Annotated in this window: 34 protein-coding genes (1 of these 34 running past the window's edge); 26 read left to right on the top strand and 8 right to left on the bottom strand. The window is 31.6% G+C overall.

All coding sequences use genetic code 11. The features are described from left to right. The 5 genes from Q0662_RS09725 to Q0662_RS09705 all read right to left on the bottom strand — a co-directional run. Positions 1 to 1065, bottom strand: partial view of an alpha-amylase family glycosyl hydrolase gene (locus Q0662_RS09725; RefSeq protein ID WP_298949214.1) — the beginning only. The gene continues 1827 nt to the left of window position 1, outside the view; 1065 of the gene's 2892 nt are visible here — the first part of the coding sequence; its start codon is at positions 1063 to 1065; the stop codon falls past the left edge of the window. Between the two features lie 62 nt (positions 1066 to 1127). Next, positions 1128 to 2960 (bottom strand): SusE domain-containing protein, encoded by a 1833-nt coding sequence (locus tag Q0662_RS09720; protein WP_298949213.1) that lies wholly within the window; start codon positions 2958 to 2960, stop codon positions 1128 to 1130. Positions 2961 to 2987: 27 nt separating this feature from the next. Continuing rightward, positions 2988 to 4085, bottom strand: coding sequence for a SusE domain-containing protein (locus Q0662_RS09715; protein WP_298949212.1), 1098 nt, complete (start codon positions 4083 to 4085; stop codon positions 2988 to 2990). A 22-nt stretch (positions 4086 to 4107) separates the two neighbouring features. Continuing rightward, positions 4108 to 5718 (bottom strand): RagB/SusD family nutrient uptake outer membrane protein, encoded by a 1611-nt coding sequence (locus tag Q0662_RS09710; RefSeq protein WP_298949211.1) that lies wholly within the window; start codon positions 5716 to 5718, stop codon positions 4108 to 4110. Positions 5719 to 5735: 17 nt separating this feature from the next. Beyond that, positions 5736 to 8639, bottom strand: a complete 2904-nt coding sequence (locus Q0662_RS09705; protein WP_298949210.1) for a SusC/RagA family TonB-linked outer membrane protein — start codon at positions 8637 to 8639, stop codon at positions 5736 to 5738. 197 nt (positions 8640 to 8836) lie between these two features. On the opposite strand from Q0662_RS09705, the gene Q0662_RS09700 reads away from it, so the two are divergent. The 25 genes from Q0662_RS09700 to Q0662_RS09580 all read left to right on the top strand — a co-directional run bounded on the left by Q0662_RS09700 (position 8837) and on the right by Q0662_RS09580 (position 55117). Further along, a complete protein-coding gene (locus tag Q0662_RS09700; protein ID WP_298949209.1) occupies positions 8837 to 9859 on the top strand; it encodes a LacI family DNA-binding transcriptional regulator in 1023 nt (340 codons plus the stop codon). 147 nt (positions 9860 to 10006) lie between these two features. Continuing rightward, positions 10007 to 11356, top strand: a complete 1350-nt coding sequence (locus Q0662_RS09695) for an MFS transporter (protein ID WP_298949208.1) — start codon at positions 10007 to 10009, stop codon at positions 11354 to 11356. Between the two features lie 9 nt (positions 11357 to 11365). Beyond that, complete coding sequence (gene pgmB, locus Q0662_RS09690; protein WP_298949207.1) at positions 11366 to 12019, top strand: beta-phosphoglucomutase; 654 nt, start codon at positions 11366 to 11368, stop codon at positions 12017 to 12019. A gap of 129 nt (positions 12020 to 12148) precedes the next feature. Further along, the gene (locus Q0662_RS09685) at positions 12149 to 14455 is read left to right on the top strand and encodes a glycoside hydrolase family 65 protein (RefSeq protein WP_298949206.1); all 2307 of its coding nucleotides are present in this window, start codon (positions 12149 to 12151) and stop codon (positions 14453 to 14455) included. Between the two features lie 10 nt (positions 14456 to 14465). Beyond that, positions 14466 to 16424 carry a glycoside hydrolase family 13 protein gene (locus tag Q0662_RS09680; protein ID WP_298949205.1) on the top strand — a complete coding sequence of 653 codons (1959 nt, stop codon included), beginning with the start codon at positions 14466 to 14468 and terminating at the stop codon, positions 16422 to 16424. A 57-nt stretch (positions 16425 to 16481) separates the two neighbouring features. Beyond that, positions 16482 to 17447, top strand: coding sequence for an alpha/beta hydrolase-fold protein (locus Q0662_RS09675; RefSeq protein ID WP_298949204.1), 966 nt, complete (start codon positions 16482 to 16484; stop codon positions 17445 to 17447). Between the two features lie 84 nt (positions 17448 to 17531). Continuing rightward, positions 17532 to 19955, top strand: a complete 2424-nt coding sequence (locus tag Q0662_RS09670; protein WP_298949203.1) for a TIM-barrel domain-containing protein — start codon at positions 17532 to 17534, stop codon at positions 19953 to 19955. A gap of 10 nt (positions 19956 to 19965) precedes the next feature. Next, a complete protein-coding gene (locus Q0662_RS09665) occupies positions 19966 to 21834 on the top strand; it encodes an alpha-amylase family glycosyl hydrolase (protein WP_298949202.1) in 1869 nt (622 codons plus the stop codon). Positions 21835 to 21843: 9 nt separating this feature from the next. Beyond that, the gene (locus Q0662_RS09660) at positions 21844 to 23232 is read left to right on the top strand and encodes an alpha-amylase family glycosyl hydrolase (protein WP_298949201.1); all 1389 of its coding nucleotides are present in this window, start codon (positions 21844 to 21846) and stop codon (positions 23230 to 23232) included. A gap of 8 nt (positions 23233 to 23240) precedes the next feature. Beyond that, on the top strand, positions 23241 to 24896 hold the full coding sequence (locus Q0662_RS09655) for an alpha-amylase family glycosyl hydrolase (protein WP_298949200.1): 1656 nt from the start codon (positions 23241 to 23243) through the stop codon (positions 24894 to 24896). Positions 24897 to 24898: 2 nt separating this feature from the next. Beyond that, positions 24899 to 27016, top strand: a complete 2118-nt coding sequence (locus tag Q0662_RS09650) for a glycoside hydrolase family 97 protein (RefSeq protein WP_298949198.1) — start codon at positions 24899 to 24901, stop codon at positions 27014 to 27016. A gap of 476 nt (positions 27017 to 27492) precedes the next feature. Next, on the top strand, positions 27493 to 30300 hold the full coding sequence (locus Q0662_RS09645) for a triple tyrosine motif-containing protein (protein WP_298949197.1): 2808 nt from the start codon (positions 27493 to 27495) through the stop codon (positions 30298 to 30300). A gap of 213 nt (positions 30301 to 30513) precedes the next feature. Further along, positions 30514 to 33555 carry a TonB-dependent receptor gene (locus tag Q0662_RS09640; protein ID WP_298949195.1) on the top strand — a complete coding sequence of 1014 codons (3042 nt, stop codon included), beginning with the start codon at positions 30514 to 30516 and terminating at the stop codon, positions 33553 to 33555. 12 nt (positions 33556 to 33567) lie between these two features. Beyond that, positions 33568 to 35046 carry a RagB/SusD family nutrient uptake outer membrane protein gene (locus Q0662_RS09635; RefSeq protein ID WP_298949193.1) on the top strand — a complete coding sequence of 493 codons (1479 nt, stop codon included), beginning with the start codon at positions 33568 to 33570 and terminating at the stop codon, positions 35044 to 35046. An 11-nt stretch (positions 35047 to 35057) separates the two neighbouring features. Next, a complete protein-coding gene (locus Q0662_RS09630; RefSeq protein ID WP_298949191.1) occupies positions 35058 to 37088 on the top strand; it encodes a PKD domain protein in 2031 nt (676 codons plus the stop codon). A gap of 10 nt (positions 37089 to 37098) precedes the next feature. Beyond that, on the top strand, positions 37099 to 38013 hold the full coding sequence (locus Q0662_RS09625) for a PKD domain-containing protein (RefSeq protein WP_298949189.1): 915 nt from the start codon (positions 37099 to 37101) through the stop codon (positions 38011 to 38013). A 556-nt stretch (positions 38014 to 38569) separates the two neighbouring features. Beyond that, positions 38570 to 41737 carry a glycoside hydrolase family 2 TIM barrel-domain containing protein gene (locus tag Q0662_RS09620; protein WP_298949187.1) on the top strand — a complete coding sequence of 1056 codons (3168 nt, stop codon included), beginning with the start codon at positions 38570 to 38572 and terminating at the stop codon, positions 41735 to 41737. Between the two features lie 11 nt (positions 41738 to 41748). Continuing rightward, the gene (locus Q0662_RS09615) at positions 41749 to 43167 is read left to right on the top strand and encodes a glycosyl hydrolase family 16 (RefSeq protein WP_298949185.1); all 1419 of its coding nucleotides are present in this window, start codon (positions 41749 to 41751) and stop codon (positions 43165 to 43167) included. An 11-nt stretch (positions 43168 to 43178) separates the two neighbouring features. Then, positions 43179 to 44024 carry a glycoside hydrolase family 16 protein gene (locus Q0662_RS09610; RefSeq protein ID WP_298949184.1) on the top strand — a complete coding sequence of 282 codons (846 nt, stop codon included), beginning with the start codon at positions 43179 to 43181 and terminating at the stop codon, positions 44022 to 44024. An 80-nt stretch (positions 44025 to 44104) separates the two neighbouring features. Next, positions 44105 to 47563 carry a hypothetical protein gene (locus tag Q0662_RS09605; RefSeq protein ID WP_298949182.1) on the top strand — a complete coding sequence of 1153 codons (3459 nt, stop codon included), beginning with the start codon at positions 44105 to 44107 and terminating at the stop codon, positions 47561 to 47563. 68 nt (positions 47564 to 47631) lie between these two features. After that, entirely contained in the window at positions 47632 to 48864 is a 1233-nt protein-coding gene (locus tag Q0662_RS09600; protein WP_298949353.1) for a glycosyl hydrolase family 17, read from the top strand. A 56-nt stretch (positions 48865 to 48920) separates the two neighbouring features. Then, positions 48921 to 50360 carry a glycoside hydrolase family 30 protein gene (locus tag Q0662_RS09595; RefSeq protein ID WP_298949179.1) on the top strand — a complete coding sequence of 480 codons (1440 nt, stop codon included), beginning with the start codon at positions 48921 to 48923 and terminating at the stop codon, positions 50358 to 50360. 10 nt (positions 50361 to 50370) lie between these two features. Further along, the gene (locus Q0662_RS09590; protein ID WP_298949178.1) at positions 50371 to 51936 is read left to right on the top strand and encodes an MFS transporter; all 1566 of its coding nucleotides are present in this window, start codon (positions 50371 to 50373) and stop codon (positions 51934 to 51936) included. An 11-nt stretch (positions 51937 to 51947) separates the two neighbouring features. After that, on the top strand, positions 51948 to 52856 hold the full coding sequence (locus Q0662_RS09585; RefSeq protein WP_298949176.1) for a glycosyl hydrolase family 17 protein: 909 nt from the start codon (positions 51948 to 51950) through the stop codon (positions 52854 to 52856). A 338-nt stretch (positions 52857 to 53194) separates the two neighbouring features. Further along, complete coding sequence (locus Q0662_RS09580) at positions 53195 to 55117, top strand: T9SS type A sorting domain-containing protein (RefSeq protein ID WP_298949174.1); 1923 nt, start codon at positions 53195 to 53197, stop codon at positions 55115 to 55117. 194 nt (positions 55118 to 55311) lie between these two features. Here Q0662_RS09580 and Q0662_RS09575 read toward each other — a convergent pair whose 3' ends face one another. The 3 genes from Q0662_RS09575 to Q0662_RS09565 all read right to left on the bottom strand — a co-directional run bounded on the left by Q0662_RS09575 (position 55312) and on the right by Q0662_RS09565 (position 57056). Further along, entirely contained in the window at positions 55312 to 55668 is a 357-nt protein-coding gene (locus Q0662_RS09575) for a hypothetical protein (protein ID WP_298949351.1), read from the bottom strand. 184 nt (positions 55669 to 55852) lie between these two features. Continuing rightward, positions 55853 to 56494 carry a DUF6266 family protein gene (locus tag Q0662_RS09570; protein ID WP_027885438.1) on the bottom strand — a complete coding sequence of 214 codons (642 nt, stop codon included), beginning with the start codon at positions 56492 to 56494 and terminating at the stop codon, positions 55853 to 55855. A gap of 88 nt (positions 56495 to 56582) precedes the next feature. Then, a complete protein-coding gene (locus Q0662_RS09565) occupies positions 56583 to 57056 on the bottom strand; it encodes a hypothetical protein (protein ID WP_298949172.1) in 474 nt (157 codons plus the stop codon). Positions 57057 to 57403: 347 nt separating this feature from the next. Here Q0662_RS09565 and Q0662_RS09560 point away from each other — a divergent pair. Next, positions 57404 to 57671 (top strand): IS1595 family transposase (locus Q0662_RS09560; protein WP_298949170.1); only part of this gene is annotated, 268 nt, incomplete at its 3' end.

Below are 57671 nucleotides of genomic sequence, written 5' to 3'. Positions count from 1 at the left end.
TGAATTTGAAGAAATATAGGGATCATCAAAAGGAGATAAAACCAATGTTGAAAAAGGATCTGCAGTTTTTACAATTGATGGAGAATTAGCAATAGGCGTTTGATCATATACCCAATATTGATAGGTTTCTATTTTTCCTGAAGTTAACCCGTTAATTTCTAACCAAAATTTACCCGAACTTGGATCTTTTTTCATTACATAAGAAGCAGTAGGAGTGTAGTTGTTAAAACTACCAGCAACTTGTATAAAATCTTTACCAGGAGCAGATAAAACTAATGTTGCTTTTGTAGGATCTGAATTATAGTTGATACCATCTAATAATCCATTAGGCATTGTTTCTTCTACGACAGTTGGAGCAACTATTACTTCAAAACTAGCTTCACCAGTTTCTGTAGAACCAGGAGGTGAACCTACAAATTTTACAATACCACTTTCTGTAATGTTTGTAATTGTTGCGTTACAAGCAGGGAATCCGCAATTTCCTGTTTGTACAGATACATTGTTGTAAAATACCTCGAATGATCCTTGTACAGTTGTAGAACCTTGAAAACTAATGGTTGCAGAAACTGTTAAATTTTCTCCAGAACTAACTAATACTTGTCCAGAAGTTGGGTTTGTAATACTAATTTGTACTTTCCCGACAGGAAAAATAAAATCTTTACAACCTGTTGCTTTTAGTTCTTGAGAACCTGTTTCATTTCTAAAAACCATTCCTATTTGTGCAGCATTATCTGCTTGTGCTTGTGTTAAGCCATAATAGGTTTGTGGTGTTATGGTAATACTATAGGTACCATCTCCATTAGAAGTCATTTCTCCAATACCATCATCTTGTCCCCAATTACCAATTACATTGAAGCCAAAAGCATTGTTTTTGTCTCCAATACCAGAATGCATATATACTTTTGAAGGGTTGCTAAATCCATTACAATTACTGGCTGTACTATTAATATCAACAGTAATTGTAACGGGTTCATTAACTTCAATAGCACTTACATTGAAACTTACTTGAGCATTTGATAGTAAAGAGCATATAAAAAAGAATAAAAAAAGTAATTTTTTAATCATACTTATAATTTTTAAATAAAAAAAGGCTGTGAATACTTGTTCACAGCCTTTTTTTAAAAGTTTTAATTTAAAGTAATTGTTTTGTTAACTGTATCTATAGTTAATGTATAAGCTCCAGGAGTTCCTATAAACTTAAGGTTGCTATCACCATCAGCCGCATTTTCAAAATTAGCGTCTATAGTATATCCTTCACCTTCGTAATAAGGATAATTATAACTTGGAGACCCCCATTCTAAAGTTCTATTTGTGAAGAATCTAAAGGCATCATTTGCAAAAGTTACTTGACCAGAATAAACCCCTGCACCTGTACATGGCAGTGCAACTGGAGAAGCCCATCCCCAACCAGCATCTGGCACACCTGCACCAACTAACCATAATTGGTCTAGGTCACATAATTGAATAGGATCGCTTAAAGTGATTGTTTTATTTACATCGTCTATTGTTAATCCATACTCACCAGGAGTTCCATTAAATTTAAAATTACTATCACCGTCAGCAGCGTTCTCTAATCTAGCGTCTATTGTATAACCTTCGTTTTCATAATAAGGAAAGTTAAAACTTGGAGAACTCCATTCTAATGTTCTATCAGAGAAAAATCTAAAAGCATCATTTGTTAAATTGATATTACCTTCATAAACTCCTGTTCCAGTACAGCTAATTTGAATTGGATTAGACCAACCCCAACCAGCATCTACAGCACCAGCACCTACAACCCAAAGTTGATCATAATTACAGTTTGGACCTACTACTGCTGGACCTAAAGTAATTGTTTCTGCCTCTGTATCTATTTCTATAAAATATGCACCAGCAGTTCCAACAAATTGAAAATTAGAATCTCCATCATTTGCGTTTACTAAATTACTGTCTATGGTATAACCTCTATCTGTAAAATATGGGAAATTATAGCTTGGTGAAGACCACTCTAAAGCTTTATCTGTAAAAAATCTAAAGTTACCACCATTATCTGGAGATAAATTGATATTACCAGACCATTTTTTTCCTTGTAAAAGTAATTCTACTGGAGAAGTCCATCCCCAACCAGCATCTACAGCACCAGCACCAACTACATAAAGAGCAGGAGGTAAGGCTACATCGTAAGGTGTAATTGATAACGAAACTAAGTCTGAAGTTCTAAATAAGTCTCCTGAAGCAGTCTTAGCAGTTGCTTTAATTCTAAAATCAAATTTAGATTCTGTTCCAGCTGTTCCTCCATTAGCTAATAAAGCGTCGTTTAATTCGCCATGTTTAAGCTCTAAAGATAAATCACTTGTTTCTCCTAAAATAGTAGGATTGTCAAAATTACTTCCATTACTTACCATTTGTAATTCGTAAGTAATATCTACTGTACTTGTACTCGTAATTTCTGGATCATCCCAAGTAATAGTAGTAGCTACTAATTCTGGGTCTACATCTGATAAAATGATTGATACAGCTGCATCTGGACCAGTAATAGATGGCATTTCTACAGCAAATTTAGATACTTGAAAAAGTACTGAGTTTGAAGTTTGAGTACCTGTGTTCAATCTCATAAAAACAGGTGTTTTTGAGAATGATTTTACATCAGCATCATTTAAAACTGTATTAAACTCGTTTACAGTCATAGAAAAACTATTGTTATCTGAACTACCCAATGCAATTGGATTTGTAAATTCAGCATCTAAAGACATTTCTACATTGTAAGTTGCTCCTGTGTTAACCTCATCTCTCCAAGTAATTGTAAATGCAGGATTGTCTGGCAAAGCAAAATTTAAGAATATGTTACTAATACCTGGTGTATTTAAAACAAATTCAGGATCTGGTGTTGTTATTGTTAAGCTTTCTTCAGCATCACAAGCACCTAATAAAAGTGTAAGTGATAAAAATAAGTAGCTTAATCTTTTTATATAAATATTCATTTTTTTTATATTAAGAGTTATTAGATATTATAAGTTTAAAGGAATTAAAATATAACGCCCAGTTAAATCGTTAAACCAGATATCATAATTATCTTCTACAGGTACTGGAATTGGACCACCACCATCTGTTGCTACACCAGAAAATGAAGTGTCAGCACCCCATTTTGCAGAAGTATCTGTAACAAATTCCACATTACCAGGTGTTAATCTTACACCATTTGCATACCATACGTGTCCATCAAAAGATAAAGGTGTCATAGCTACTACATTTGCAGTGCTAGTTCCTTCAATAGATAAGGATGCTGGACTTGTCTTTCCGCTAGCATCAAAAGGTTCAAAAGCGTAGGTTTTACTAGCAAAATCTATACTAAAACTATAAAAACCGGCTGCTGCTATTGCATTGTTATTGTTTGGAAAAGTTCCAGGGTCTGTTCCTCCACCAGGGTTTACATCAATAGAAGAAGCGTCGTTAGTACCCCATTGAGGTTGCCATAAACCTTTAACTTCTAGAACTTTAAATTCTCCTGTCCCAAAATATCCTGTATAGTAATATTTATTGCTGTCAGAAGCATCTCTAAACAATGCAGGGTTGTTGTTGTTGTTATTCCAGTCTGGTGCAGTTGCATTTCCAACTAAATAATAATCGTTAAAGACATAATTAAAGTAAGGATAAACTTCTAAGTTAATTGTGTTAGAACTTACAATCTCATTTCCTTGCGTTCCTAAGGTAGAAGCTACTCTTATATACACATTTTTCCATTCAAATGGATTTAAACCAGCAGAACCTGCTGCAGAGTTAACTTCGTTTACAGAAAGTGTAATAGAGGTCTGTCCTGTAACGGTGGTTGCAGTTATTGGTTCAGTAAATGCATCATCACTAGAAAACTGAATTAAATAATTTATTGCAGTTTGTTGCCCATAATCTGCATCTTGCCAGTTTAAGGTAATTGCAGGGTTACCTGTATTGACAGCGTCTAACTCTAATCTGTTAAAGTTTAAGTCTTGTAAAACTGGAGCTGTTGGTGAGCCTATTGTGAATTTTTCAGAACTATCATTACAAGAAGTAAACATGATTAATGCCAGTCCAATAATTGTAATTGCTGAAAATCTTTTTATGTTTTCCATTATTTCTAATTTGTATTTTTAATTAATATCCAGCGTTTTGAACTAAATTTGGGTTTGAAGCCAAACTTGCTGAAGGTATTGGGTATAATTTTAAGTTAGATGGTATTGAGATACCACTTGTTCCATTTCCTTTCCATACCCAGTTATAGTTTCCTCCTGTAAAGCGTCCAAAACGAATTAAGTCTTGACGTCTGTGCGCTTCCCAGTGTAACTCTCTTGCTCTTTCATCTATAATGAAATCTAAATCTACATCTGCAATTGTTAAATTGTTTTGCGGATTGTTAGCTCTAGTTCTTAAAGAGTTGACATAAGTTAAAAGATCTGCAGGATTTGCGCCTGTACCACCTCTTAAATGAGCTTCTGCATACATTAAATATACATCTGCCAATCTAAATAAAGGAAAATCTGTATCTACAAAGGTTTGATCTACACCAAAACCACCTGTAGATTTTGCATTAGAATATTTTTCTAAAATATACCCTTGATCTTTGTCAGAAATATCTAATATTTCAATATCTCTTTCTGATGATATAATCGTGTTTCTAGTATCTGTATTGTAAATTCCGCCATCAAACAATTGTACAAATTCTTTTCTAAGTCTTAGGGCTCCACCCCAGCCACCAGCGCCAACGCCTAATGCAGCACCATTTGATTCTATACTTCCTACTGCACCATTAATCATAACTGTTGTTGGTCCGTAGTTTTGTGTAAATGTTCCGTCTGAAATTAAAGGAAAAATAATTTCGTTACTTGCAGAATTTACATCATTATCTGCCATAAAATTGTGCTGATAATCTGTAGCTAACGTATAACCACCTGCAATAATTTTTTTACAATAATCTAAACATTCTGTATATTTTTCTTGTCCAATATATACTTCTGCATTTAAATAGATTTTAGCTAAAATCATCCAAGCAACACCTTTGCTTGCTCTACCATGTTCTACAGCCATTGGATCAGCTAAATCAGCTTCAATAGCTATTAATTCAGACTCTACAAAGTCAAATAATTGCTGTCTGTCATAAGCTTGAGGTTGTGCATTAATTGCATCATTTTCGGTTGTAAAGTTTGCTTGCCCAAATAAATCCATCATGTAATAGTAAGACATTGCTCTAAGCAATCTTGCTTCTGCTCTAAATTTTACTATTTCTGCTCTTGTTGCAGAAGATACATTTCTTTCATCCAATTTTGCATCTGTAGTTTCTCTTAAGAAATTGTTTGCAAAAGCAATTGTAACGTGAGTTCTACCAAACATACCCAAAATAATTGGGTCATCTGCATTCCAAATATTACGTTGTATTGCTCTGGTTCCAGGGTCGTTTTCGTAAGACCAAATCATTTGATCTGCAGATAATGTTTGTAGATATAATAAAACTCTACCAAACTGACTTGTACCAGCATCTAAACCATCTATGTTTGATGATCCTGGACCATCTACACCTGTTAAAGATAGGTTACCATAAACACCTGCTAACAATTCTTTATAAGCAGTTTCATTTGCAAAAAAATCTTCACCTAATAAATCTTGATCGTCTTTTGGTGTAATATCTAGATCTTTTGTACAAGATGATAATGCTACAACCATCACAAGAAAAAGAATTGCTATTTTTTCTATTTTTAATATATTTTTCATCATTAATTCTTTATTAATTAAAATTTAATGTTTGCACCAACCAAAAATGTTCTTGGTCTTGGGTAAATAGTATTGTCTATACCATTAAATACTTCTGGATCTAGACCAGAGTAGTTTGTAAGTATAAAAACATTTTGCATACCAGCCCATAAACGAATGCTGTTAGAGGCAAATTTTTTGATAGGTCTATCAAAGGTATATCCTAAAGTAATATTATCCATTCTTAAGAAAGAAGCATTTTCTAAGTAAATATCAGAAAGTATTACATCTGATGTTCTTTGAAAGTTTGTGTCTAAAACAGAAGTAGGTATATTCCCTAGAACTGCATTGTCTTGTAATAAATCGTACTGAGCTAATGATGAATTTACATTATTGTATACGTAATTACCAATTTGAGCTCTTAAATTAAATGTTAAATCGAAATTTTTGTAATTAAAGTTCGATTGAAAACCTAAAGCTAAATCCGCTTGAGGATTTTCTTTTAAGTATCTATCATCTGTATTTATAATTCCATCTCCGTTTAAATCTGCATAAGCACCTTCTATAGGTTTACCAGCAGTATCATATAATTGTTTGTATACAAAGAAAGAGTTAGGAGCAAAACCTTCGCTATATAGTTGGATAAAGTTACCTGTACCACCAGCAATACCACCTGTAGTAATATCTTGACCTAATGCCAATTCTTTAATTTCTCTATCTATATAAGTTGCGTTAAAATTGATATTCCAATCTAATTCTTGAGTTTTAACCACATCTGCATTTAATGTGAATTCTAAACCATTTACTTGTAAATCTCCGATATTTTGTAGTACTCTATTTGTAAAATTAGAAGCATCTGCAACAGGAGCATCAGATAATAAATCTGTAGAATTTTTTTGGAAAGCATTTATAGATCCAGAAATTCTGTTATCAAATAAACCATAGTCTATACCTAATTCTATAGTTGCTGTATTTTCCCATTTTAAACTACTTCTTTCAGAAGGAATTGTAGACTGAATTGGATTACCACCAAATATATATTGAGAGTTTTGGTTTCCAAAACGATACCTATCTAAATATAAATCTCCAGCAATACCATCTTGTTGACCATTAACACCATAAGATGCACGCAGTTTTAATTCAGAAATTACTTCATTGTCTTTTAAGAAGTTCTCATCGCTCATTCTCCAAGCAAATGCTGCACCCCCAAAATTACCCCATCTGTTTTGAGGACCAAATCTAGAAGTACCATCTCTTCTGTAGTTTAGAGTTAATAAGTATTTTTCGTTAAAAGTAAGATTTGCTCTTGCTAAAAAACCTACCAAAACAACAGGAGTGTTTACATAAGAAGTAGCACCTTGGTCATTAGGGTTTCTAATGTTTCCTGTACTATTTCCAGAGCTGTTAAAAGATTGATAATCATAACCTACCATTACATCTGTTTTTAATTTGTCAAATGTATTTACATAAGTTAAGTACGCATTAAAGTTTTCATTTTCAAACTCATTAATAAATGAACCTTCACCCCCAACAAATAAGTCTGTATAGTTTGCAGGACTATTTAATGGGCTAAAAAAAGATCCTTCTTCTTTAGATTTATCAAAACCTGCAGAAACAGTAGCTGTAACTTCTGGTAAGAAATGTAATTTGTAATCTAACTTTAAATTACCAAATTGTCTAAATCTATTAGAGTTGTTATTGTTTTGCAACAAAGCAGCAACAGGGTTTCTTGTTCCATTTTCTACTAAAATTCCACCTGGTGTTCTATTTATATGTTGATAAAACCCTCCAAAAGGAGATGTTGGATCGTAAACAGGCTGTGTAGGGTCATAACGCAAAGCTGAGTTTACCTGTCCTGAATCAGCAGATCTGTTGTCAACAAAAGCTCTATTATAATTTAGGCTTACCTTTAAATGATCATCAAAAAATGAAGGGTTCATAGATACAGATATGTTTGATCTATCAAATTGAGATGTTAATAGGTTACCTTCAATTTCTGAAAAGTTTACAGAAAGTCTAGTTGGTAAAAAACCAAATATTTGACCTCTAGCCGTTAAATTGTGTTGCGTTGCAACAGATTTTTGAAAAATCTCATCTTGCCAATTTGTATTAGCAGTTCCTAAAAGACCAGCATCGCTAGGTCTTCTGGTATTGACTAAATTTCTAAATTCGTCTCCATTAAATACACTAACTCTGTTTTTAATTTCACCAAAACCTACTTGAACATCGTAGTCTAAAGTATATTCTGTTCTACCTTTTTTAGTAGTAATAATAATAACACCATTTGCACCTCTAGAACCATAAATTGATGTTGCAGAAGCATCTTTTAAAACCGAAAAAGATTCGATATCATTTGGGTTAATACTATTTAAATCTACTCCAGATAAAGGTAAACCGTCAATAACCACTAAAGGATCGTTAGATGCGTTTAAAGAAGAACCACCACGAATTCTAATTTGAGAACCAGAACCAGGAGCACCACTTGTTGTAATGTTTACACCTGCAACACGCCCACTTAATAAGTTTTCTGGTGTTACTATGTTACCTTTTGTAAATTCTTTTGCTGTAATAGCTTCTACTGAACCTGTTGCATCTTTTACTGTTGTGGTACCATAACCAACTACAACAATTTCATCTAATTGTTGAGAAGACTCTTCTAACTCTACAACCAAATTAAAATTTGATGTAATTGTAACTTCTTTATTAGCATACCCTAAATACCTAAAAAGAAGAACGTCTCCTTTTTTTACATTCGGTAAATTAAAGTTACCATTAAAATCTGTTTCAGCACCTTTTTGGGTACCTTTAACTATAATACTAACACCTGGTAGAGGATCTCCCGATGTTTTTTCTTTAACGATACCTTTTGCTGTTTGTTGAGCAAACATTGCAAAAGATGAACTTAAAAGAATACCAATTAAAAATAATTTAAGTTTTTTCATGTATAATTTGTTAAATAATAACTGTAAATTTGATTTGTATTAACAATAAATTTACATTCCACAGAGTAAATATAGAATATAATTTAGTTAATCTGGTAAAGTTTAAGTAACGAAAACGGTTTCGTGTTGATAACTTTATTCTTTAAAATTCATTAATTTAGCAAAAAAATAAGATTTAATTTGCCTATCCATAAAAAATGAAGCAAAAAATTACCATAAAAACAATAGCGAAAGAATTAGGTGTGTCAACTTCAACAGTATCTAAGGCCTTAAAAGATAGCCATGAGATTAGTACAGAAACAAAACAGAAAATTCAAGCTTATGCAGATCTCTACAATTACAAACCCAATAGTTTAGCATTACAATTAAGAAACCAAAAGACTAAGGTTATAGGTGTAATTTTACCTAAAATTGTACATCATTTTTTCTCTACAGTGATTATGGGAATTGAGGAAGGTGCTAACAAAAAAGGATACAATATTATGGTTTGTTTTTCTAATGAATCGTATAAAAAAGAAGTAGAAACATTAAAGGTTTTGTCGAATGGTAGTGTTGATGGTTTAATTGTTTCTATAGCTAGTCAAACCCTTGAAAACAAAGATTTTAATCATTTTAAAGGACTGGTTGCTGAAGAAATTCCTTTGGTATTATTCGATAGAGTCGTAGATGAAATATTGTGTGATAAAGTAGTGGTGGATGATGTTGGTGCAGGGTACAAAGCCACCCAACACTTGTTAGATAATCATAGAACAAAAATAGCATTAATAACAACACCTAATCATGTGAATGTTGGTGCTTTAAGAAGGCAAGGTTATGAAAAAGCACTGATAGAATCTTATATCAAAACAAATAAAAAATTAATTGTTGAAATTGATGAAAATGAAGATATAAAACCACAAATAGAAAAAGTTTTTGAACAAGACATTGATGCTGTTTTTGCGGTGAATGAAATTTATGCTGCAAATGCAATGAGAATAGCTAAAGAGAAAGGTTTAGAAGTACCAAAAGATATTTCTATTATTGGTTTTACAGACGGTTTAATCTCAGAATATTCATCGCCATCAATTACAACAATTGCACAACATGGTTTTACTATGGGGAAACAAGCTGTGGATTTATTAATTGAAAGAATTGAAAATGAATCGGAACTATTTAAACCAAAAAAAATAGTTATTTCTAGCGATCTAAAACTACGAGAATCTACGAAACCGTCGTCGTAAATATTTTAGTTGAATTTTATCAAAATCATAAAATTAATTTACCTTTGTTATAATATTAAGATTTATCAATAAATTTCATTCCACACTTTGTAATAATTGATAAGTCATAAAAACTTATCGTAATATTCATTTTATAATATTCGATAAATGGAAAAGCATAAATTAAATTTTTGGCAAATCTGGAACATGAGTTTTGGATTTCTGGGAATACAAATGGGTTTCGCCCTGCAAAATGCAAACGCTAGTAGAATTCTACAAATTTTTGGCGCAGACGTACATGAACTTTCTTGGTTTTGGATTATAGCACCTTTGATGGGGTTGATTGTTCAGCCAATTATAGGTTACTATAGTGATAAAACTTGGGGAAAGTTTGGGAGAAGAAAACCTTATTTTCTTGTCGGTGCAATTTTAGCTTCTATAGGTTTGGTTTTAATGCCACAAGCAGACATGTTTATTGCTTTTTTGCCTGCTCTTTGGGTGGGTGCTGGTTTTTTAATGATTATGGACGCATCTTTTAATATTGCAATGGAGCCATTTAGGGCTCTTGTTGGCGATAATTTAAGAACAGATCAAAGAACTTTAGGATTTAGCGTACAAACTGCTTTAATTGGTTTTGGTGCAGTTATCGGGTCTTGGTTGCCGTATGCTTTAACTAATTGGTTTGGTGTTTCTAATGCAACTTCAGAAGGTGTTGTGCCACAAAATTTAATTTGGTCTTTTATTATTGGTGCAATTATTTTAATTGTTTCAATATTAATTACGGTTACAACAACTAAAGAATATTCTCCAGAAGAGTTAGCAAATTTCGATAATGAATCTTTGGCAACAAAGGAGGAGCAAGAAAAATCCAGTTTAATGGATATTTTTGAAGATTTTAAAAAAATGCCAACAACAATGCGTCAATTAAGTTGGGTGCAGTTTTTTTCTTGGTTTGGTCTTTTTGGTATGTGGGTTTTTGCAACACCAGCAATAGCGCAACATATTTATGGTTTACCACATACAGATAGTACCAGTACAACATACCAAGATGCTGGAGATTGGGTTGGAATTCTTTTCGGAATTTATAATTTAATATCAGCATTTTATGCCTTTGCATTGCCTTACATAGCAAAGAAAATTGGCAGAAAAAAAACACATGCATTTTCTTTAATTATTGGAGGTTTAGGACTTTTATCAATCTACTTTATGCCAGATGAAAACTGGTTGATACTTTCTATGATAGGAGTTGGTATTGCATGGGCAAGTATTTTAGCAATGCCTTATGCAATTTTAGCAGGTTCTATATCTGCAAAAAAAATGGGCGTTTATATGGGAATTTTTAATTTCTTCATTGTAATGCCTCAAATCATTAATGCATTAATTGGCGGTCCGTTAGTAAAATATGCGTATGGTAATCAAGCAATTTTTGCAATAGTAATTAGTGGAATTAGTTTTTTAACAGCTGCAGCCTTAGTTTACAAAGTAAAAGATGTAGACGATGTAGTTGAAACAGTTTAAAAATAGTAAATGAAAAAAGGGTTTATATTCGATTTAGATGGTGTTATTGTAGACACTGCAAAATACCATTATTTAGCTTGGAAAAAGCTAGCAAACACATTAGGTTTTGAGTTTACCAAAGAACAAAACGAACTTTTTAAAGGTGTAAGTAGAAAACGCTGTTTAGAAATTTTATTAGAAATTGGTAACAGAGAAGCAACGCAAAAAGAATTTGATACTTGGATGATCGAAAAAAATATAGATTACCTAGAGTATATAGAAAATATGGATGCATCAGAAATTTTACCAGATGTACCTAAAGTATTACAATATTTAAAAGAAAATAAGATACCAATAGCCTTGGGTTCTGCAAGTAAAAATGCCCAACCTATTTTAGAAAAAGTAGGTTTGTTGCATTATTTTGATGCTATTGTAGATGGTAATAATGTTACCAAAGCAAAACCAGACCCAGAAGTATTTTTATTAGCAGCAAAACAATTAGGGGCAGATGCTAAGAATTGTATTGTTTTTGAAGATGCTGTAGCTGGTATAGAAGCTGCGAATACAGCAAATATGATAAGTATTGGTATTGGAGATAAAAATGTACTTTCTAAAGCACAATTTAACTTTAAAGATTTTACAGAAATCAGTACAGATTTTATTCAAAAATTAATAGAAAAATAAGTAAAGAGAAACAAGAAAAAAGGACAAAGAATTTAGAAAAAATTTAAAGATAAAATGAAGTAAAAATAGGCTTTTAGTACAACTTCATATTTCTAATTTCCCACTTTTTTCTCTTAAAAAAGTATAAAAATGAATCAAGATTATATACAACCTAATGAATGGTCAATTCTAGAAGAAGGTTTTGATACTCAAAAGGTAAAATCTTCAGAAAGTTTATTTAGTATTGGTAATGGAGCTATGGGGCAGCGTGCCAACTTTGAAGAACAATATACAGGAGAAACGTTTCAAGGAAGCTACATAGCTGGTGTTTATTATCCAGACAAAACTAGAGTTGGCTGGTGGAAAAACGGGTATCCAGAATATTTTGCAAAAGTTTTAAATGCCCCAAATTGGATAGGTATAAACGTTCAAATTAATGATGAAAATTTAGATTTACACACCTGTAAAGAAGTGTCAAAATTTAAAAGAGAACTAAACATGAAAGAAGGTTGGTTGTCTAGAAGTTTTGAGGCTGTTTTAGAAAACGGAATCAAAATTAAAGTTGATACAAAACGTTTTTTAAGTTTAGAGTTAGATCAAATTGGTGCTATTAGTTACAATGTAACACCTTTAAATACAGATGCAAAAATTACCTACACACCGTATTTAGATGCAGGTATAAGTAACGAAGATACCAATTGGGATGACCAATTTTGGGATGTTTTAGAAGTTTCTCAAAACAAAAAACAATCTTTTATACACGCAAGAACTATGAAAACACACTTTTATACGTGTACGTTTATGCAATCTCGTGTGTTTTTAGAAGGAAATGAAATTTTAACAGATTGTAATAGCTCTAAAACGGATAAAACAGCATCTAGTTCATATCAACAAGAAGTTAAAAAAAATCAAACGTATACAGTTCATAAATTTGGTGGTTATGTAGTAGATAGAATTCATAATAAAAACGAATTAGTAGCCCTTGCAAAAGATGTTTTAGACAAAGCTGTAAGTTTTGGTTTTGATGCATTATTAGAAACACAAAAACAATCTTGGGCACAAATTTGGCATATGTCAGACATTACCATTACTGGAGATGTAAAAGCGCAACAAGGTATTCGTTTTAATATTTTTCAATTAAACCAAACTTATTTAGGTACAGATGCAACCCTAAATATTGGCCCAAAAGGTTTTACAGGTGAAAAATATGGTGGAAGTACGTATTGGGATACAGAAGCGTATTGTATTCCATTTTACATGGCAACCAAAGACCAATCTGTAGCTAGAAGTTTGTTGGAGTACCGATACAATCACTTAGAAAAAGCTATAGAAAATGCCGCAAAATTAGGTTTTACAAACGGTGCAGCTTTGTATCCAATGGTTACCATGAATGGTGAAGAATGTCATAATGAATGGGAAATTACCTTTGAGGAAATTCACAGAAATGGCGCCATTGCTTTTGCCATTTATAATTATCACAGATTTACAAACGATTATACTTACATTCCAGAAAAGGGATTAGAAGTTTTAATTGGTATTGCACGTTTTTGGCATCAAAGAGTTAATTTTTCTACCGCTAAAAATAAATATGTAATGTTGGGTGTTACAGGGCCAAATGAATACGAAAATAACATCAATAATAATTTTTACACCAATTACATTGCAAAATGGTGTATAGATTACGCACTAGAAAATATAGAAATTGTAAAAACAGACCATATATCTGATTATATCAGAATCAAAGAAAAAGTGGCTTTTACAGATGATGAGTTAATGGACTGGAAAAAAGTAGCAGACAATATGTATTTTCCGTTCTCTGAAAAACACAATATTTATTTGCAACAAGATGGTTTTTTAGACAAAGAATTAATTACGGTTGCAGATTTGGATAAAAGCCAAAGGCCCATCAACCAAAAATGGAGTTGGGATAGAATTCTACGCTCACCTTATATAAAGCAAGCGGATACTTTGCAGGGTTTTTATATGTTCGAAGATCATTTTTCAACAGAAGAATTAGAACGCCATTTCGATTTTTACGAACCATTTACAGTGCACGAAAGTTCGCTTTCTCCCTGTGTACACAGTATACAAGCTGCAAAATTAGACAGAATGGAGCAGGCTTACGAATTCTATTTGCGTACTTCTCGTTTAGATTTAGACGATTATAATCACGAAGTAGAAGAAGGTTTACACATTACCTCTATGGCAGGAACTTGGATGAGTATTGTAGAAGGTTTTGGAGGTATGAGAATATTAAATAATACACTTTCTTTTGCGCCAAAAATTCCTAAAGGTTGGAAATCTTATTCGTTTAAAGTCAATTTTAGAGGGCAAATTATTACAGTAAACGTTGCTCAAAATGGAACCGTTTTCGAAATTGATGGAAATACAGAAATTAACATTTTAGTAAATGGAAATATTATAACAATATCTCCAAATAAGTTAGTAACAGTTTAATAGAATTATTATGAAACTTTTCAGAAACATTTTGTCGTTATTATTATTCATAGCTTTATTTTTTTCATGTAAAAATGAAGAATCATTAAAAAATGTTTCTGAAGTTTCTGTTTCTAACATTACTTTAGAAAGAGTTGAGCCTCCAAACTGGTGGATAGGTTTTAAAAACACCACACTGCAGTTATTAGTTAAAGATGACAATATTGGTGTTTCTAAACCAAGTATAAATTATCGAGGTGTAACTATTGATAAATTTCACACAGCAAGAAGTAAAAATTACTTATTTATTGATGTAACAATTGATGAAACTGTAAAAGCTGGAAAATTTGACATCACCTTTACTTTTGATGACAATTCTAAAAAAACACATACTTACGAATTAAAATCAAGAGAAAAATCAGCAGAAGATTATATAGGATTTGACAGTTCTGATGCCATTTATTTAATTACTCCAGATCGTTTTGCGAATGCAGACGTTACTAATGATAATGGTTCTGTAAATTCAAAAACCAAGGATACAGGTACATCTGTTTATTTTTTAAAAGAAACAACAATAAATAGAGCAGATGATTATGCAAGGCACGGAGGGGATATAAAAGGAATTACAAATCATATAGATTATATTTATGATATGGGGTTTACAGCTATTTGGTCAACACCACTTTTAACCAATAATATGCCAAGATCTTCTTATCATGGGTATGCAATAACAGACTTATATGAGATAGATCCTCGTTTTGGAAATTTAGCAGATTATAGAGCGCTAGCAGATAAGTTAAGAGAAAAAGGAATGAAATTGATCATGGATCAAGTTGCTAACCATTGTGGTAGCGAACATTGGTGGATGAAAGATTTACCTTTTGAAGATTGGGTTAATTATCAACAAAACTTCTTAAAAAAAGGAGATTTAATCACATCTAATCATAGAAGAACTTCAAATCAAGATTCTTACGCTTCTAAACAAGACAAAAAAGAAATGGCAGAAGGTTGGTTTGTACCCACAATGCCAGACTTGAACCAGAAAAATCCATTTATGGCAAATTACATCATTCAAAACTCTATTTGGTGGATAGAAACTATTGGTCTAGGGGGAATTAGACAAGACACGTATCCTTACCCAGATAAAAATTTTATGTCTAATTGGGCAGGAGCAATTATGAATGAATATCCAAATTTTTCTATTGTTGGAGAAGAATGGAGTTACAATCCATTATTGGTTGGTTATTGGCAAAATGGCGCCAAAAATAAAGATGGTTACGTATCTAATTTAAAATCTACGATGGATTTTCCCATGCAAAAAGCAATGATAGATGGGATTAATGAAGTTGAATCTTGGGACACTGGTTTGGTAAAATTATACGAAGGTTTAGCTAATGATTTTCATTATGCAACCCCAAAAGATATTATGGTGTTTTTAGACAATCACGACAAAAGTAGATTGTTTACAGAGGTTAAAGAAGATGTTACACAAGCTAAAATGGCATTAAGTTATATGTTAGTTTTACCTAGAATACCCCAAATTTATTACGGAACAGAGATTTTAATGAATGATACTGCAAAACCTGGAGATCATGGATTAATTAGAACCGATTTTCCTGGAGGTTGGAATGGTGACCAAGTAAATGCATTTACAGGCAAAGGTTTATCTAAAGCTGAAAAAGAAATGCAAAACTTTACAAAAAAAATGTTGAATTATAGAAAATCTTCTAAGGCAATTCACGAAGGAAAAACAGTGCATTTTGCCCCATTTATGGGTACCTACTTTTTGTTTAGAATAAAAGATGATGAAACAGTTGTACACATCATTAATAAAAATGATAAACCAATTCCTATTGATTTAAAACGTTATGCAGAAGTTGGTTTAGAGGGAAAGACATTAAAAAACATCATCACAGGAGAAGAATTTGTTTGGGGTGATGTTATCAATTTTAAAGAAAAAGGGAGTATTGTATTAACTACAAAAAATTAACTAATCTGCAACACCTTTTCAGTTTTTTAAAACCTGAAAGATCTAGAAATTTTAATCATGAAAAAAATACTAACCTTATTAGCAATTATAGTTTGTATTTCTTGTCATAAAACAGCAAAAGATAAAAAGCAAGAATCATCAAAACTAGCAATAAAAGCATATCAATTATCAACAACAAATTTAGCTGCTGGAAAATTAATTCGTGTAGATAGTTTTCCATCAAAATATATCACACCAAGACCTGTAGATGTTTGGTTACCAAAAAATTACTCATCAGAAAAACAATACGCGGTTTTGTATATGCATGATGGACAAATGTTGTTTGATGCAAACACCACTTGGAACAAACAAGAATGGATGATAGATGAGGTTGCTACCCAATTAATGCAAGAAAATAAAACAAGAGATTTTATTGTGGTTGCTACCCATAATATTCCTGCAATTCGTTGGCAAGATTTATTTCCAGAAAAAGCAATGAATTATCTATCTAAAGAAGATAAAGAGGTTGTTTACGAAGAAGTAAAAAAGAACAATTTTAGCACAAACTTAAAGGGCGATGAATATTTACAGTTTTTAGTGTCTGAACTTAAACCTTATATAGACAAAACCTATTCAGTCTATTCAAACAAAGAAAACACGTTTGTAATGGGATCTTCTATGGGAGGTTTAATGTCTATGTATGCAGTTGCAGAATATCCAAGTGTTTTTGCAGGAGCAGCATGTGTTTCTACACATTGGGTTGGAGGTTCGCCTTCGGAACAAAACCCTTTACCAATAGCAATTTTTGCTTATTTAAAAGAAAATGTACCAGATTCAAAATCACATAAAATGTATTTTGATTATGGAAACAAAACTTTAGATCAATTGTATCCTCAATATGCACCAAAAGTAGATTCTATTTTTTTAAAAAACGGATATACCAAAGAAAATTATAAAAATTTATTTTTTGAAGGCACCAATCATTCAGAATTATCTTGGCAAAAAAGAGTAAACATTCCCTTAACTTTTTTGCTTAAAAAATAATACAAACTGTCAGTTCGATTGAATTTATGAGGAACGAATAAATTTGTATCGAGAACTTTTAAAATCATTTAGATATATCATAATATGAAAAAAAATATAATTCCTTTCTTACTTTTTTTTCTAGCCACTTTTTCATTTGCACAAAACAAATCAAGATATTTAGAAAATGTTGAAAAAAAAGAGAATAAGGTAACAATTATTGTAAACGATGGTGAGTATCATATTACTTACTTTACCCCAAAAATTGTACAAACTACTTTTATTCCTAAAGGTCAAGATTTTAAAGAGCAATCTCATGCTGTTGTTTTAAATCCAGAAAAAATAAAATTAATAGCACAATCATCAACAAATAGAACTACTATTATTTCTGATGGTATTGGTATAGATATTACACACAAACCTTTTCAAATTTCTTATTCAGATAAAAACAATAATTTTATAACCTCAGAAAAAAAAGGCTATTTCAAATCCAAACATATTCCTTTAGAAACAGTTAAAGGCAATATTGTTGCACAACAGACAGAAAAAATAGAATTCAATTTAACAAATGATGAGGTTTTATATGGTGCAGGAGCAAGAGCTTTAGGCATGAACAGACGTGGAAATCGCTTGGCGTTATTCAACAGAGCTCATTATGGGTATGAAACCCATGCAGAGTTAATGAATTTTACAATGCCCATTGTAATATCGTCTAAGAAATACATGTTGCATTTTGACAATGCACCTGTAGGATATTTAGATTTAGATAGTAAAAAAGACAATTCTTTAACTTACGAAACTATTTCTGGGCGCAAAACCTATCAAGTTATTATTGGTGATACTTGGCAAGAATTGATAGAAAATTACACCAATTTAACTGGTAAACAACCCTTGCCTCCAAGATGGGTTTTAGGAAACTTTTCTAGTAGATTTGGATACCATTCTCAAAAAGAAACCGAAGAAACAGTGGCAAAATTTAAACAAGAAAATATACCTGTAGATGCTGTAATTCTAGATTTGTATTGGTTTGGAAAAGATATACAAGGAACTATGGGGAATTTAGAGGTTTACAAAGATTCTTTTCCCGATATGAAAGGCATGATTTCTCGTTTAAAAGAAAAAGGCGTAAAAACAGTTTTAATTACAGAACCTTTTATTTTAACCAATTCAAAAAAATGGAAAGAAGCTATTGATAATGATGTTTTAGCAAAAGATTCTGTGGGCAAACCTGCAAAATATGATTTTTATTTTGGTAACACAGGTATTGTAGATATTTACAAAAAAAAAGGAAAAAATTGGTTTTGGAATATTTACAAAGACATTTTAAACTTAGGTGTAAAAGGTCTTTGGGGCGATTTAGGCGAACCAGAAGTGCATCCAACTTGGGTACAACATGCTAGAGGTTCAGCAAACCAAGTACACAATATTTACGGTCATGATTGGGCACGTTTAATTTTTGAGGGTTACCAAAAAGAATTTGCAAACGAAAGACCATTTATTTTAATGCGTGCAGGTTATTCTGGCTCACAACGTTTTGGAATGATTCCTTGGTCTGGAGATGTAAGCAGAACCTGGGGAGGTTTGCAATCGCAACCAGAAATTGCCTTACAAATGGGTATGCAAGGTTTGGGTTATATGCATTCTGATTTAGGTGGTTTTGCTGGCGCAAATTTAAATGATAACTTGTATGTAAGATGGTTGCAATATGGCGTTTTTCAGCCCATTTACAGACCACATGCACAAGAAGATGTAGCCAGCGAACCTGTTTTTAGAAGCCAATTTGCCAAAAAACATGCCAAAAAAGCTATTGAGTTACGTTATAAAATGTTGCCTTACAATTACAATTTGGCATTTCAAAACAACCAAAAAGGAACGCCTTTAATGCGTCCAATCTTCTTTGAAGAGGAGAATGATAAGTTGATGGAAAATTCAGAAACCTATTTATGGGGAAAAGATTTTTTAGTTACCCCAATTTTAGAAGATTCTGTAAAAACAAAAGCTATTTATTTTCCAAAAACAGCCAATTGGTTTAATTTTTATGTTGATGAAAAAATAGTAGGAGGACAAACTAAAAACGTAACAGTAAAACAAAATGCTATACCAACTTATGTAAGAGGAGGTGCTCTTATTTTAATGGTAGATGTTTTTCAAACTACAGAGAATTATAATGCCAAAAAATTAGAATTACATTATTATTTTGATGCTTCAGTAAAAGAAAGTGAAAGAGAATTTTATAACGATGATGGTCTTACTCCTAATGCTTTCGAGAAAGAACAATATGAAATCTTAGAGTTTGAAGCAGAAACTTCTAGAAAATGGCTAGAAATTGATTTTGAAGCAAGATTTGGTGTAAATTGGAAACCATCAACAAAAGAAATTACATTGGTGGTGCATAATGTAAATTGGAAACCCAAAACTATTTATGTAGATGGTATAAAACTAAAAATAAAAGTAGAAAATAATAGGTTAAAAATTCCAGTAAAATGGAATCCTAAAAAAGAATTAGAAATTAAAATTAAACGAAAATAAAACAGCAATTATGAAAAAAATATACAACATTTTATCGGTATTTATTTTAGCAATTGTAATTGCTTGTTCAACAGAAAAGGTTTCAGAAAAGAAAATGACGCAAGAAAGGAATAAGAAAAAAGTAGTATATCAAGTTTTTACAAGACTTTTTGGTAACACAAATACCACTAATAAACCTTGGGGATCTATTGAAGAAAATGGAGTAGGGAAGTTTAATGATTTTACAGACAAAGCCCTATCAGAAATAAAAAAATTAGGAGTTACACATATTTGGTATACAGGTGTGCCTCACCATGATGTAATTCGAGATTATACAAAATATGGTATCTCAAACGACGATCCAGATGTGGTAAAAGGTAGAGCAGGTTCTCCTTACGCAGTAAAAGATTATTACAATGTAAATCCAGATTTGGCAGAAAACGTAGCCAATAGATTACAAGAATTTGAAGCGTTAATCAAACGTTCTCATGAAAATGATTTAAAAGTGATTATAGATATTGTTCCTAATCACGTTGCTAGAAATTATCAAAGTATTTCCAATCCAGAAGGTACCAAAGATTTTGGTGCAGATGATGATACCTCAAAAGAATATGATGTAAATAATAATTTTTACTATGTACCAAATACACCTTTTGAAGTACCCGATTTTTTAAATGGATACAAACCTTTAGGTGGTGAAAAACATCCTTTAAGTGATAGTAAATTTGAAGAAAATCCAGCAAAATGGACAGGAAATGGTTCAAGATCACCAAAACCTAGTTTTTATGATTGGTATGAAACTGTAAAAGTAAATTACGGTATTTCTCCAGAGGGTAAAAAAGATTTTGATGAATTGCCAGCAGGCTTTGAAAATGAAGGTTATCAAAAACATTTTGAGTTTTGGCAAGATAAAAATGTACCTAATTCTTGGATAAAATTTAGAGATATTACTATCTATTGGCTAGAAAAAGGTGTTGATGGTTTTAGATATGATATGGCAGAAATGGTGCCTGTGGAATTTTGGAGTTATTTAAACTCAAATATCAAAATGAAAAACTCGGATGCTTTTTTATTGGCAGAAGTGTATAATCCAACACAATATAGAGCTTACATTAAAAAAGGAAAAATGGATTATTTGTATGATAAAGTGCAGTTGTATGATACGATAAAACACGTAATGCAAGGTCATGGTTTAACAGACAACATTCCTCCAATTCAAGAAGATTTAAAAGATATAGAGCATCACATGTTACATTTCTTAGAAAACCATGACGAACAACGAATTGCGAGTCCAGCATTTGCTGGAAATGCTTTAAAAGGTAAACCAGCAATGGTAGTTTCTGCAACCATTTCTACTGCACCTACTATGGTTTATTTTGGTCAAGAATTGGGTGAAGATGGTTCCGAAGACGCAGGATTTGGTAGTCCATCTAGAACTTCAATTTTCGATTATGTAGGCGTACCATCTTTACAGAGGTGGATAAATAATAAGCAATTTGATGGAGGGCAATCTACCAAAGAAGAAGAAGCATTAAGAGATTTTTATAAGCGTTTGTTAAATTTTACTATTGCTTCAGATGCTTTAATGGGTGGGTATGCAGATATTCATCAATTCAACAGAGAAAAAACCTTAAATTACGGAGAGAAAATATTATCATTTGTACGTTGGTCAGAAAATGAAAAAATAATCGTTGTTTCTAATTTTGATACCAACGATCACCATAGATTTGTGTTAGAAATTCCATCGGAAATTATAAAAAAATGGAATTTAGTTGATGGAAAATATCAAGTAACAGATCAATTGTATCAAAAAGAATCATTCACTTTAAACGTTCAAGAAGGAAAAGGGTTGATTGCTCTAAAGTTAAGACCTTTAGAATCGTTTATTCTAAAATTATAAAATATTATTATGAAAAATATTTTTTTACTTTTTGCTTTTATATCAATAGTAAGTTGTCAAAAGAACACAGAAAAAGAACAGTCAAATTCTAAGGATTCAGATCCTTATCAACCCAAAGAATATGTAAAAGTTACACATCCTGAATGGAGTAAAAATGCCACTATTTACCAGTTAAATACAAGACAATTTTCAGAAGAAGGTACTTTTAAAGCAGCACAAACTCAATTACCAAGAATAAAGGAGTTAGGGGTTGATATTATATGGTTGATGCCCATAAATCCGATAGGTAAAAAAAATAGGAAAGGAACTTTAGGAAGTCCTTATTCTGTAAAGGATTATTATGGTATAAACCCTGAATTTGGTACGTTTCAAGATTTAAAAAACTTTGTAAACGAAGCTCATAAGTTAGGAATGTATGTGATTTTAGATTGGGTTGCCAATCATACTGCTTGGGATAATGAGTTAGTTGAAAAACATCCAGAATGGTATGCAAAAGATTACAAAGGCGATTTTAGACCTACACCTTGGTGGGATTGGTCAGATATAATAGATTTAGATTATAACAAATCAGGAGTAAGAAAATACATGACAGAAGCCTTAAAATATTGGGTAAAAGAAGTAGATATTGATGGCTACAGATGTGATGTCGCAGGTTTTGTTCCTCTTGATTTTTGGAACAATGTTCGTAAAGAGTTAGATGCTATAAAGCCTATTTTTATGTTAGGAGAATGGGAGTCTCGAGATTTACATGCTAAAGCTTTTGATATGACCTATGCTTGGGATTGGAATGAAAAACTCCATAATATTTGTATGGGAAAAGCGGACGTAAATCAATTATACATTTATTATTCTTGGAACGAAAGATTTTTCCCCAAAAATAGTATTCGTATGACTTTTGTAAGTAATCATGATAAAAATTCTTGGGAAGGAACCATGTACGAGCAATTTGGAGAAGGTTTAGAAGCGGCTATTGCATTATCTGTTGTTGGTGATGGAATGCCACTGATTTATAATGGTCAAGAAGCAGGAAACACAAAAAGATTGGAGTTTTTTGAAAAAGATCCTATACAATGGAAAGAGCATGAAATAGGTAATTTGTACAAAAAACTTTTTGCTTTACTAAAATCGAATACAGCTTTGTGGCATGCAAAATGGGGTGCAACAATGATAAAAATTCCAAATAATCATGAAACTGAAGTATTGAGTTTTGTCCGTCAAAATGAAAAAGACAAAGTTTTCGCTGTTTTTAATTTTTCAAAAAACCAAAAAGAAATCACTTTTAAAGAATCTCTTTTTGAAGGGGATTATACTGACTTTAATTCATCAGAAAAAGTAAACTTAAATCAAAATACAAAATTAACTTTAGCGCCTTGGAGCTATAAAGTCTTTGTTAAATAAATTAAATTATGAAAAAAATATTTTTATTAGCAAGTATTGCACTTTTTTTCAGTTGTAAACAACAAAAATCAGATAAAAGTGAAGAAAGTAAAAACCAAAACCAAGCTTTTGTTTGGGAAGGTGCAAACGTGTATTTTTTAATGACAGATCGTTTTAATAATGGTGATACAACGAATGATATAAGTTACGATAGAACAAAAAAAACAGGAACTTTAAGAGGTTTTGAAGGCGGAGATATCAAAGGAATTACGAAAAAAATTAAAGAAGGATACTTTACAGACCTTGGTATTAATGCTGTTTGGATGACGCCAATTGTAGAGCAAATTCATGGAGCTACAGATGAAGGAACTGGTATTTCTTATGGTTATCATGGTTATTGGGCCAAAGATTGGACAAATATCGATTCAAATTACGGCACCAAAGAAGACCTTAAAGAACTGGTAGCTGAAGCACACAAAAAAGGAATTCGAATTTTGTTAGATGCAGTAATTAATCACACAGGTCCTGTAACAGAAAAAGACCCTGTTTGGCCTTCTAGTTGGGTGAGAACTGAACCACAATGTACTTACGATAATTATAAAAATACAGTAACTTGTACATTGGTTAAAAATTTACCAGACATTAAAACAGAAAGTAACGAAAATGTGGCATTGCCCCCACAACTAGTTGCAAAATGGAAAGCTGAAGGACGCTATGAACAAGAAGTGAAAGAGTTGGATGCCTTTTTTAAAAGAACTGGTTACCCGAGAGCTCCTCGTTTTTACATCATGAAATGGTTAACAGATTACATTACAGAATTCGGAATTGACGGTTACAGAGTAGATACTGTAAAGCATACAGAAGAATTTGTTTGGCAAGAGTTTAAAGTTGAGTGTGATTATGCTTTTGAAATGTTCAAAAAAAATAATCCAGATAAAGTTTTAGATGATAACCATTTTTATTTGGTAGGCGAAGTTTATAATTATGGAATTTCAGCAGGTAAAGCTTTTGATTTTGGTGATAAAAAAGTCAACTATTTTGACAAAGCATTTAATAGTTTAATTAATTTTGAGTTAAAATGGAATGTCAAACAAATGGCTCAAAAAGATGTATTTCAACGTTATGATTCCATTTTACAAACTGATTTAAAAAACTATGGTATATTGAATTACATGTCTTCTCATGATGATGGGCAACCTTTTGATAGAGAAAGAAATATGCCTTTTAAAACAGCGACTATGTTGTTGTTAACTCCTGGAACTTCTCAGGTTTATTATGGTGATGAAAATGCAAGAGAATTAATTGTAGAAGGTGCAGTAGGTGATGCTAATTTACGCTCGTTAATGAATTGGGAAAATTTAAAAACAGATCCTCAAACACAACAAATTCATACCCATTGGCAAAAGCTAGGCCAGTTTAGAGCAAATCATCCAGCTATAGGTGCTGGGAAACATCAATTAATTTCTCAAGTTACAAACGAACTTGTATTTTCTAGAATCTATAGAGAAGATAAAGTTGTTGTTGGGCTTAATTTTAATAACAAAAATGTAATCATAGATGTTTCGTCTGTTTTTAAAAATGGCGATGAGCTCCATGATTTTTATTCGAAACAAACCGTAAAAGTAGTTGATGGAAAAGTAAAATTTAACTCAGAGTTTGACATAGTCTTATTAGAAAAGAAATAATGATGAAAAAAGTAGTTTTAATGATATTGTTTTTTGTGATAATATTTGCGTCTTGTAGCGTAAAATCATCACAAATAACCTCTCCAGACGAAAATATTGCAGTAAGTTTTCAATTATCGCCAAAAGATGGAGCTTTTTCTTATGTAGTAAAATTCAAAGAAAAAACTATTATAGATACCTCTTATATTGGTTTTAATTTTAAAAACATGCCTTCTTTAAACAAAGGTTTTAAAGCGGTAGTAAAAAAACCTGTAGAAGTAAATAACACATGGCAAATGCCTTGGGGAGAGCAGTTAAATGTTGTTAATAATTATAATGAAGTAACTGTTCAGTTAGAAGAAATTGCAGATTTAAAACGAAAAGTAAATGTAATTTTTAGAGTTTATAACGATGGTGTTGGTTTTCGATACGATTTTCCAGAACAAGAAAATGTAAGAGAAGTTTTTATAACAGATGAAAAAACAGAATTCAATTTAACAGAAGATTACAAAACCTTTTGGATTCCTGGAGATTGGGATATTTACGAGCATCTGTATAGTACTACAAAATTATCTGAAATAGACGCTTTAAACTATAAAGTAAATGAAGCATTAGCACAAACTAGTATTCCAGAAAATGCTGTAAATACACCAGTAACTTTGGTGGGCAAAGAGGGTGTTCATTTAAGTTTTCATGAAGCAGCTTTGGTCGATTATGCGGGTATGACTTTAAAAGTGGATACAGAAAAACTAAGTTTTACAAGCAATTTGGTTGGTTCTAAAAATACAGACTATAAAGTAAAAAGAACAGCACCATTTAAAACACCTTGGCGAACCATTCAAATAACAGACAATGCACCAGATTTAATTGCGTCTAGCTTAATTGTCAATTTAAACGAGCCTAACAAATTAGGTGATGTTTCTTGGTTTACACCAATGAAATATACAGGGGTTTGGTGGGAAATGCATTTAGGAAAATCTACTTGGGATTATGGAATGGAAATGGTTGATGGAAAATGGAAAGACACAGGTAAAGCTCATAGAAAACATGGAGCAACTACAGAAAATGTAAAACGATTTATAGATTTTTCTGCAAAAAACAATATTGGCGGTGTTTTGGTTGAAGGTTGGAATACAGGTTGGGAACGTTGGATTGGTTTTGAAGATAGAGAAGGAGTTTTTGACTTTGTAACTCCATATCCAGATTATGATTTAGATGAAGTAACTTCTTATGCAAAATCTAAGGGGGTTCAAATTATTATGCATCATGAAACTTCTGCAGCCACTAAAACCTATGAAAAACAACAAGATACAGCTTATGCTTTTATGCAGAAATATAGCATGCATACGGTTAAATCTGGTTATGTAGGTAAAATTTTACCAAAAGGCGAATTTCATCATGGGCAATTCATGGTAAATCAATATAATAATGCAGCCATAAAAGCAGCAAAATTTCAAGTGGCTGTAAACGCACATGAACCTATAAAAGCAACTGGTTTACGAAGAACATATCCAAATATCATATCTAGAGAAGGTTTACGTGGACAAGAATTTAATGCTTGGTCTTCAGATGGAGGAAATCCGCCAGAACATTTACCAATTGTAGCGTTTACAAGAATGTTAGCTGGTCCCATAGATTTTACACCAGGTATTTTTAATATCAAGTTTAATGAGTATAAAGACGGCAATCAGGTAAATACAACTTTAGCACAACAATTAGCTTTGTATGTTGTTATTTATAGTCCTGTTCAAATGACAGCAGATCTAGTTGAACATTATGAGGCAAATCCCAAACCATTACAATTCATAAAAGATGTAGGTGTAAATTGGTCTGAAACAAAGGTTTTAAATGGTTCAGTTGGAGATTTTGTTACAATTGCTAGAAAAGAGCGTGAAACGGATAATTGGTTTTTAGGAAGCATAACTGATGAAAATTCTAGGGAAATTGAAATAGATTTTAGTTTTTTAGAAAATAATATAAAATACGAGGCGATCATTTACAAAGATGGTAAAAATGCTCATTGGAATAACAATCCTTTAGATATTGCTATTGAAACGTTAACAGTTACTAAAGAAACTAAAATGAAGTTAAATTTAGCAGCAGGTGGTGGTTTGGCAATAAGTATAAAAAAAACGAATTAATTTTCATCTATATTATCAAAGGTTTTAATCATAAAAATTGCCCAAATAATTACGCAAATAACTACAAAAACTGAAAAGTAAAAAATAATATTATCTGCGTTCACGGTATACAAGTTTTAGGTAAATCATAACACCTAATAGGGTGGGTACCCAAAGACCTAAAAATATACCATGTAATTTATCGCCCGATAAAAAAAGATATTCTGCAGCAATAATAATAAGTGCACATAACACTAACATCAAGAGGTTAGAAATGCCTATTTTTTTAATAAAATTCATTCAAAATTTTTTATAAATGTAATTAAAATTAAAATATTTTTAGTTACAATTTAAAATAATAGTTACATTTAGTTTGTTTTTTTATGATATAAAAACTAATTTCACAAAAAAATAAACTATACATTTTTATACTTTATTTTTATAAATAATTGATTTTTATTTAGTTATATTGTTTTTTAACCAAACATTATCTAGTTATGGCGTTTCTAAAAAAAAGTATCTGTGTAGTATCTTTTCTTTTACTTGTTGTGTCTATCAATTTTTCACAAGAGTTACCAATTATAAACTCATTTACAACAGATGTTTATGGAGCTGAAAATCAAAATTGGAATATCTCACAATCTGATAATAAATATATTTATGTTGCCAATAATAAAGGTCTACTAGAATATAATGGTGCTGATTGGAATTTATATCCAACACCTAATGAAACAATAATGAGATCTGTTAAGTGTTTCAATAATAAAGTGTTTACAGGATTTTTTAGAGATTTTGGTTATTGGGAAAAAGATAGTTTTGGTGTTTTAAGTTTTACCTCTATAGTAAAAGAGCAAAACATAGAAATGTTAGAAGATGAACAAATCTGGACTATTATCGAGATTGATGGTTGGATGCTTTTTAAATCTCTACAAAGAATTTACTTATACAACTTAGAAACTCATTTTGTAAAAGTTATAAATTCTAGAAGTAAGATTAATTGCTTTGCTAAAGTAGATGATGTAATTTATTTTCAGGAAGATAAAAGAGGTCTTTTTAAAATAGAAAATGGTGCTTCTAAATTAGTTTCCAATCATCCTATTATAAAAGATAATTTTATCGTTAATATTTTTAATAACAAAAATGGTTTAGTTTTTATTACTCAAAAAAATGGTTTCTATTTATTGAATAATAAAATTCCAAAAAAATGGAAAATTACTTCTGATGATTTTTTAAAAGACAAAACAATTTATAGTACGTATCAATTAAAAGATAAAAGTTTTGCTTTAGGAACTATTTCTAATGGTTTAATACATTTGGATGAAGAAGGAAACGAAACTTATAAAATAAATCAAAGTACTGGTTTAAGTAATAATACAATACTATCTGTTTTTGAGGATATTGATAATAATATTTGGCTAGGTTTAGATAATGGGCTTAATTGTATCAATAACAATTCTCATTTTAAAAATTATACTAAAAAAAGTGATTTTTTAGGTACAATTTATACTTCTATCGTTTATAATAAAACATTATATTTAGGAACTAATCAAGGACTTTTTTACAGGGAATTAAATTCTAATAAACCTTTTCAATTTATAAAAAATACCCAGGGTCAAGTTTGGAATTTAAAAATTATAGACAACATACTATTTTGTGGTCACGATTCTGGAGCTTTCTTAATTAAAAATAATACAGCAGAAAACTTTTTTAGTAATCAAGGTACTTGGGATTTACTAAAAATAGATGATAATACCATTCTGTTAGGTGCCTATGATGGTTTGTATATTTTAAAAAAACAAGGAGTAAAGTGGGCTTTTAAAAATAGAATAGATGGTTTTAATAATTCTAGTAAATATATAGTTTTAGCTAATAAAAACACACTATTTGTAAATCACGAATATAAAGGGGTTTTCAGGTTAACTTTAAATAAAGATTACACTGAAGTTACAAAGGTTATTAAAGAAAAATCTTTAGAAAAAAGCGCACATTCTAGTATTATAAATTATAATAACAACATATTATATGCTAATAAAAAGGGAGTGTTTATATACAGTAAAAAGAAAGATACCTTTATTAAAGATAGTATTTTTAGCAAGCTTATTGCAAAGAAATCATTTGTATCTGCAAAATTAATTCATAATAATTCAAGTGAAAAAGTCTGGTGTTTTGCTAAAGATAATATTAGATACTTAACTCCTGGTAAATTAAGCAGTAAACCAGAAATTAATACAATTTTTATTTCAGAAAATATACCTAAGGCAGCACATGGTTACGAAAATATAATTCAACTAAACAATGATGTTTACTTGATAGGAACCTCTAATGGTTATTTAGAATTAGATTTAAATAGTTATGTTGAACCAAAAGATTTTAATGTTTATTTAAATTCAATAAAAAGTTTTCCTAGAGATGGAAATAAAACACCCTTACATTTATCTAAAAAGATAACATTAAATAACAATATTAATAATTTAGAGTTCTCTTTTAGTGTACCTAATTTCGAAAAAATACGAATTACAAAGTATCAATACCAATTAGAGGGTTTAAATAAAAGTTGGAGTGAACCTTCTACGGCAAATTCTATTTTATTTGAAAATATATCTTACGGTAGTTACAAACTTAAAGTTAGGGCAATTATAGGAGGTAAGCTTAGCAATAATATAGCAGAATTTAATTTTACAATTAAAAGACCCTGGTATTTATCTAACGCATTTATTGCTTTGTATATATTTTTAGCGCTATTAGCACTTTATACAGTTCATGTAGCATCTAAAAGGTATTACAAAAAACAAAGAGAAGATTTATTAGAAAAAGCAAAAAAAGAATCTGAATTAAAAGAATTAGAAAGTTCTCAGCAAATTATTAAATTAAATAACGATAAACTTAGAAACGATATAGAAAGTAAAAACAGAGAACTAGCTTCATCAACAATGAATATGATTAAGAAAAATGAATTCTTAAGTACCATAAAAACAGAATTGGTTGAAGGTGGTCAGAAAAATATTACTAAGGTTATTAAAATTATAGACAAAAACTTAAATAATTCTGATGATTGGAAAATGTTTCAAGAAGCGTTTAATAATGCAGATAAAAATTTCTTAAAAAAAGTTAAAGACAAACATTCAAATTTAACACCAAACGATTTAAGGTTATGTGCATATCTTAGATTAAATCTTTCCTCAAAAGAAATAGCTCCATTACTTAATATTTCACCAAGAAGTGTAGAAGTAAAAAGATATCGATTAAGAAAAAAAATGAACTTGCCGCACGATGCTAACCTAACAAGTTATATCTTAGAATTGTAACTCCAATACAAAGTTATTTATTACCACAACAATACCACAACAAGACTCTTTTTTTTAATTTTTCAACAAAGTGCTTTGCTTTACTTATTATTAGTATTTTAAAGTTTTTCAACTGTTTTTTTTACGATGTATGTTTTTTGTTGAGGTGTAAATTGTCATTATAATAAATTTTTGACTGTATCTTTATCATAACTAAAAAATAACTTTAATTTCATGAAAAAAACTATTACATTATTACTCTTTTTCCTTATGGGTTTCAGTGTGTATTCACAGACCATAAATGTAAAAGGAGTTGTTAAGGATGCTAAAACTGGAGATCCGCTTCCAGGTGTGAGTATATTAATAAAAGGAACAACAATTGGGACCCAAACAGATTTTGATGGCCTTTTTAGCTTACAAAAAGTTGAAAGTAATGCTATTCTAGTCTTTAATTATCTAGGTTTTTCATCTAAAGAAGTCGCCGTTACTAAAGAGAGCATGGATATTTCTCTAAAAGAAGCAGCAGAATCTTTAGATGAGATTGTGGTAATTGGGTATGGTACTCAAAGAAAAAAAGAAGTAACTGGTGCAGTTTCAATAGTTTCTAGTGCAACTATTGAAGACTTAAAACCTACTAGAATTGAACAAGCTTTACAAGGTCAAGTAGCTGGGGTAAACATTACTCAATCTTCTGGTTCACCTGGTGCTGCTTCAAACATTAGAATTCGTGGGGTATCAACAAATGGAGACAGTAGACCATTGATACTATTAGATGGTAGAAGAATAGAAGATTTAAGTGTAGTTAATCCATCAGATATTGAATCTATAAATATACTTAAAGATGCAACAGCAGGTATTTATGGTGTGCAAGCAGCAAATGGTGTTATTTTAGTAAAAACAAAGTCTGGTAGAAAAAATACACCAGTAAAGTCTACTTTGAACATGAAACTTGGATTTCAGCAAACTACAAACGAAATACAATTGCTAAATGCAACCGAGTATGCACTTTTAGCTAATGAGGCTTTTGCGGCTAATGGAGAGGCTTTACCTTTTCCAAATATTTCTGGTTTAGGGCAAGGAACCAATTGGCAAAATGCTGTTTTTCAAACAGCCCCTCTTTTTAGTATTGACTATACATTAAACAAAGGAACAGAAAAATCAACCTATTCTTTAGGTTTGTCTACATTAAGTCAAGACGGTATTGTTGGTAAAAGTAAGGCAAATTTTAACAGAAGAAATGTTAGATTTAATTTTGATACAGATATCACAGATAAACTAAAATTTAGTTCTTCTACAATTTATACAAATACAAACAAAAAGAATTTAATAGAAAATGCATTAGGTTCTATTTTGTTTAATGCAATTAACATGCCTGCAACAACTCCAGTATATACAAATGGCGAATTTTCAAGACCTCCAGGAGTAGGTACAGGTATAGAAGTAGCAAACCCATTAGCTCAAATAGACAATGCAGAAAATAGATCTTGGGTAAATAAAATCTCTGGAAATTATCGTTTAAACTACCAGTTTTTAGATTATTTTTCTGCAGAGGCAAGATTTCAAGCAAATTATTCTTTAGCTAGTTCAAATACATATAATAAAGAATATAATTACGGAAACGGGAGTGTATTTAATGTTGATCAACCAACATTTGTAGATTATCAACAAAGTTATTATGATCATATTTTTGATGCTTTACTTAAATACGAAAGAGTTTACAATGATGTACATGACGTAAAAGCAATGCTTGGTATGTCAGCATCTAAAACAATGGGGCGTTTTAAAACCATTTTAACAAGCGAAGCTTCAGGTAATAACTTAAAAGATGTTCTAATAGGTGATCCAGTCTTAAATGGAGATGGATTAGAGATTTTTAAAAATAACAATGGAGGTTCTAACTTATCCTTTGATAGTCGTTTATTATCTTATTTTGGTAGATTTCAGTATGCTTATGATGGTAAATACCTCGTTTCTGCTGTTTTAAGAAGAGATGGATCATCAAACTTTGGACCCAAAAATAAATTTGGATTTTTTCCAACTGCATCTATTGGTTGGGTAGCTTCAGAAGAAGATTTTTTAGAAGAATCTGATTTTATTAGTTTCTTAAAATTAAGAGCAAGTTATGGTATTATTGGTAATGATAGAATACCTGGTTTTAGATTTGTATCTATATTAAATGGAGAAGCAGAGTATGTTTTTAATAACGAATTAGCAATAGGTATTGCTCCTGGTCCAATTGCAAATCCAGAAATTAAATGGGAACAGCAAAAACCTCTAGATATTGGTATCGATGCAGAATTCTTTAATAAAGTAAACATTACTGCAGATTACTTTAAAAAAACAACAGAAGATTTATTAGTATCTGCTCAAACATCTGGAATAATTGGTGTAGCAGCTCCAGGATCATCAGTACCCGTTATAAATGCAGGTACAGTTGTAAATGAAGGTTTCGAATTTTCTATCGGATACAAAGAAAGTATTTCTGAAGATTTTAACTTTAACATCAACTACAATTTTACAACTTTAAACAACGAAGTTACTTTTGTTGGAAACTCAACAGGAATTATAGAAGGAGGTAGCTTTGGTGTTGGTCAAGAGCCACCATCAAGAATGGAAGCTGGTTTCCCTATAGGTTATTTTTATGGGTATCAAACTAATGGTTTGTTTCAAACACAATCAGATGTAGATGCGCATGCAACTCAAACAAACGCGGCTCCTGGAGATTTACGTTTTGTAGACACAAATAACGATGGTGTTATTGATGAAGATGATAGAACATACATTGGAGATCCAATTGCAGATTTTACAATGGGTTTAAATTTATCATTTAACTATAAAAGATTAGATTTTAATGCTTATGCTTTTGCATCATTAGGCAATGAAATCGTTAGAAATTACGAAAGAAACTTACCATTAACAAACAGACCAGCATATTATTTAGATAGATGGACAGGCCCAAACACCAGTAACTCTTTTCCAAGAGTAACAACAGGTGCAACTGGTAATGCATTGTTTTCAGATTTTTATGTAGAAGATGGTTCTTTCTTAAGATTACAAAGTGTGCAATTAGGATACAGTGTTGGACAAAAAACATTAGAAAAATTACAGTTTGATAAAGTTAGATTTTATGTAACTGGTAGTAATTTGTTTACACTAACGAAATATAGAGGTTTCGATCCAACAACATCTAATGGAGCACCAATTGGTGGAGGTATAGATCAGGGTTTTTATCCAAGTCCAAAAACCTTTGAATTTGGAATAAATGTTAATTTTTAAAAAGTAAAAAAGATGAAAAAAATAAACATAAAAATACTTTTAGTTTTTATATTATTATTAACGATAAACTATGCTTGTAGTGATAATTTTGTTGATGTAAAACCTACCTCAGAAAATTCAGAAGATTTCTTTAATACACAAGAAGATTACGAAAATGCATTAATTGGTGCATACGATTTATTGCAATCTACCTATTTAAATGTTTTGTTAGGAGAAATTGCTTCAGATAATACTTTAGCAGGTGGTGAAAGTGCAACAGATGTACCTGGAATACAACAAGTAGATGATATGATACATACTCCTTTAAATGCTCAATTAAGAGATATTTGGAACTGGATGTATGCAGGAGTAAATAGAGCAAACTATATTTTAGAGTTTAAAGATAAAACAGACTTTGAAGGAAAAGATCAAATTATTGCAGAAGCAACTTTCTTAAGAGCTTATTACTATTTCGAATTGGTAAAATGGTTTGGAGATGTGCCTTTATCAGTAGATAAAAGAATTCAGTTTGGTGAACAATTTACAATAGATAGAACACCAGCAGCAAATGTTTATGCGCAAATTGAATTAGATTTAATATTTGCTGCCGATAATTTACCCTTAGTGCAAAACACTCCTGGAAGAGTTACAAAAGGAGCCGCTCAAGCATTGCTAGGTAAAGCATATTTATACCAACAAAAATATGATGAAGCTTCTGGGGTATTAGAATCTGTAATAACAAGTGAAAAATACGACTTAGTAGAAGATTATAACACCATTTTTGAAGAAGTTGGAGAAAACAATGTAGAATCTGTTTTTGAGGTGCAATATTTTGAAGGACAGGGTGCTGGATTTGGTTGCTTACAATGTAGCGAAGGTAATGTAGCAGTTGGTTTTAGTGGTGTTCGTAATTATACAGGTCCAGACTTTTCATCGGGTTATAGTTTTAATGTACCCGTTCAAGAAGTTGTAGATGCTTTTGAAGCAGGAGATTCAAGAAAAGAGGTTGCAATTTTAGATATAGAAGCTTGGGCAACAGCAACAGGCGCAACTTTTGGAACAGGTTATGAACATACAGGTTATTTTAATAGAAAATATATTCCAAGAACAAGAAGCACAGATGCTCAGGGAGATAGAAACTTAACCAATCCAAATAATTACAGAGCAATTCGTTTTGCAGATGTTTTATTAATGGCTGCAGAAGCTTTTAATAGAAGTACAACTCCAGATGATGCAAAAGCACAAACTTATTTAAATAGAGTTAGAGAAAGAGCATTTGGTTCTACAGCTAATAATATTACTGCAACAGGAGATGTTTTATATGAAAACATCTTACAAGAAAGAAGAGTAGAGTTAGTTGGAGAAGGACATCGCTTTTTCGACCTCGTAAGAACTGGAAAAGCTGAACAAGAAATTGATAATTTTGTTACTGGGAAACATGAACTATTTCCAATACCAGCAATAGAAATACAATTAGCAGGAAATCGTTGGTCTCAAAACCCAAACTACTAAATATAAAAAAAATGAAAAAAATAAAAATTATATTCAAAACATTATTTGTACTCTTTGTTATTGCGGCATGTACAGATAATTTAAGAGATATATCATTTATAGATGCAATTGCACCACCAACAAACGTGTCAGCAACTTTTGATATAACTCAAGACAATACAGGATTGGTAACAATATCTCCAACTGCAAATGGAGCTACAAGTTTTATGATTTATTTTGGAGACAACACAGCAGATCCTGTGGAAGTTGTACAAGGTAATAATGTAGAACATACTTACGCAGAAGGTTCTTATGATGTAAAAATAGTTGCAGTAAATTTAAAAGGAGAAGAAGCAGAAGCAACCCAACAATTAGTGGTTTCTTTTAAAGCTCCAGAAAATTTAGAGGTAGTTATAGAAAATGATGCTGCTATTACCAAACAAGTTAATATTACAGCTAATGCAGATTTTGCAACAATGTTTGAGTTTGACTCTGGTGAAACAGGAGTTACACAACCAGTAGTTACAGGTAACATTGGAGAAACGATCTCTTACCAATATCAAACACCAGGCGTTTATTCAGTTAAAATAACAGCAAAAGGTGGTGCTATTGCAACTACAGAGTATACAGAAGATTTTGAAGTAACAGAAATTTTAGCACCAATTGCTTCAGCATCTAATCCTCCAAGTAGAAACGATGTTGATGTGATTTCTATCTTTAGTGACGCTTATACAGATGTTGCAGACTCTAATTTTTACCCAAATTGGGGTCAAAATACACAATATACAGAATTTGATTTAAATGGTGATGCTATAATTCAGTATAGCAATTTAAATTATCAAGGTATTGACATTGGCTCAGAAATTGATGCATCAAGTATGGAGATGTTACACATTGATATTTGGACTGCAGATGCAACGAGTATAGATATTTATCCTCTACCCAATGGTGTGCAACCAGCAGACGAAAAATTTGTAACAAAGCAATTAGTTGTAAATGAGTGGAATAGTTTTGATATTCCAATGACAGATTTTACAGATCAAGGCTTACCTGTAAACGCCTTAAAACAATTTAAGTTTGTAGGTTCAGGCACTGTATTTATAGATAACCTATATTTTCATAAAGCACCAAGTGTACCGTTCAATGGTGTTACACCAATTACTTTTGAAGATAATTTTCAATTAAGTTCTTTTGATGGTGGAGATATATCAGCAATAGCTAACCCAGATGCTTCTGGTATAAACACTTCTTCAAGAGTATTAAAAATGGTAAAAAATGCTGGACAGATTTGGGCAGGGTCTAAAATCACTATTACAGAACCTTTTGATTTCTCAAATACTACAGTTAAATTAAAAGTATGGTCTCCGAGAGCAGGTTTAAATTTATTATTAAAATTTGAAGATGATCAAGGTTGGCCTAACACTGTTGCATCAGCAGAAATCACAGCCACAACTACAGTATCTAATGCATGGGAAGAACTTACGTTTGATTTTTCTGGAATAGATACTTCAATAGCATTTTATAATTTAGTTCTAATTATGGATAATGGAACCCAAGGAGATGGCACAACTGATTATACTATTTATGTTGATGATATTTCTACTTCACCAGAATTTAACTTAGAACCAAAAGTTGGGCTATCAGGTTTTGATGGTGGAGATATTTCAATTACTAATAATCCAGATACAGTAGGTAATATGTCAGGAAGAGTTGCTAAAATGGTTAAAAATGCTGGACAAGTCTGGGCAGGTTCAAAAATTACCGTAAACTCTCCTTTTTCTTTTGTTGGAGGCACAGGTGTAAAAGTAAAAGTTTGGTCTCCAAGAGCTGGCTTAAATCTTCTTTTAAAATTTGAAGATGCTACTCCGTGGCCAAATACAACTGCATCAGCCGAGGTAACAGCAACAACAACTTCTAGTGGTTGGCAAGAATTAACTTTCAATTTCCCTGGGATTAATACTGGTATAGAATTTACTAATTTGGTATTAATTATGGATAATGGAACTCAAGGAGATGGTACAGATAATTTTACCATATATATAGATGATATTACACAATTTTAATTTAGATAGTATGAAAACAATAAAATATATAAAATCGTTATTTATATTAATGGCCTTAGTTTTTATGGGCTGTCAAGAAAATGACTATTCTTTTGGGGATATAATAACACCATCAAACATTCAAATAACAGCAGAAATTGTTGGTGCAGACACAAGTAACCCAAATGGAGACGGAAGTGGTGTAGTTAATTTTACTGCAACTGCAGATAACGCAGTTTCTTACAAATACGTATTTAATGGAGTAGAAACAGTTTCATTATCAGGAAAAAACACAATTAGTTTTAGTACAATAGGTTTAAATACCTACACAGTAACTGTTGTAGCTTCTGGTACTGCTGGTGTTAGTTCAAGCAAAACCATTCAGGTAGAGGTGTTATCTACATATTCTCCACCAGAAGAATTAATTTCAAAACTATATGGTTTTGATCCTGCAAATCCAAATGCAGTAAGCTCAAGAACATGGAAAATTCAGTCTGCTAAACCAGGTCATTTCGGTTTAGGCCCTGTTGCTGGTTCTCTTCCTACAGAGTGGTATGGAGCAGGTCCAGGTGAAAAAGCGGACGTAGGTATGTATGATGATCGTTTTATTTTTAGTTCAGACGGTACTTATCAGCATGTAACCAATGGAGATGTTTTTGGTAGAGATCCACATATTGTAAATGATTTAGGAGCAAACACTTCTGGTGAAGTTGATGGAGCAGATATTTTAAACTTTGCTTATGCAGATTATACAGGAAGCTTTACATTAACAGCTCCTGGAGGATTAGAAACTATAAGTTTGTCAGATAAAGCTTTTATTGGCTATTATACAGGAGGCAATCATTCTTATGAAATATTTGATAGAGGCACACCAAATGAAATGATCTTAAGAACTACTGATGCAGCTAGTGATTTTGATTGGTGGTTTATTTTAGTTTTAGAATAAACTTTACAACAATTTAATTTAAAAAGGGCTTTATAACTTTGTTATAAAGCCCTTTTTTTTAGTTTAGTTCTAAATTTATTATTCATATTTTAAGCTTATGAAAACCAACTTTCTTAATAATACAATTTTATATATTTTCTAACTGAATTGTTGTGTTTAATAGGTTTTGTTGTATAGTTGTAATCATTCTCAATTAATTCATTTTAATGCAGTTGTAATAATCGTTTTATAGGTTTTTTTTTAATATTTAATATGTTAAACTAGTACTTAAGAAGTTGAAAAAACCATTCATGATAAATAATCACCCATACAACACCTCAACAAACTCATAGATTGGCTTTTTTTTATTTTAAAAAAAGCCAATCTATATCTAATCATTACCAACTAACAAGGTGTTTTTTTTAAAATGTATGCTTTTTGTAGCGGTGTATTTTGTTGTTTTATCATTATTTAAATATTAATTTTATAACATTCAAATTTTATTAAACTAATTCTTGCCTATTGCTATTATAACTATACTAAGAATTAAATTTAGTATCAATAAACAACACATATTATGAAAAAAAATTTATTGAGGTTAGCTCTATTATTGTTTACTACCTCTTTTTGTGCTCAAACAAATAAAATTGAAGTAGCAAAAGATGTTAAAGGTTTTAAACTAGTGGTAGATGGCAAAGATTTTATTGTAAATGGAATTAATTGGGATTATGTTCCAATAGGCTATAATGTATTAGACGCCAAATTTTGGGAAAAACCTGATGACATTATCAAAGCTGGTTTAGATGGCGAAATGCCTCTATGGCAAAATATGGGTGTCAATGCTATTAGAACTTATATTGGTATACCTCCCAAATGGATAACCTACATCTATCAGAATTTTGGAATCTACACAATGATAAATCATCAATTTGGCGCATACGGTCTTACACTAGATGGCGTTTGGTATCCAAATACAAAATATGGCGATCCTAAAGTTCGTAAACATCTTTTACAAGAGTCTGTTAAAATGGCCAATACATATAAGAACACACCTGGTCTTTTGCTATTTATGTTGGGTAATGAAAATAATTATCACCTTACATGGCAAGGTGCTGAAACAGATGAAGGTATCGTAATAAACGATCAAGATGAGGCCAAACGATCAGAAGCTAAAGCCATGTATAAATTGTTTAACGATGCTGCAAAAGCGATAAAAGAGGTTGATAAAAATCACCCAATAGGAATCTGTAATGGAGATTTATTGTATTTAGACATAGTCGCATCTGAATGTAAAGACTTAGATATTTACGGAACAAACATGTATCGTGGAGAGTCTTTTGTTGATGCTTTTGATAGGGTAGCAAAAGAGTTTGGTAAGCCAATTCTATTTACAGAATTTGGTTCAGACGCATTTAATGCCAGAGATAATAAAGAAGACCAATTAATGCAAGCGCATTATATGGTTAGTAACTGGAAAGAAATTTATGAAAATGCTTACGGCCTTGGAAAAGCACAAAACTCATTAGGTGGTTTTACTTTCCAATCAAGTGATGGATGGTTTAAAGCAGGATTTGATGAGAGAAAGAATGCAACAATTCATGACACAGAAGCTTCTTGGCCTAGTAATGGTTACAGTAGAGACCAAGCTAAAGAAGGCGATAAAAATATGAATGAAGAGTGGTTTGGTATTGCTGCTAAAGGGCCAACAGATATTAGAGGCTTATACACCTTATATCCAAGAGCATCCTATTACGCTCTTAAAGAAGCGCATAACTTTAATCCCTTTATTAGCAATGCTACTGAATTTAAAAATCATTTTAAGAACATCAATTTGATGGCTGCAGTACTAAAAGCAAGAGGAGATAAAGCAGCCGTTGGCGGAACAGAAAAATTATCTCTATCAAATCTAAGAGCAGAATTTACAACATTTAATACTGGAGGTTCTTTAATAACTACTCCAGAAATTTCAAATGGTAAAGGATTAGCATACCCAGATAGACAAGGTTTTGATCATATGCAATCTTATTATATCGGTGTTAAAGGGCAGCCTACTAACAATATGAAAGCTGAGGTTAATTTCAATATTTTAGGAAATGTAGCAGGTAATCCAATAGATGATATTTTCTACGAAAATGTGGGGAGACCAATTCAAGTAGATTCTCCAAACGGTCCTCTAACACTTTCAGACAATAATAGATTAAGAGTATATAATGCCTCTTTTGAGTGGAATGCAAAAGATTTTGATATGAGAGGTTTTTACAGAACAGGTCATTATCACTGGGGGTATGAAGGAGATTTTTTTGGACTATATCCAGAAGCAAATTACGGGCCAAATTTAGATATTTATAATGGAGAAGTTTTAGGTGTAGAAGTAGATGGTAAAGGAGTCTTAAATGGTTTAAAAGCAGCTTTTGGGCCTCAACTTTGGTGGGGTGCAAACCCAGCAGTTTTGTTAAAGTACCAAAGAAAAATGTTAGGGTTAGATTTCTCTGCAGTATACCATAAAGATATTGTAAATGGTAATGGTATTGATGAAAATGGAAATCGTATTTTTGATCCAGAACAAGCAAGATCAGGTGTAATACCAGCTTTACCAACAGAAAGAGCAACCATCGCTTTTGAGAAGAAAGGAGCACATTTTGGTTGGACTTTAGGAGCCATTTGGGCAGGTAAACCTTTAAATGGTAGGATGTATCAAGATATTAATGCTAATGGTCAAGTTGTTAATGATAAAATACAATCGAAAGACAATTGGGGTGGTAAAGCAAAAGTAACTTACACCAATGGCGGATTTAATTGGTATGCACAAGGTTCTATGATGGGCTTAGTAGCTAATGGAGGTGTAGATCCAACTTTAACTTTTACTGGATGGAAATTAAAAGATTCTGGAAGTAGAAACATGAGTAATTTTTTAACTGGTATAGCTTATAATTTTGGAGGTAAATTTCAAATAGCACCTAACTTTTTATATCAAAAACCATTGGTAGACCCTATGCCTAATGATGTTGACGCTCCAGGTCGTTTAAGAAACTGGGTAGATGATCCTTTTTCGGTAAGAGGTGGTAATAGAGAAACAACAGCTGGAGAACTCCTTTTTACATACGATCCAACACCTGCCACTTACATGTATCAATGGGATAATGATAGAGCAGAAGATGCAAAGTTTGCCTTTAATTTAGGCTTTGTGTATCGTCATTTACCAACTACACAAGATGCTGCAATTGGTTTCTTAGCAAACAGATCTTATTTTGCTTTTTCTAAATCAGCGCCCGCACAAGATTTATGGGAAATACATTCTAGAGTAGTCTCTAAAGTTCATACAGATTTAGGTTTGGTTGCAAACTTATACTATGGTACAGCACAAGCAAATGGTGATAGTGAAAGAACCATTTATAGAGGTGGAGCAGATTTAAGAATGATATTTAATAAAATGAAAGTTACAGGAATGGTAAAGGTTAACGACTGGGGACCTTTTGATTATCATAGAGATTTCAACTTAACTTTTCCATTACAAATGGTATTAGACGTATCAACTTCATTAGGAAAACCAGATTGGTTTATTCTACCAGATACAAAAGTAGGTATTATGGGTACTTGGCGTTCATTAAATGAATTTTCACCAAGATATTCACCAAATAATACATCTACTACATTTTCTACTGTGCCAACCATAAGTCCTGTTGGTTTTCCAAACGGTTCAGAGTGGGAGATTAGAACATATATTCATATTAATATTGGAAAATAAAAATTAAAAAAATGAAAACAATACATAAAATATTTTCAAAAATAACCCTATTAATTTTTTTAGTAGCTTTTATCTTTTTAGGATGCGAAAGAGAAATTTCTGGTGAAGCAGTTGTTGCTAGTTTTTCTTCAACTGCAGACGTATTTATAGATTCACCAGTTGGTATGGGTAGCGATTTTTACTTTCCATATGCGGGGTCTAAACTAACAGCTTGGTCTGTAGATGAAAATGAAGCATATCAAGGCACAGCATCTATGCGTTTTGATGTGCCAAATGAAGATGATTCTAATGGTAATTACGCAGGAGCCATATTCAGAATTGAAGGTGCAGGTAGAGATTTAAGTCAGTACGACGCATTAACTTTTTGGGTTAAAGCATCACAAGGTGTTACTATTGGCGAATTTGGTTTTGGTGAAGATTTTTTAGAAAATAAATTCAGAGCTACAATTCAAAATACATCTGTAGGTACTTCATGGCAAAAAGTGATTATTCCACTTCCAGATGCCTCTAGATTAACTGAAGAAAGGGGCATGTTTAGATATGCTGCTGGTACACAAGCCACAAATGGTTTTGGGTATACTTTTTGGATAGACGAATTAAAATTTGAAAAACTAGGAACTATCGCACAACCAAGACCATCAATATCTAATGGTGAAGATGTTACTGTAAATACCTTTATTGGAGTAAAAATCAATATAGACAATTTAAATCAAACTTTTAACTTAGGTAATGGTCAAGATATCACAATTACAACTGCTCCAAGTTATTTTACTTTTACTTCTACAGATCCTAGTGTAGCAAGTGTAAATTCATCTGGAGTTATAGAAATAAATGCTGCCGGTACGGCGGTTGTTACAGCAAGTTTAAATGGAGTAGAAGCAAAAGGATCCTTAATAATTAATTCTCTAGGTTCTTTTAGCTTTCCACCAACACCAACTAGAAATCCAGATGATGTTATTTCAATCTTTAGCAATCATTATACAAATACTAATGTAGATTTTTATAATGGATATTGGCAACCTTATCAAACCACCGAATCTGCAGATTTTAGTGTAAATGATGATGATTTTTTAAATTATACGAATTTTAATTTCGTAGGTATTCAATTTGCTAGCCCTACAATTAATCTAACTTCACTGGCTAACTTGCATTTTAATATGTATATACCAAACGAGGTCCCTTCTAATTTTGATTTTTTAGTAACAGTAGTAGATTTTGGTCCCGATGGTGTAAATGGTGGTACAGATGATACAAGACAGCAATTATTTGTTAGAAAAACACCAAGTATTGTGGCAGATTCTTGGATGACCTTTGAATTTTCATTGAATGGTTTAACTAATAGAAATAATGTTGGATTACTCATCTTCGAAAATATTAATTTTTCATCACTTACAAATTTGTATCTAGATAATATCTATTTCTATAATTAAAATAAAATAAAATGAATTTTATAAATAAAAATAAATCAAAACTTCGTTTACCATTATTTGCATTTGCAATCGTACTTTTTTCAAGTTGCGAAAATGGCGAAACTCAAACAGTTACCACAAAATCTGAATTAGTTTGGTCAGATGAATTTGATACAGATGGCGCACCAGATAGCAATAAATGGACTTTTGATATTGGAGACGGTACTGCTCAAGGTATCCCTGGATGGGGAAATAATGAGTTACAGTATTACACAGATCGTCCAGAAAACATAGTTGTTCAAGACGGTATGTTGCATATTACTGCTAACAAAGAAACTTTTATGGGGGCTACCTATACTTCTGCTAAAATCTTAACCAAAGGTTTATATGAAACTAAATATGGAAGGTTTGAAGCTCGTATTAAATTGCCTTGGGGTAAAGGTTTGTGGCCAGCATTTTGGATGTTAGGAGACGATGCTGACGGCACTGTTACTTGGCCAAACATTGGGGAAATAGATATTATGGAATACAGAGGTCAACAGCCAACAATAACCCATGGTAGCGTTCATGGACCTGGTTATTCTGGAGCAACACCTATAACTAAAAGCTACGAATTAACAAATGATAGGTTTGATACTGGTTTCCATATTTTCGGAATAGAATGGGGAGAAAATTACATTAATTATTATGTAGATGATGTACTTTACAATCAAATTACACCAGCAGATTTGCCAGAAGGCGCAAATTGGGTATTTAATAGCAACCAATTTTACATAATATTAAACATGGCTGTTGGTGGTAACTTTTTAGAAAACCCAGATTTAAATACTGTTTTTCCACAAACCATGATTGTAGATTATGTAAGAGTATACAAATAGAACAAAAATTAAATATTACAAATTAAAAATAAAAACATTGTTTTTCATGTCTTTAGATATGTTTTAAGTATGATTTTATAATGACTAAGAATACTATTTATTTAGGTAAAAATTTAGCAGAAAACACTGCTTTAAAGGTAAAAGGAGAATTAGTAAACTTTGATAACGAAGTTTATTATAAAATTTCGAATAGTAATAAAATGAGACCCTTTTTTATGAGTCTTGTTAGTAACGCCAATCACTGGATGTTTATTTCTAGTAATGGAGGTTTAACTGCAGGTAGAAAAGATGCAGAAAATTCACTATTTCCTTATTATACAGATGATAAAATAACAGAATCTGCAGAAGTAACAGGTAGTAAAACAATACTACAAGTTCATAAAGAAGACAAAACTTTTCTTTGGGAACCTTTTTCTGATAAATATGAAGGCGTTTACCAAATAAAAAGAAACCTTTACAAAAATAGTTATGGAAACAAAGTTGTTTTCGAAGAAGTTAATGAAGATTTAGGATTAACTTATAGATATCATTGGAATACTTCAAATGAATATGGTTTTATTAGAAAATCAAACTTAATTAACAACACAAATAATAAGGTAGATGTAACTATCTTAGATGGGGTTCAAAATATTTTGCCTTATGGAGTTACTTCAGCAATTCAAGGTATACGCAGTAATTTAGTAGATGCTTACAAAAAAAGTGAGTTAGAAACAAGTTCTGGTATAGGTATTTATGCATTAAGTGCAATTATTGTAGATAAAGCAGAACCAAGCGAAGCATTAAAATCAAATTTAGTTTGGTCTTTGGGTGTTAAGAATCCAACATACTTAATTTCTTCAAGACAATTAGACGCTTTTAGAAATGGTGAAGAAATGCATCAAGAAATTGATCTAAAAGCAGAAAAAGGAGCTTATTTTACCATTCAAGATTTGTCTTTAGAGGCAAATGCGCAAGAATCTTGGTGTTTAATTGCAAACGTTAATCAAGATTTAGGAGATTATCATCGTTTGGCAAAACGCATTAAAACCGAATCTAATTTATCAAGCCTACTTCAAAAAAGTATAGATGAAGGCACAGCGCAATTAATAAAATTAGTAGCTGCTTCTGATGGTTTAGAGTTGGGTGAAATACAATTAAGAAATACACGTCATTTTGCAAATACACTTTTTAATATAATGAGAGGTGGTATTTTTGATGATGGATATAAAATTGAAAATCAAGATTTTAAAAAATACTTAAAAGGTGCAAACCAACAAGTATTTAAAAATCAACAAGAAATCATTAATAAATTTCCAGAAGAATTTACGGTAGATTATTTAAAAAACACAGCAAAGACAAGTAAGGACAAAGATTTTAAAAGACTGTGTTTTGAGTATTTACCTTTAAAATTTAGTCGTAGACATGGAGATCCAAGTAGACCATGGAACCGTTTTTCAATAAACACACAAAGTGAGATTGATGGTTCTAAAATATTAGATTACGAAGGAAACTGGAGAGATATTTTTCAGAATTGGGAAGCATTAGCACACTCATATCCAGAGTTTATAGAAGGTATGATTCATAAGTTTTTAAATGCTTCTACTTTTGATGGTTATAATCCTTACAGAGTTACCAAAGGTGGTTTTGATTGGGAAACTATAGAACCAGATGATCCTTGGTCTTACATTGGTTATTGGGGTGATCATCAAACAATTTATTTATTAAAATTCTTAGAATTTATAGAAAATTATTATCCTGGTAGATTGTCAGAAAACTTTACAGAACCTGTTTTTGTATATGCCAATGTGCCCTATAAAATTAAAAGTTATCAAGAAACATTACAAAACCCAAAAGATACCATAGACTTTGACCAAAAAGCGCATCAAAAAATAGATGAATTAAGAGCTCAAATTGGTGCAGATGGGGCTTTGTTAAGAGACGCAAATGATTCCATTTATAAAGTAAATATGATGGAAAAATTGTTAGCAACACTATTAGCAAAAGTAGCTAACTTTATTCCAGAAGGTGGTATTTGGATGAATACACAAAGACCAGAATGGAATGATGCCAACAACGCTTTGGTAGGTAATGGAGTTTCTATGGTAACGCTTTATTATTTACATCGTTTTATTACATTTTTCGAAAAAGTAGTGTCAAATACTGATATTGAAGAATATACGATATCTAATGAATTGGTTACTTTTTTCAACAAAGTTGTGTCATCATTAAAGGATAATGAAAGTATTTTGTCTAAAAACATTTCTAATGCAGATCGTAAAAAAGTTTTAGATGGTGTTGGTGAAGCAGGAAGTGAATACAGATTAAAAATTTACGCAGAAGGTTTCCAGAATAAAAAATCGCCAATTTCTAAACAAGAATTGGTAGACTTTTTTAGCATTACCAAAAAATATACATCACAAACAATCGATGCCAATAAGCGCAAAGATAATTTGTATCATTCTTATAATTTAATGACTGTAGAAAATGATAAAGAAGTATCAATTTCTTACTTGTCAGAAATGTTAGAAGGGCAAGTTGCAGTATTAAGTTCTGGTAGCTTATCTCCAAAAGAAGCCTTAGCAGTTTTAGATGGTTTAAAAGCAAGTGCTTTGTTTAGGCCAGACCAATACAGCTACATTTTATATCCTAACAAAGATTTAGGAAGATTTATCGACAAAAACAATATTCCAGAAACAGCTGTAAAAAAATCGAAATTATTACAACAGCTACTAGCAGAAGACAATCGTCAAATTGTAGAAAAAGATATTGCTGGAAATTATCATTTTAATGGAAACTTTAACAATGCGAATGCATTAAAAGTAGGGTTAAAAAACTTATCAGAAAAATATCATTCTTTAGTAAACAATGAAGAGGAATTGTTGTTGGCAGTTTACGAAGAAATGTTCGATCATAAATCATTTACAGGAAGATCAGGAACATTCTTTGGTTACGAGGGCTTAGGGTCTATTTATTGGCATATGGTTTCTAAACTATTATTAGCAGTTCAAGAAAACTGTTGGTTAGCTGTAAATAATAACGAAAGTGAAGATGTTATTGGTAGATTATTAGAACACTATTACGAAATTTTTGAAGGAATTGGTGTGCATAAATCACCAGAATTATATGGTGCTTTTCCAACAGATCCATATTCACACACACCAGCAACAAAAGGAGCGCAACAACCTGGTATGACAGGTCAAGTAAAAGAAGATGTGCTTTCTAGAATGGGCGAATTAGGTGTTTTTGTAAAAGATGGAGAGGTAACATTTAATCCAAGATTACTTAGAGATGAAGAGTTTTTAAAGACTTCAAAAGATTTCGAATATATAGATGTAGAGAATCATAAAAAAACACTAGTTCTTGACTCAGATACTTTAGCTTTTACCTATTGTCAAGTACCTATTGTCTATACATTGTCTTCAGAAAATAAGTTAAAAGTATTTTATACAGAAGGCAAAACATCTACAATAAATAGTTTAAAGTTAGATAAAAATAACAGTGATAAATTATTTAAAAGAACAGGTGAGATCAACAAAATTATAGTTTTTGTAAACAAATAAAAACATCCGAATTTAAACAGTTAGTTATGAACATAAATAAGACACTTTTTTTAGCTCTTTTTGTATTGATGTTTAACTTCGGATGTAATAAAAAAAACAACACAGAAAATACTCAATCAGTATCAATGACAGCTTCAGAAATTTTAGGAAACCCTAATTATTTGGCAATATCATATGGTGGTTATAGAGAAACCTCTAGAGAAATTCAACCAACAATAGAAGAGTTGAAAGAAGATTTAAAAATTCTTTCTGCTATGGGCGTTAAGGTTTTAAGAACTTACAATGTACAACCCAAACTGCCACATGCTTCAAATGTTTTAAAAGCAATTTCAGAGCTTAAAATAGAAGATCCAAATTTTGAAATGTATGTAATGTTAGGTGCATGGATAGATTGCTTAAATGCATGGACAGATAAAGTTCCTAATCATAATATAGAAAGTCCTCAAAACGAAGGAGAAATTAAAAGAGCAGTAGCCCTAGCAAAACAATATCCAGAAATTGTAAAAATAATAGCTGTTGGTAATGAAGCTATGGTAAAATGGGCAGCAAGTTATTTTGTACAGCCTAACGTAATTTTAAAATGGGTAAACCATTTACAATCGTTAAAACAAAAAGGAGAGTTACCTAAAGATTTATGGATTACAAGTTCAGACGATTTTTCATCTTGGGGTGGTGGAGATCCACTTTATCATACAGAAGATTTAAATAAGTTGATAAAAGCAGTAGATTATATTTCTATGCATACGTATCCATACCATAACACACATTATAACCCTGCATTTTGGAAAAACCCGAATCACTTAAAAAATCTGTCAGACAAAGAAAAGATTGATGCTAGTATGCTAAGGGCTTTAAATTTTGCAAAAAACCAATATAAAGGTGTTGTTAATTATATGAAAAGTATTGGTGTAAATAAGCCTGTTCATATAGGAGAAACTGGTTGGGCAACCATTTCTAACGGTCTTTATGGACCAGATGGTTCTAGAGCAACAGACGAATATAAACAAGGTTTGTACTATAAATATATTAGAGATTGGACCAATAAAGAAGAAATTGCTTGTTTCTATTTTGAAGCTTTTGATGAACAATGGAAAGACGCCAATAATTCGAAAGGTTCAGAAAATCATTTTGGGTTAATAAACTTAAAAAGTGAAGCTAAATACCCACTTTGGGAAATGGTTGATAACCATGTTTTTAAAGGCTTAACTAGAAATGGAAAACAGATAACCAAAACTTTTAACGGAGATAAAGAGCAAATGATGAAAACTGTTTTGGTGCCAAATACAGATTATCCAAGATAAATATTATTAAAATGAAATTCAATATTTTTTTTACGACACTTTTTTTATTAGCTATAATGAGTTGCACACAAAAAGATAATACACTTGCTGTGGAAGTTTATGAAACTTCTGCTGCAGGCAATAAATTAGCAAAAATCACTAATTTTAAATCGGCAGAAAAGAGTTCTATCATAGCATTAGATCCTTCAAAAACATTTCAAACAATTACAGGTTTTGGAGGCGCATTTACAGAGTCATCTGCATATTTATTAAATAAATTAAGTAAAAAAAATAGAGATACTATTTTACAAGCCTATTTTTCAAAACAAGGTGCTAACTACTCATTAACAAGAACTCACATGAATTCTTGCGATTTTTCACTATCTCAATATTCATATTCTCCAGTTGAAGATGATATAAATCTAGAACACTTTACTATAAAAGATGATATAGATGATTTAATACCGATGATAAAAGATGCTCTAAAAGTATCTGAAGATGGTTTTAAAATATTTGCATCACCTTGGACAGCTGCCCCTTGGATGAAAGATAACAAAGAATGGGTTGGCGGTAAATTATTGCCAAAATATTATGATACTTGGGCGTTATTTTTCTCTAAATATTTAGATGCTTACCAACAAGAAGGAATTGATATCTGGGGTTTTACAGTAGAAAATGAACCTCATGGAAATGGTAATAATTGGGAGTCTATGCATTTTACACCTAAAGAAATGACAGATTTTGTTCAATTTCATTTAGGACCAAAGTTAGAAGTAGAGGGTTATGGTGATAAAATTATTTTAGGGTACGATCAAAATAGAGCAGGCTTAAAAGAATGGGTAGATGAAATGTATAGAGATGAAGCCTCTTCTAAATACTTTGATGGTACCGCAATTCATTGGTACGAAAGCACTTATGAGGTATTTCCGGAAGAACTACAATATTCGCATAACAAAGCACCAAATAAATATTTAATAGAAACAGAAGGTTGTATAGATTCTCAAGTGCCTGAGTGGAAAAATGATGTTTGGTATTGGTCAAAAGAATCCACAGATTGGGGTTGGGATTGGGCTCCAGAAGATCAAAAGTATTTACATCCAAAGTATGCGCCTGTAAATAGATATGCAAGAGATATTATTGGTTGTTTAAATAACTGGGTAGATGGTTGGGTAGATTGGAATATGGTTTTAGATAGACAAGGTGGCCCAAATTGGTTTAAAAACTGGTGTGTAGCACCCATTATTGTAGATCCAGATAAAGACGAAGTATATTTTACACCATTATATTACACAATGGCGCACTTTAGTAAATTTATTAGACCAGAAGCAAAAGTTATTGGATTAGAAAATTCAGATAAAGAGTTACAAGTTACAGCAGCACAAAATAAAGATGGTTCTATAGCTGTAATTGTATTTAATGAGGGTAAAAAAGCGAAGAGCTTTACATTAAAATTTAAAGAAAAAGAAATTACTATAAACATAGATCAACAAGCATTACAAACAATATTAATTAACTAAATTATAAAATATGTCTAATATTAAAACAACAGCAAGAGGAAAAGTACCTTTTGGACAAAAAGCAGCATTTGGTTCTGGTCACTTTGTATTAAACCTTTTACCAGGTGTATTGGGTGTGTATCTCCAGGTATTTATTTTAACAGCTTTTGGTATGGATCCTGTTTGGGCTGGTTTATTAGGCGGTTTACCCCGAGTTTTTGATGCTTTAACAGACCCCATTATGGGCTTTATTTCAGATAATACAAAATCTCGTTTTGGTAGAAGAAGACCTTATATTTTTACAGGGGCAATAATAAGTGGAATCCTATTTATTTTAATGTGGCAATTAGATGAAAACGCATCACAAACCTTTAACTTTTGGTATGTAATGATTTTGCAAATTCTGTTTTTGGTAGGAAACACCATGTTTGCAACACCATTAGTTGGTTTAGGATATGAAATGACATCAGATTATAATGAAAGAACAAGATTAATGAGTCTTGCAAATAGTATGGGGCAAATTGCGTGGATGATAGTTCCTTGGTTGTATGTAATTATTCCAGATGTAAATACGTTTGACAATCCTGCACAAGGGGTAAGAACAATGGCAATAATTGTAGGTGGTGTATGTATATTATTTGGAGTTTTACCTGCATTTTTCTGTAAAGGTATAGATTCTGCAAATATGGATAATAGACAGGTTATTACCCTTAAAACACTTGCATCTAACTTTAAAGAGTTATTTAAAGCAATCAAACAAGTATCCAAAAACAAGCCTTTTATGAAACTTTGTGGTGCTACTTTTTTAGTATTTAATGGGTTTCAATTAGTGGCTGCATTTTCTGTATTTATCATTGTTTTTTACATGAATCACGGTAGTTGGGAGCAAGCAGGTACTTGGCCAGCTTGGTTTAATACTTTAAATGCGGTAATTACTGCTTTTATAGTAATACCAATTGTATCTAAAATGGCAACAAAATGGGGAAAAAGAAATGCTTTTTTAATTTCTACATTTTTGTCGATAATCGGTTACGTTCTAAAATGGTGGGGTTTTGATATTGCTCTAAATAAAAGCTTTAATGAAACAGCTTTAGGAGAATCAATGACCAATGGTGTGGCTTCTATTTTTGAATTTTTAAATCCTTATTTAGATACTATTGGTATGTCTTGGTTTAGTATAGATGCCAGTAACGGAATACCATGGCTTATCTTTTTACCAATACCATTTTTTGCTTTTGGTATGGGAGGTTTATTTACCCTAATGATGTCTATGACTGCAGATGTTTGTGATTTAGATGAATTAGAAAATGGAATGCCTAGAAAAGAAGGAACTTTTGGAGCCATTTACTGGTGGATGGTAAAGTTAGGGCAAGCAATTGCAATTATTTTAAGTGGTGTAATACTAAAATTTGTTGGTTTTGATCAAAACATTACAGAGCAAGCACTAGAAACAATGACATCGTTAAGAATTGCAGATATTGTAGTACCTGCAAGTACAGCAGCATTAGCAATGTTTGTCATGTGGAAATATAGTTTAAATGAAAAAAGAGCTAAAGAAATTAAAGAGGTTTTAGTAAAACGTAGAGGCGAATTATAAAATAAAGAATAATGTCTTATAGAGGTAAACATAATTATTTAGTAAATACCACCAATTATAGTGGTTACCGAGGTAAAGATTTTTCGAAATATTCATTAGAAGATTTAAAATCACAATGGAAAGAGGTTTTAAACCAAGGAATGCATGGTATTTGTTTTAGTATGTATGAAGATGGTCAAGAGCCAGGAGACACTATTACAGAAGAGCAGGTAGAAAGACGTATTAAAATATTAAAACCCTATACAAAATGGATCCGTTCTTTTTCTTGTATAGAAGGTAATGAACACATACCAAGAATCGCACAAAAACATGGATTAAAAAATATGGTGGGGGCTTGGTTAAGTGATGATTTAGAAAAAAATGAGCAAGAAATAGAAGCATTAATTCAATTAGGTAAGCAAGGTTACATAGATATTGCTGCAGTTGGTAACGAGGTTTTATACAGAAACGAATTAACTTTAGAACAACTGTTAGCCTACATTAAAAGAGTAAAAGAAACACTACCAGATGTTGCAGTGGGTTATGTAGATGCTTACTACGAATTTTCTAGACACCCAGAACTGGTAGAAATTAGCGATATAATTCTATCAAACTGTTACCCATATTGGGAAGGATGTCATATAGACGATTCTTTAAATCACATGCAACAAATGTTTTACCAAGCTACAAAAGCTGCAAAAGGTAAAAAAGTAATTATTACAGAAACGGGTTGGCCAAGTAAGGGGGGATCTGAAGTAGCAGCAGATTCTAATGAAGAAAATGCAATAAGATATTTTATAAACACTCAAAAATGGTCTCAAAAAGACAACGTAGATATTTTTTACTTTTCATCTTTTGATGAATCTTGGAAAACTGGAGATGAAGGAGATGTTGGAGCTTATTGGGGGGTATGGGATAAAAACGAAAAACTAAAATTTTAAAACATCTTATTCAATTATAAAATATATTTATTAATCCTTTAAATATAAGTTATTTAAAGGGTTTTTTAGTTTCTAACTACTTGTTAAATTTTTAGAATTCACCAATCTTTTTTTACCCATACATTAACAATACATAGTTATTTTTTATTGGTAAAATTATATTATTTTTTTATAATAATTTCAATGTAAAGTACCGTTTTCACTACAATATCTTAATACCTTAAATATTAAATTTAGTTTTTTTATTTCTTGTATGTTTTTTGTTGAGGTGTTAAATGTTAAAAATGAATATATTAAAGTTAATATTGTATACAACAATTTAAATAAACTTTATAATTATGAAAAAAATTACATTACTATTGATGTTATTTGTTACATCACTTTTAACATCGCAGAATACAGTTTCTGTTGATGCCTCAAAGACTTGGAAGTCATATGTAGCTGCATTTAATGTTTCGGACGGAAATTATGCATTTGGGTTTGATTATGATTTTGCAAAAAATAAATCAACATTTACTGGAAACGTATTAACTATGCAACCCAATTTTGCAATTTGGGCTGAAAATGCAGCATCATGGGATGCTGGTTGGTTTAGCGCTTCAGAAACTCCTAACAAAACCGTTGAAGTAAGTGGTTTTGTAGAAGATAGTAGTTTAGCAGGCTCCGATTTAACTTTTTCTGGAAACTTAGATTCTTATACAATAGCTTCTGGATACACCGTAAAAGCTTTTATAAAAGCTTTAGACCCAGGTAACAATTATGCAACGGTTACAAATAAAACATTCACTTTAACAGATGCAGTTAGTACTTTTAGTGTTTCTGCTTCTGCAAGTGAGTTACTTGCGGGTCATATTATACAGTATGGTTTTTCTGTAACTGGTTTAATAGCAAATCCTGCTGAAGAAAGTAATTTAGGTAGCGTTGTTGTAAGTAACCCAGCAAATAGTAGTCAAACGGCAACTTACGATTTGCTAGAGTCATTTAACGATACTGGTTTAGAAGGAGCTTTTGGAGGCACAAGTGCAGTTTATGATGCTGATCCTACAGATGCTAATACTCAAGTTGTTAAAATAACAAGTACAAATGGTTCAGGTGAGGTTTGGCAAGGTACAAACGTTATTTTAACTACTCCTTATACTTTAACAGCAGCTACCCAGCTATCTATGCAGTTAGATGTTTATTCAACTACAGCTATAACAATTGCACCAAAAGCACAAGGAGGTGTTGATGGGGCTCCAAATGCAGTTACTTCTGTGAGCCACAATGGAACAGGATGGGAAACTTTAACATTTACTTTTGATCAAACCCTAGATAATCAAGGTCCAGCTAACGGCGATTATAGTGATTTTGCACTCCATACCAATTGGGATACTAGTGCTAATGGTTATGGTACACCTGATGGTAGAGTTTTTTATATAAAAAATCTTAAAGGTTTACCAACAACACTTCCAGAAGATCCAGCTCCAACAGATGCTCCAACCACTCCTCCAACAAGAGACGCTGCAGATGTTATTTCTTTGTTTAGTGATGCTTATGATGATATAACATTTGATGAATTTGGAACAACTTGGGATTCTGCTGAATATACAGATGAGACTATTGCTGGGAATAACGTTAAAAAAGTTTCATTTGCATCAGGTCAAAATGCTACTTTTTTAGCACTAGATTTTACTAGTAATAGAATAAATGCAACCGATTTTACACATTTACATATTGATATTTGGACAGAAACAGAAACTTTAGACAGGAGTTTTAATCACAAATTATCTATCCATGCTAATGAAGCTGCAGGAGAGACTAGTGCAATAGAGTTTTCTACAACTAATGCTTCAAGTCCTGCTTTGCCAAATCCTAACCCAGGAGGTTGGATATCATATGATATACCTTTATCAAGTTTTACTATTGCAGGCGGAGGTACTTTATCTAGAGACAAAGTTGGACAATATTTAATTACTTCAAATTTAGGAGTTGTTTATGTTGATAATATATACATATATAGAGACGGTACCGCAAGCGTAGATAATAATAAGTTATTAGGTTTTTCTATGTTTCCTAATCCAGCTAAATCTCAATTACAAATATCAGCAAAAGAAACGATTACTAAGGCAGATGTTTTTAACGTGTTAGGTAGAAAGGTAAAGTCTTTTATAGTTAATAATACAAGTACTAGTTTAGATATTTCAGAATTAAGTAAAGGTATTTATTTAATTAAGTATGAATCTGCAGGAAGAGTAGGTACAGCAAAATTTATTAAGGAATAGTTTTTTACACTAATACCTTAAACTTTAAAAACGCTCAAATTTATTTGAGCGTTTTTTTATGGCTAAAAATATTGTTTGATAATAGAATTAAATTACAAAAAAAGATAGAAAAGTATTTTATTTTAATTGATTACACCAACAACAAATTCAAAGACATTACATCTAATTTACCAATAGAAAAAAGGTGTTTTTTTTTAGTTTAAAATTTCTTTTTCCTTACATCTAAAACAATTTTCTTGTCCCAAAAAGTTAGGGTTTCCAAATTCTTCAGACCAAAAACCCTCTAAAATATCTTTGGTAATACATTTATAAACTACAACACCTTTGTAGATTTCGTTTTCATCACCTTGATATTCAAAATTAATAACCAATATATTATTCTTAAAAAAACCTTTGCCAAATTGTTGTTGACTTTTATTTATTAGCCATTTAGCATCAATTCTATGATTGCTATCAAGGCTTAGACTTAATATGCCTTTGTAGGTGTTTTCAGAATCATCTTGGTTACTTCCAATAATTTGATACTCTCCAATTAAATCTTCTATAACCATTACTTTCCAATACAATATGTAACTTACCTTATATTTATTAGGGTTAGAGCATTTGGGCAACAAATAGGATACAAAAAACACCCAAAAAGGGTAAATTAAGGGCAATCATTAATAAATTCAATTACGAATATAGCATAAAAAAACCACTCATAAAGAGTGGTTTCATACATAAAAACATCAACCGTTAATTAGCTGTTCCAGAGCCTAAATAAACGCTGTTTGAGACGATACTACCATCAGCAGTAATAAATGCCATAAAAAGCTCAACAGTATCACCTGCATAGGTACTTGGAATTGTAATGATTTGAGATCCTACAGTTCTATCAGCACCATCAAGAATATACATTGATTCTTTTTTACTTGGATTGTAAACTAAAATCATTGCTTTATCAGTTGCATTTGCATTACCTTCAGCAGAGTTATCATCCCAAGTAAATTCTACTTGTCCCGCAGTTGCTAAATCTGTTGCAGGGTTCAATGCTCCAGATAGATTACCTCTACTTAATAAAGCTAAAGAATAATCTACAGTAAAGTTTGGTGCAGCTCCTGTAATCGCATTATTCAATACATAAGACATTGCTGCATTAAACTCTGTTTTTTGCACCGCATAAGATTTATACCCTTTCTTGATAAAACCTAAATTCGGTTGAAGATACTCCAAAGTAACAGTAAACTTGTTTCTTTGGTTAACTTGTCCTTCTGTTCGTGGATTTGCCACATTTGAAGGCTTAATTCTCAAATAGTCAATACCTTTCCAAGAAGCACCAACTACGTTTCCTACTTTACCTGATACACCGCCCAGGATTCCTTGTGAAATAACACCCATTGTATATAAAATTTAAAATTAATACTTGTTCGAAGTTGGTACGGACTTGGTACGGTCTTTAACCAACACAAGTAATATATGGCAAATACTATGCTAATAGATTGATTTGGTTTTTGTTGCCCTTTGTTGCCCGATTTTGCTTTTTAGAAAATAGATTTTGTATGTATGACACCTTTAAATCTGCCATTTTTGAAATTACTTTTTTAAGTTCAGCTTCTTTTTTACAAATTGCTGACACTATATTAATATGCTTTTGTAACTCAAATTCATCATTTAACAACGATGTGTAACTATTTTTTAAGGTGTTTCTGCAATCATCTATTGAGATAAACGGAATAACACTGCCTTTTAAATAATAAGCATAAAAACCGCCTATTTGCAACATCATTGATAAATGATAAAGGGTGTGTTTTTCTTCTTCGGTTGGTACAGTTACCACAAAGCAATTAGGACAGGGATTTATTAAAGGCTTTCCGCTGTTTTGCCCTTTGTTCAGGATAAAAAAATGAGGTTGCGAATAGGTTCTTCCGATTTGGTGTGTTTTCAGTTCAAAAGTTGACATAGCTATCCAATTTAAAATTGCTTCGCTACGCTTCGCACCATTAATTTTTTAAAAGAAAAACAATAAAAAAAGAAAGCCGTATGTTCTTGTGGCGTGGATAAGGCTGTCAAGGTTTTTGGAAAAAATACTACCCTCTTTTTTAAATAATATTGGGGTGGAGATTTTTTTCAAAACCCGTAGGGCGTGACCTTTATAGCCTTGCGCGTTGGCTGTGGTAGCCACATATATTTGCTACCTTTTTTTATGTATTTTTTGTTGTTCTAAAACATCTAATATGTCTTCTTTTTCTGATTCTCCGCAAACACACCTAATATTTTTAGTATATTAGCGCTCAAAAAGCAGGGATTATGAACATATTCAGTTTTACGGCTCATTTCGGTTCGGAGGAAGATTGTCGTTTGCATTTCAAGGAGCAGCGTGATAAGGAAGGGGTTGTCTGCAAGCGATGCGGGGGCACTTCCCATTATTGGTTACAGGGTAAATGGAGTTATGAATGCAAAGGTTGCCGTTTCCGCACCTCGTTGCGCAGCGGTACGAACATGGAGAGCTCCAAGCTGCCGTTTCTGGTGTGGTACAAAACGATGTTCCTGATGAGTTGCACAAAAAAGGGATTCT

It is taken from the genome of uncultured Polaribacter sp., from assembly GCF_947503855.1.
Taxonomy (GTDB): Bacteria; Bacteroidota; Bacteroidia; order Flavobacteriales; family Flavobacteriaceae; genus Polaribacter.
The sequence above is the reverse complement of the archived record's forward strand: the minus strand, read 5'-3'. Positions and strand labels throughout refer to the sequence as shown.

What these genes read in the sequence shown, in the direction of transcription:
- Q0662_RS09720 (WP_298949213.1), bottom strand. Translation starts at nt 2,960, where the DNA reads ATGAATATTTATATAAAAAGATTAAGCTACTTATTTTTATCACTTACA.
- Q0662_RS09715 (WP_298949212.1), bottom strand. Translation starts at nt 4,085, where the DNA reads ATGGAAAACATAAAAAGATTTTCAGCAATTACAATTATTGGACTGGCA.
- Q0662_RS09710 (WP_298949211.1), bottom strand. Translation starts at nt 5,718, where the DNA reads ATGAAAAATATATTAAAAATAGAAAAAATAGCAATTCTTTTTCTTGTG.
- Q0662_RS09705 (WP_298949210.1), bottom strand. Translation starts at nt 8,639, where the DNA reads ATGAAAAAACTTAAATTATTTTTAATTGGTATTCTTTTAAGTTCATCT.
- Q0662_RS09700 (WP_298949209.1), top strand. Translation starts at nt 8,837, where the DNA reads ATGAAGCAAAAAATTACCATAAAAACAATAGCGAAAGAATTAGGTGTG.
- Q0662_RS09695 (WP_298949208.1), top strand. Translation starts at nt 10,007, where the DNA reads ATGGAAAAGCATAAATTAAATTTTTGGCAAATCTGGAACATGAGTTTT.
- pgmB (WP_298949207.1), top strand. Translation starts at nt 11,366, where the DNA reads ATGAAAAAAGGGTTTATATTCGATTTAGATGGTGTTATTGTAGACACT.
- Q0662_RS09685 (WP_298949206.1), top strand. Translation starts at nt 12,149, where the DNA reads ATGAATCAAGATTATATACAACCTAATGAATGGTCAATTCTAGAAGAA.
- Q0662_RS09680 (WP_298949205.1), top strand. Translation starts at nt 14,466, where the DNA reads ATGAAACTTTTCAGAAACATTTTGTCGTTATTATTATTCATAGCTTTA.
- Q0662_RS09675 (WP_298949204.1), top strand. Translation starts at nt 16,482, where the DNA reads ATGAAAAAAATACTAACCTTATTAGCAATTATAGTTTGTATTTCTTGT.
- Q0662_RS09670 (WP_298949203.1), top strand. Translation starts at nt 17,532, where the DNA reads ATGAAAAAAAATATAATTCCTTTCTTACTTTTTTTTCTAGCCACTTTT.
- Q0662_RS09665 (WP_298949202.1), top strand. Translation starts at nt 19,966, where the DNA reads ATGAAAAAAATATACAACATTTTATCGGTATTTATTTTAGCAATTGTA.
- Q0662_RS09660 (WP_298949201.1), top strand. Translation starts at nt 21,844, where the DNA reads ATGAAAAATATTTTTTTACTTTTTGCTTTTATATCAATAGTAAGTTGT.
- Q0662_RS09655 (WP_298949200.1), top strand. Translation starts at nt 23,241, where the DNA reads ATGAAAAAAATATTTTTATTAGCAAGTATTGCACTTTTTTTCAGTTGT.
- Q0662_RS09650 (WP_298949198.1), top strand. Translation starts at nt 24,899, where the DNA reads ATGAAAAAAGTAGTTTTAATGATATTGTTTTTTGTGATAATATTTGCG.
- Q0662_RS09645 (WP_298949197.1), top strand. Translation starts at nt 27,493, where the DNA reads ATGGCGTTTCTAAAAAAAAGTATCTGTGTAGTATCTTTTCTTTTACTT.
- Q0662_RS09640 (WP_298949195.1), top strand. Translation starts at nt 30,514, where the DNA reads ATGAAAAAAACTATTACATTATTACTCTTTTTCCTTATGGGTTTCAGT.
- Q0662_RS09635 (WP_298949193.1), top strand. Translation starts at nt 33,568, where the DNA reads ATGAAAAAAATAAACATAAAAATACTTTTAGTTTTTATATTATTATTA.
- Q0662_RS09630 (WP_298949191.1), top strand. Translation starts at nt 35,058, where the DNA reads ATGAAAAAAATAAAAATTATATTCAAAACATTATTTGTACTCTTTGTT.
- Q0662_RS09625 (WP_298949189.1), top strand. Translation starts at nt 37,099, where the DNA reads ATGAAAACAATAAAATATATAAAATCGTTATTTATATTAATGGCCTTA.
- Q0662_RS09620 (WP_298949187.1), top strand. Translation starts at nt 38,570, where the DNA reads ATGAAAAAAAATTTATTGAGGTTAGCTCTATTATTGTTTACTACCTCT.
- Q0662_RS09615 (WP_298949185.1), top strand. Translation starts at nt 41,749, where the DNA reads ATGAAAACAATACATAAAATATTTTCAAAAATAACCCTATTAATTTTT.
- Q0662_RS09610 (WP_298949184.1), top strand. Translation starts at nt 43,179, where the DNA reads ATGAATTTTATAAATAAAAATAAATCAAAACTTCGTTTACCATTATTT.
- Q0662_RS09605 (WP_298949182.1), top strand. Translation starts at nt 44,105, where the DNA reads ATGACTAAGAATACTATTTATTTAGGTAAAAATTTAGCAGAAAACACT.
- Q0662_RS09600 (WP_298949353.1), top strand. Translation starts at nt 47,632, where the DNA reads ATGTTTAACTTCGGATGTAATAAAAAAAACAACACAGAAAATACTCAA.
- Q0662_RS09595 (WP_298949179.1), top strand. Translation starts at nt 48,921, where the DNA reads ATGAGTTGCACACAAAAAGATAATACACTTGCTGTGGAAGTTTATGAA.
- Q0662_RS09590 (WP_298949178.1), top strand. Translation starts at nt 50,371, where the DNA reads ATGTCTAATATTAAAACAACAGCAAGAGGAAAAGTACCTTTTGGACAA.
- Q0662_RS09585 (WP_298949176.1), top strand. Translation starts at nt 51,948, where the DNA reads ATGTCTTATAGAGGTAAACATAATTATTTAGTAAATACCACCAATTAT.
- Q0662_RS09580 (WP_298949174.1), top strand. Translation starts at nt 53,195, where the DNA reads ATGAAAAAAATTACATTACTATTGATGTTATTTGTTACATCACTTTTA.
- Q0662_RS09575 (WP_298949351.1), bottom strand. Translation starts at nt 55,668, where the DNA reads ATGGTTATAGAAGATTTAATTGGAGAGTATCAAATTATTGGAAGTAAC.
- Q0662_RS09570 (WP_027885438.1), bottom strand. Translation starts at nt 56,494, where the DNA reads ATGGGTGTTATTTCACAAGGAATCCTGGGCGGTGTATCAGGTAAAGTA.
- Q0662_RS09565 (WP_298949172.1), bottom strand. Translation starts at nt 57,056, where the DNA reads ATGTCAACTTTTGAACTGAAAACACACCAAATCGGAAGAACCTATTCG.